Genomic DNA, 57,671 nt, shown 5'->3' on the forward strand with positions numbered 1-57,671 from the left:
GACTATTTTTAAATCCTTCTGCGCCAACACCGCCTCGGGGTGTATGCTCAATGACTTATTGGCATTGATATAAATCTCGTCAATTTCTTCACCGACAGGGATAATATTTTGGTTATTTCCTTCAAACTGGATATCCTTTACCGAGGTGATCGCATTGACTTCATCGATCACATTTTTATCATGTGGTGCAGTCAATTGCGAGCCGTCGTTCCAATAGGCTTTATAACCATTGTATTCCTTCGGGTTATGTGAAGCCGTTAACATGACGCCGCTTTGGCAACCAAAATGACGGATGGCAAAAGACAACATTGGTGTGGGACGTAATTCGTCAAAGAGGTAAACCGTGATTCCATTTGCAGCGAATACCTGGGCGACAAGGTGGCCAAACGATTGCGAGTTGTTACGGCTATCGTATGCTACGGCTACCTTGATTTCCTGATCAGGAAACTGCTTTTTAAGATAGTTCGATAAGCCCTGTGTCGCCTTTCCAATCGTATATTTATTCATGCGATTAGAGCCAACGCCCATTATTCCTCTTAATCCTCCAGTTCCAAACTCGAGATCCTTGTAGAATGAATCAATCAGTTCCGTTTCTGCCTGATCATCTATTAACTTCTGAACCGCCCCTCTTGTTTCCACATCATAACTTGAGGTTAACCAGTCATCAATTTTCTTTTGTATGTCTTTATCTAAATTTCCCATTATCATTAAATATGGCTAAATGTAAAAAAATATTTTAGGCGTCGCAACCCGCATATGCACGATCAATAACTGTAATGTACCATTTTTCCCCTTCTTTTGTAACGTGAAAAACAAATGGTTCTTCGCTTTCATTGGAGGTCATTATCGCGCGATAACTTCTGATTTCTATATTTCTTAACCGTCGTAATTCGTTACGTGTAATTTTGGCGTCTAAAATCTCATTCATAAATTTGGCTGTTTGTGACAATTCATTTGGACGCGATTTCTTGTCATAAAAAAAACCAAGTTTATCCCATTTCATTGTGCCGCAGTCGAAAACGGGAAGCTTTCCAGCTTTTAAAGGTCCTTTGTAGCTCAGTTTTTCATATGAGTGATACTCCGGCACCGGTTTGGCAAAGCTAAAATTATTTTGGTGCACATACGAGTCCAGTGCTCCCGGGCGATAGATAATATAGATACCTAATTTGGGATGTATATAGTCATTGATTGTTTTGCTGTCTTGATCAATATATGCTTTGGCTATTTTTTCCAAAACTTGTTCTAATGTTTCTGTATCCTCTTTTTCGACTTCCTTTTCGAGTGTGTCGGGTTTGCTTATCGTATCTAAGGGGATAGAATCTTGGGCAATTTTTACGGCCTTGTCTTCCTTTTTATTGTTTCTACAGGAGAATACACCTATCGAGATACAGATCAGAACAAAGAAAAAGAGATTTCTCATGTTGTTTTTATTTATTTAGTACTATTTTTTGAAGTCAAGTTATCTATGATCGACTTTAATATTGACCTTGTTGATGGCAGCCACCATTGCACAAGGATTTCCTGAATAGTTTCTTCTCTATTCTCGCGCAATTTAAGAATTATTTCTTTTCTGAAGTTCAGTTTGGAGGTCTGCCAGGTCTTTTGATTAAACTGTGTGATCTGTTTTATTTTCTTTGCTGCGGTATTAAAAAGCATGTTTGCCGGAACGACATCATCTACCAAACCTTGCGATTTTGCCTCATCTGGAGTTAAGAGTTTTCCCTCAAGCAGATTTTGATACGCGTTGTGTCTTCCAATCCAGAAAGCATACAGTTGAAAAATACTTTCGGGAACAATCAATCCAACGGGTATTTCATTGAGCCCGATGACGAAATTACCTTCAGCCATGATCCTATAGTCGCAGCATAGGGCAAATACGCAGCCTCCGGCGGGACTATGACCGGATATGGCCGCTGCGATTGGTTTTGGAAATGACGCCAATAGCGAGGTTGCCTCCAAAAAGAGATTCCAAAATTCCCTGATTTGATCCTCATTATAGCCAAATAAGGTGATGAGATCAAGCCCCGCACTGAAAAAGTTTTCTTTACCAATAAGAATTGCGCCGTGAACGGCTTCGTTTTCCCGATTTATCTCCAACGTCTCTATCAGCTCTTTGAGTAATAGCGTATCGATGGCGTTTGACTTTCCGCGATCCAGAAAAATGCTTAAAATATGGTCTTCTACTTGGGTTTTGATATGCTCCATAATGAGTTTATTTAAATTTATAACGGTTTGTTCGGCTTGCTATTGTGGTTTTACTTCCATTAAATATTCTAGGTGTGCAATTTTTCCCTCCATGTCAACTCCTTCAATCGTGATTTTATATGTTCCGGGTTCATCCGAAGTGTAGAAATCAAATTTGGCTTCTCCATTTTTAGTTGTTACCAGATTTGGTTCCCAGGCGATGGTTGTTCTTAGGTCGCGTTTAAGTTCCTGTTTTTGTGTGGTGTTATATTGTGGTTTGAAAAAGTTGCGGTTGACATGCAAACCTTTGGGTAAAATGGTTATTATTCCTGTTGGTGTATAGGCGGATGACATTGCATCGCCCGATTTACTGGTGATTACCAAAACACCGTTTCCGCCGTACATTCCATAAATAGCGGTGTTCCCGACACTTCTCAAGACTTCGATACTCGCGATATCCGGGACGTTGATCATACTAATCTGGTCAGGCTCAATATACATGCCGTCGAGCACTACCTGCATGGGGCTTCCTCCATTTAATCCCATCGATCGCGTACTGTAAGGGACTCCGTTTCGGAAAATAACTCCCACTAGTCTTCCCGCAAGGCATTGCTCCAGGGTCACACAGGTGGACAGGTCCTCAGCCGTCAGCACCTGATCTGCATTGCCTGGGCCATTGAGGTTTCTTGAATTTTTATCTGCTTTATTGACTCTGACTCTGTTGACCTGAACTTCTTCCAGTTTGATGCTTTTTTGAATAATACCTGCTGCTTCAAGTTCGGCCAGGAATTGCTGATTATCTTTAAGCTGGTTGATTAGTTTGGTGTTGATATCATTCAGCATCAGAGGTTTGTCTTTACTTTCCCTGACTGTAGGAGAAGAAGCATTGTCAACAAGAATATCGACTCTATTCTTCTCTTTTTGACCATTCCCGGTGACAATAAACTTGATACTATCCGCAAAAAAAAGGTTATCAAAAGTAAATCTACCCTCATTATCTGTTAGCGTATCTAAACTTAGCATCATATTGCTCGTGGGGACTAAAGTAACTTTTGCATTCGGAACTACTGCCTTTCTTCCGGTTTTTTTAACAGTACCCGAGACCGTGAGACCCTTCTCCGGAAGGTACGCATTATTCGTCGTATTAAGGTAATTTTTCCAATCTAGCTTACGCCAGCCCTGGATCAGCATAAGGTTGTCAAGCTCATTGAACTTGATATTGTTGAGATCTTCAAAGTAATAATTTGGACGTTCTATAAAGCCCCTGAGATCGGATTTTAAGAGGAGCTCGGAGACAATTGAAGAATAATATTGCGCTGTAGCAGAATCGGCTTTATTGAGATTGATTACCGAAGCCGAGAGGGCGGCGATTTTTGAGGTATCACTGCTACCTTCCTTAACCGAAAGATTTGCGATTACCTGATCCCGTGTTTTAAATGTTGGCTTGTTCAATTGTAAGGTTATTGGCAACATTGTTTTTGGCGCATTGTAACTAAATACGAGCCTTTCGATGATCGGAACCAGCTGTTCATTCAGTACTGATAATTGGATTACTCCCGAAGGAAGGTCTTGTTTGGGAATGTTGAATAATATTTCCGGCCCGTTTAACTTTTGTTTAACAGCATGTAAAACAAGTCCATTGTATTGTGCAATGAGGTAGACTTCTTTACCTGTTACGAGGTCATCTGTCGCCGATAATTGGGCGGCGATTTTATCTTTTAAACCCGAGTTGACAGTGAGTACGTAGCCTGAGGCAGCTACCGGAGGCAGAGGGCTGCTCACCGAATTCCCGTCCGGGAATACCGCCGTGGCAATATATTTTTTTCCTGTGCTTAAAATAAGCGGCATACTGCCCATGCCGAGGTCATTCGTCTCAAATTCGATGATGGGAGCCTGGTTTTCCTCTCCGATTTTGATTTTGGACTTCAGGCCCAGTCCGGCGGGTGTAAGTACTTTAACCCCGGTTTTGCTCAAAATATTGTTTACGAGCTCACCACTTTCAGGGAAAATCTGGATACTGTTCTGTAGGTTGGGATCTGGAATTGTAAAATTCTTTAATACCCGTCTTTTATCTGATGATAAAAATTGTAAGGATAATGTTCCGCCCCTAAAATTATCTTTGAGCTCAAGAGCTATCGTTCCATTTTCATTGGATTTTAAGCGCCCCTTCTTTTCTTTTAGGCCGTCCTGTTGGAAGGTATAGCTCACGCTGCTGTTTATTAGCGGCGCGCCCTGAATTGTCTTTAAGTTGATCTGGAAGAGGTTTTCAGTTCCATTTTGAAGGAGAGTACTTTCAGTAATGACATTGTCTGCCCGACCATTGGTAACCGGTACAATCCGCTCATAGAAATTGGAGACGGAATCGTTTTGCATCCAGCGGGTGTAAGCTCTGATACGGTATGATCCTTCCACGAGTGTGTCCGATAGGCTAAAATCACCGATGCCAAGGCCCAATGTGAGAGGGATTTTAATGCTTTTGATGATGCTATTTGTCGGCGAGATCAATTCGATATTCGCAATCTTGCTGATATTGCTCAAGTAATTAAATGGCGCCGTGGTACAATATAGTTTGAACCAGATATTTTCACCCGCTGAATAGTCATTTTTGTCCAGGTGTAGATAAATTTTCTCCGTAACATGACTTTCGTGATAGGTCTCCAATTTCTGTATGGTCTGATCAATTTGAGCGGAGGCCAGAAAGGGAAGCAGAAGGCAATTGATTAACAACAATAAGCGAGCATACATATGACTAATGTTTCTTGAAAATTAGAAAATATTTTCCCTTTAATCAACTTATAAATCAAAATATTATCGCATGAAAGAGATCTGGCAATTCCTATTACTGGGATGGGGGCGCTTTTGAGTTGGAAAATAAATATAAAATCCGTTTTTGAATGATCTTATGTCTGAAAATTAGCATAAAAAAAATATCTTTGTGCTATGAATATCCTAATAATCGGTTCAGGAGGTCGTGAATCCGCCTTCGCCTATAAACTATCGAAAAGTCCACGTTTAGATCAATTGTTTATTGCTCCAGGAAACGCTGGTACAGGAGCATATGGACAAAATGTAAATATTAAAGTTACTGATTTTGAAGCTATCGCATCCTTTGTTTTGGAAAATGCGATACAAATGGTGTTGGTGGGACCAGAAGAACCTTTGGTGAAAGGTATTCATGATTATTTTTTGAACCGGACAGATTTAAAAAATATTCCTGTCATAGGCCCACAGCAAGAAGGTGCCCAATTAGAAGGTTCAAAAGATTTTTCGAAACAATTTATGGATCGCCATGGCGTGCCTACCGCCGCTTCTCGTTCTTTTGATGCAGACTCGCTTGCTGAAGGATTGGTTTATCTGGAGAGCCAAAAGTTACCGATTGTGCTTAAGGCTGACGGATTAGCTGCGGGAAAAGGTGTTTTGATCTGTGAAACACTCGAAGATGCAAAAGCCGAACTGAAAGCAATGATTGCTGACTCTAAATTCGGAGAGGCAAGTCGCGTCGTTGTGGTGGAGGAATTTTTAAAAGGAATTGAACTCTCGGTATTTGTCTTGACGGATGGAAACTCCTATAAGGTACTTCCTTCTGCAAAAGATTACAAACGTATCGGAGAGGGTGATACAGGTCTAAATACAGGCGGAATGGGCTCTATTTCTCCTGTACCTTTTGCTGACGAAACATTTTTGAATAAAGTGGAAGAACGTATCATCAAACCAACTGTAGAAGGGCTGAAGAAAGATGGTATTCCGTATAAAGGTTTTATTTTCATCGGTTTGATGAATGTTGATGGTGAACCCTATGTGATCGAATATAATGTGCGTATGGGAGATCCCGAAACAGAATCCGTATTGCCTCGTATCGAATCTGATCTGTTAGATCTGTTGGAAGGTGTCGCGCAGGGAAATTTGGATCAACGCTCTTATACCGTTTCTACAAAGACTGCAGTTACAGTTATGCTAGTCGCGGGAGGTTATCCCGGCGCGTATGAATCTGGCAAGGAGATCGCTAATATAGAGAATGTGAAAGAGTCGATTGTATTCCAGGCGGGAACGAAGGAACAGGACGGCAAGGTTGTTACTGCCGGCGGACGTGTGATCGCGGTAACCACATTACAGGATTCGCTTTTTGAAGCGCTTCAACAGGCTACTGCTGATGCCGGAAGAATCTATTTTGAAGGAAAGTATTTCCGTCGTGATATCGGTTTTGACCTCATCTAAAAAATATTTAAAATTATTTTTGTATAAATGATTTTAAGGCCTATATTTGCAACTCCAAAAACAACAAAACTTTTGGAGTTGCATTAAAAATGGCCCGTTCGTCTAGGGGTTAGGACGCAAGATTTTCATTCTTGAAACAGGGGTTCGATTCCCCTACGGGCTACCGAGAGGCTCCGAAGAGAGTCAATAAAATTCAAAACCGCTTTAAAAGTAATTTTAAAGCGGTTTTTTTGTTGCATAGTATTTTTGAGAAGTTGCTTCAATTCGACAAAAAGAACCCCATAAAGAACCCCGAAAAGTTGTAGCTTAAGTCCCTTATTATTATCTTAGGGTATTGTTGAATCCATTTTAAATCAATAAATTATGGTCAGAGCAGTAAAGATCGAATGCGGGATCAGTTTCAGGCTGAGGGACAATAAGGCGACAGCGCCAACGCCCATTACCTGTTTCGTTGAATTCAATGGCAAACCCGTTGTCAAGATACCGACAGGTACAAAGATCCTTCCCTCCAAGTGGAATGCAGATAAGGAAAGACCCATCGGTGGAATGAAGGCAATGGAAAGCATAGAAGCAGGGTCAATCACGGAGAAGCTTTCGGTGGTCAGGACCACCGTCGAAAACAATTACAGGGAACATGTGAACCGCTTCAAAAACTATCCCTATAAAGAAATCTTTAAAGTACAGGTCATGCAATCCATTTCTGGTGAGGCCACTGCTCCAAAGGAGGAGGATAGGCCTCACCCGTCCCTGCTGAATTTCTTTGAGCGACAGATCAAACTTTCCAGAGATGGAAAACGACTTATTATAAAAGGCCCGAGGAAGGGCAAACCCTATCGCGAAAATACGATAAAGTCCTACGAAGGCACCCTGGCCCTGCTCAGGGACTATATGGGGAACAGAAAACTGAAGACACTCAACTTTGACGATATCAGCATGGATTTTTACCACGATTTACGAAATTACATGTTCGTGGATGCCAGTTTTTCACTGAACTATTTCGGCAAGGTCATCAAGCATCTCAAGCTTTTCATGAAAGAGGCCGAAGAAGAAAAGCTCCATGGCTCAGTTATCTATCGGTCAAAGGGCTTTATCAAAGTGGAGGAAGAAACCGACGCCGTGTATAATGATATCAAGCAACTGGAGGCCATTTATTCCGCTGATCTAACAGGGCATCCGGGGCTTAAGAACGCACGTGATCTTTACCTGCTGGGCTGCTGGAGCGGGCTGCGTTTTCAGGATTACTCCGTGCTGGAGGAGAAGGCGAGGGTCTCGGGAGATTTTATCCATATTGAAACTGAAAAGACCGGAGTTTTTGTAGCTATCCCCATATTACCCATAACCGGTGAAATATTGGAAAGATATCGCCAGGAAGACGGGGCCTATCTCTATCCCAAACCGATCAGCAACCAGAAACTGAACGATTATATCAAGGTCATCGGCAAAATGGCCGGACTTACGCAGCCCGTGACTATATCAGTCCCCGACGGAGGCAAACGCGTAAAGATCACTATTCCTTTTCATGATGCGATGGGAACGCATACGGCAAGAAGGTCTTTCGCAACAAATATGTACAAGCATTACAGGCTGCCTGCACTGACGATCATGAAGATCACCGGCCATACGACGGAGGCAAACTTTTTCAAATATATACGTATGACCCCTCAGGAGAATGCGGAGTTCATCCTTGAGACCGTAATGACAAAAAATGCAAAAGAAAGTGTTGAAGCATAATAATCAGGAAAGATGGAAATAAAGAATTTTGAAAAATTCAACGGACTGGTTGGCGAGCTGCTATGGTATCCAAAAACCTTCTGCCAGAGCGAAGGAGCTGTCAAGTGGGAGACTGTACCATCCCGAAATTATTTTTCCACCCCTTGGATGGATTTCTTCTGTGGGCTGAAGGACGGTAGTTTCGGAAAACTCGCCGAAGCACTGGCGTGTGAAAACTTACACGCTACTATAGAGCCGAGATCGAAAACAAGCTGATTCCCGTTCTGGAAGAACTCCGGAAAATGGAGATCACCGAGGGAAAAAGGAAAATTGCCGTACATATAGATGAGGCCAAATTCAGACGGTATGAAGAAAGTCTGAAAAGGATGAGCTCAGAAAAGATTATCTTTGACATCATTCAGGATGACGATGATATCCGTGAAACTTACTTTATCGATGGTAATCCGGCAGAATTCAGGTCCTATCTTCTTTTGACACTGCAATGGGTTGTCGACAGTTTTGTATCTTCCGAACAGAAAAAGATCAAAGAACTTGAGAATCGGGTTCTGGAACTTCATAGCGAGCTTAGTGAGAAAAACACTTTATTGGCACTGGCAAAAGAAAAGGAAAGTTCACTTGAGAATAAAATAGAACAAAGCCGCAAAAAACTGGATTCGGCCGAATGGAAGGTAGATCATCTACAAGAACTGCTATCCAGGTATATGGAAGAAGAGGGTATGGAGGAATCTGAAAGTAACGATATCAGGGAAAACAGCAAACTTCGTATGCACTATCTCTATAAATTAGGGCTTCTGGACGACGGCATATGGAACGAAGGGATACCCCAGAAAGTCAGAGCACAGGTTATCGGTGCTATTCTTGATGCAGGTCCCCTCAAGAGCGATACCGCAATCAGGTACTATAAGTTCTTTAATTCTTATGGAAGTCCGGAACTAAAGGAATATGACTCTAAAAATGAACAAACTTTTTTCGATTATATGCGGAAAAATTGCCCAAATCTAAGACTTGAGAAAGGACAGTTTATTAACCGCCTAAGAAAGTTATAATATTGGTGTCTGTGAACGGAATATCTCCGAAAAAGGCCTAAGATATCCTCAGTCGAATCTTTAATATTTTCAACATCAGTAGCGTCCTAAATGTGATTTAAAAAGTGGTGGTGAATGATATAGCAGGTAATGCTATATTTAGTTCGCTAAAACAGATCACCACCATGGTAAATATAAACGTATTTTCTCAGATTCTCTCGCTTATCGACCGCGAGCGTTTCAATTTTTTGGTGCGCAAGCATGATTCAGACAAGCACCACAAAGGTATCAACAGCTGGACGCATTTGGTAAGCATGCTTTTCTGCCATTTATCGTCTGCAGATTCGGTTAGAGACATCAGCAACGGTTTGCGGAGTACAACGGGCAATATGCGCCACATGGGTATCAGCAGGGTGCCCAGCAAGTCCAATCTGTCCTACATGAATGCGCATCGTGACCAGGTGTTGTTTCGAGACCTGTATGTGGAGTTATTGGACAAACTCTGGCAGAAGCAGACGCATCTTCGCTCAGAACTGCGGATGCTGAAACGCAAAGTGCTGTTGATGGATGTCACTGTGATCCCGCTTTGCCTGTCAGTGTTTGATTGGGCAAAGTTCCGAAGTGCCAAAGGTGCGGTGAAGCTGCATACGATACTGGATTACGATGGTTGTATGCCCAGCTTCGTGCATATTACCGATGGAAAAACACATGAATCCACCGTCGCAAAGACCCTATCCTTTCCCAAAGGATGTGTAGTGGTGGTGGATCGGGGTTATGTCGATTACGCCTGGATGAACGTTTTGGACAGCAAGGGCTGCTTTTTCGTAACAAGGAGCCAATCCAATATGAAATATACGGTATTGAAGTCTTGGCAAAGCGATGAACTGAAAGAAGCAGGGGTGATTGAAGATCAAGTTATTGCCTTGGATGGCATCTCAGAAACTCGGTACGGAGATAAGAAGATGCGTCTTGTCCGGGTTTGGGACAGCATCAAAAATGTGGAATACGAGTTCCTGACCAATCATTTTCAGTGGAAGGCGGCAACGGTAGCTGCACTTTACAAAGAGCGCTGGGAGATCGAGACGTTCTTTAAACACCTCAAGCAGCGGTTGAAGGTCACCAGTTTTGTAGGCACCTCCGAGAATGCCGTTTACATCCAGATCTGGACAGCGATGATCGGGATATTACTTTTTAAGTACATTCAGAAACGTGCGAGATATGGCTGGAACCTGTCCAATCTGGTGAATTTCATACGGCTAAATATCTTCGTGAAGATTGATCTGTGGAAATGGGCCGATGACCCATTTATTTCGGGCAAACCACCCGATCAAAATGGACAGTTTAACCTGTTCTGAAACGGACAGGAGGGGGTAATTCGGAGAGCAACAACAAAATCTGCATGGAAAGACCTGTAGATAGGGATTTTTATGGACCTAAAATTTATTTAGGACGGTACTGTTTCAACATCTTAATTTAACGCTTAATGTGTCCGAAATGACAGGCAATTTATTAAAAAGCATTTATTTATTTATTTATTTATTTATTTGAAGGAATGACAAATTCAATATTTTTATTCGTTTGATTATATGGCCTTTTATTGTAAAATCGAAAGAAATTTTTTGAATCATGGTAAAATTACACCTACAAAATGCCCAATTTAGAATATAAATCTATTTCTCCCAGGAGCTAAAATGCATTCTACTGCCTCTTCAAACAGTGGTTTACCCTGACATAAAATAAGGTTGCTCTTAGGAAAGATAAAGGGTATTTTGTCATTAATCCACCCTTCTCTTGTTCTGATCGGAAATTTTAAAGGCTCACCAGCTTTTAGTATGAATGGCTTATTAGAAAACGTTTCAACATTATTAAGTAAGGCTGAAGATTCAAAATATTCTTTATTAATCTCTGTTAACTCATTCAACCATTCTTTGAGGTTTACTATTCTGATACTATCCCTATTTGAAATTATCTTAAAATCCACATTATTTATCTGCAAAATACCAGCACTAATTTCAATTTCACAATTATGATTAGGATTAGCCAAGAATTTTTTCTTCCCATTAATATTAATGTATCGGTATGGTTCACATGATAAAATAATTGACGAAGAAGCAATCAAGTAGGTAAACAGAATTAATTGTCGAGCTCTCATATTTATTAATTTTTATTATTTCAATTCGTGATCCATCAGGCACGTCTAATAAAAACAGAAAGAGAGCTAAAAGATAAACCTCATCTTGCCAATTTCTAAGGATAATGTTTTTGTTTCTGAAAAAAAAGGACTTCCATTGACTAGCATATTACTATTTTTTGGAAAAATAAAGTTTAGTCTTCCTCTATCCCAGGTGCTTGAACTTTTTATAAGGTCAAATCTCAAGATTTGACCTTTCGAAATTAAAACTTTACGATTTGATACCACAATCTTACTACTTAATTGAATTGCCCCAGAATCCAATCCATTGGCTCTTGTTAAATTATCTATCCACTCATCAACATTGTTTATTTCAAGATTACATCCTTTTGGACTTAATTCAAAAATAAGGAACGCCTCTCTTATAAAATGTGACTCTATCTCCAGCTTACATTCTGAATTAGTATCTAATAGAATACTACGTTCTCCATTAATAAGGACAGATTTATTCGCTTCACATGAGATTAATGTACCAAACATTAGCACAAAGATTGTATTCAACATCAATAGCCTATTCTTCATAATTGGATATTTTTAATATTATCGTAATGGAGCCGGATTATACGGTCTTTTATTGTAAAAATCGTAAGAAACTTTTTGAGCTTGATATTCTAATGTACCTCGAGTATTATATGGGTTCCCAAACTTTAATGCCTCTGAAAGAATCCTTCCATAAAAATTAGCAAACCCTAACTGTTTCTGTTGTAAATAATGCTGACTTTCTTCTATTCTGACATAATCTTCTTCAAAATTACTTCCATAAGCATTTCTTCCCAATGAAACCCCTGTTCCTCCCAGCCAATCAGCGAGACCTCCAGCTCTATGGATCGGCCTATCGTTTCCATGAGGAATATAACTATCATCAAAGCTCATTGCAGGCCCCATAACTCCGATATTGAACAAAGTATTTGAAAATCCGCCGATTGCACCACCTATAGCACTATTCAAAATTATGTTTTTATCGGCATTTCCCAAAACTTTTTGAACAGCTCCTGAAGTTGCCCCGGTCAATGCTCCTTTTCCTGCGGAATAAGACAATTCCAAAAGTGAATTCTTAACACTTGTTCCGAAACCTGACCCTTTTATAGGATTGAATTTAGGTATGGCAGAACCAACTAGCCCACCAGCAACCATCCCCGCAACTGAGGCAAGATTTATTTCTCCCCCATACATCGATGTTGTTACCACTGAGCTCACTGTCTGAGAAAGCATATTATAACCAAATGTATTACCAAAAGATCCCAAAAGGCCGGATGAGCCAATCGCACTTACACCTCCACCGATGGCGCCGCCAATTGCTCCCATAGCAAGGGAACTTCCAAATCCGCTCCAGCTCCAGTCACCGGTTATCGCTGCATTTATTGAATATGCGGCTGCGCCAACGCCAGCTCCAATTATAGCACCCCAAATAATACCTGCGAGAATAGGAATGCCAAAAAGAAATTCTCCATTAGGATCAACATATATCAGTGGGTTATTCAATGCATAGGCAAATCTATTATAGTTCTGTGTATTAAATGGATCTTGCACATTCCCATCAGGAGAAAGAAACCGCGCTATCCTTGCATCATATAGCCTGCCGTTCATATGGATCAATCCAACGCTGAAAAGGTGTTCGTGCCCTGTAAATCCTCTGTCCAAGATTGCAAACGTAGTAAGGTTATTGTTGCTTCCGTCAGTAAGTTTCACAATATTTCCCCATGCATCAAATTGCCTTTTTTCAACAATTCCCCCACTTTGGTTTGTTATCATGACAATACTCCCCAAATAATCACGGTGCAGGTAGTATAAAGCCCCGGCTACGGGTAGACTCCCTTTCGACTCTTTCCAGATAGCTGGTGCGGAATAAGCATCGCCACCAAGGTATAGGATAAAGGAGACCCGGCCTGTCTGCGTATCATGGATTATCTCCGAACTGCCGTCCCCGGCATAATGCTTCCGATATCTTCTAAGCAATTTATCAGCCTGAACACCACCATAGAACATATTGGCCCTTCCAAGTGAAGAATTATACTGAAAACTAATTCGATCAATTCCAGTTTCACTGATTTCAATAGGCGATTTAAATGCATTGAAGCTGACATCCTGTGGAGTTCTAGTTTGATAATATGCACTTGCGGATGTATTTAATGTCAAATCCTGTTGTTTATAACTGACTCCGCTATAGCTATATGTTCCTTGTCTTGTGTTTTGGGTAATTCTTCCCCTAGCATCATACTGTTGACTTTGGCTACCATTATTGTCACTGAATGTGGTCAACCTATCTAAATTGTCATACCCAAAAGATTCGGACCAGCTAAATGCACTATTGGTCCTGCTCGTAGGAAACTCCCTCTGGACATTAAACGTTGTTCCCAAGGTCATTAGTGTAGCTGGAGTCCCAGAAGTACGATATAATCTACGTTGTTGTGGAAATCCATAAGTGTCATATTTTAATGAGGTTCTCGAAACTCCCTGGGTAGCAGCTGTCAACTCTCCGCGAGGACTAAGCGAGTCCACCCGCCATAAAATGTGTCCCCCGTCAGGAGTTACGGGAAGGTTCAGCTGTTGTCTAAGACCATTCTGATATTGTGTCAATACTGACTTTTCGACGGATGTCGACGTCGGCTTATGTGTGGCCTTGACCTTCGTATTATTTACTCTTCCAAAAGCATCATATAGAAATGTTCTGCTGAACTGCGCATACGAATTATCTTCGGTCTGGGATGAAAGGCGTTTGTACGTGTCATAAACATAAGCATCGGTCGAATTATTGCCATCTCCATTTACCAATGCCACTTGGGCCAGCAATTTCGAAGTAGGGTCATAAGTATATGTCCATTGCATATTCGTTCCGGTACCGGTAAAATTTCTGGTCGACAGTTTCCCAGCCTGATCATATACAAATTGCGATTGGCCCAATGGCGAGGTTTCCTGTTTCATCTGTCCCCACCCATCATAAGTATATTGGTAAGTCCCCGCACTTGGATCTATTAATTTTGTTTTTTGTCCCCAACCATCCTGTTCAATTGTTTGGATACTGCCACCAAAATCAGCAGTTTTGAGATTGCCGTTTGCAAAATAAGTATAGGTAACTGTTCCACCTGGATCTTGTAGGCTTGTGACCATATCGAAAGCATTCCGAGAAGTTGTAACGGCTTTTACGCCATCATTAACGGTCATATTCAATCCACTGTAACTATATGTTTGAACCCTTCCCGTATATTTTGTAGACTGATAGATGCGTCCATAACTATCAAATGACAATGTGTTCCAAAGGGTATAATTACCTGGCTGCGAAAGTTCACTAACCTGATATTCTCTTCCATATACATCATATTTCCAAGACCGGCCCTCAAAAGTCCCAAGGACAGTTTTATCACGCTGTTCTATTTTCTGGCCAAGCTGATCTATCGTGGTAATGGACGAAGAACCGTCATCTCCTGTCGCTGTAATGATAGTGTTAAACATATCCTTGGTATAGGTATTTGTTTTAACTTTTCCTAAGTAATCAATTGTGGTTTTGATCCTGTTCCAGCTATCAAAAGTGTAAGCGGTATTTCTATTATATTTATCGGTATATGAAGTTAGCATCCCAGAGACAGAACTATTTACAAAGCTCTCAAATAACCCATCTGGATCAGTATATTTTGTCTTAAATCTTCCTGTTGCTTCATACACCATAGTTTCGGTACGTGAACCGTCTGCAGGAGTAGTTGTGATACGTTTTGTTATATTACCAAAGGCATCATAAGTTAAAGCCTGAGTAATAAACGATGTGTTATGTCCTTTGTTTTTTACCTGTGTTGGGAGATAACCGGTATATACAAGCTGTTTTTCTGCTGTATAGACCTCTGTGCCAACCTCTGTTGTGTCTTTTCGATTAGTCAGTCGCCCGATATAATAAGGTGTTCCGGTACTATTTAAATACGTTTGGGCTGATCTTTCTGATCCCTGACCATTAACATCAGTTTTATGATAGGTCACGTTGTAATATCCATCATAAGTGAAGCGTTGATTCCTATAAGTCCCTAAAAGTTTGTCTTTTAATGAAAAGGCAATAGGTACATTGACAAAAGTTTTGTTAGCCAATATGCTTGTCTGATAGATATAGTCTTCCCGGCTGATATAATCGCTGAGCGTAGCCCCATCAGGAGCACCGCCCGCAGGAGGAGGATTGGATACAGCCATATTCTTAATCGTATTGTTTATATAGCTGTTCTTGGAGACAAATGTACGGAGATTTGCTCCGCGCAATTGCGGACTCTGAATACCGATGGTGTATGTACGGTTAACGTCAGATGCACCTGTATGCACATTGCTCCGGATATTTTCGCCGAATCCAAGAAATCCCAGACCGTCAGCATTTGTGACTGCATTCGCATAACCAAACGTCTGTAAGCCGATCTGTCCTGCTGCATCTCTTGTAATCGCACTGGTAACATATAACTGGGGAGCAAAATGAATGTCTATATAAGGGAATGTCTGATCGTATGAAGAATTATAGAGTGGCAGTCCGTTTCCATTTGCACCTTCCATTAATCTTGCGTAGTCAATGTAATGATTTACGCCATCGTGAAAAATAGTCGTTAGATGCCCCTCTTTCATCATATCTTTGTAAGAGCGGAACAATGAAATGGAATTATCACTTATATAACCATATTCAAGATTAGGATTTTGCTGGTCCGGGTTCAAAAAGATCGGAATAGGATTATGCCGTACTGTTGTACTCCTGTTACTGGAAACCGAATTTCCATAAATTGGCCTATTACTAACGTCTATTCCAATGTTATGATAAATTGTGACCGCAATGTTTCCTGTCGCCGTAGAATTATAAGTAGTTGTAGCACTGTATATGATATCCGTTTTCCCATCACCATTTACATCAGTTGGAATCAATACATATTGCTTCATGGTATTTGAACCATCCCATGTATTTTGCACATGGGAAAAAGGTTCATTTTTTTCATGTTTAACAAATCCTTTTCCGGTAGACATGAATGTTGCGAACAGATTATTATAGCCCGTGGCAAACATGACATCCATTTTTCCGTCACCATTAAAATCTCCCAATAAAGTTGGCCGTGCGCTGTTGTTGGTTATCCTTGTATCCGAAATGGTCCAATTAAGCTGGAGCGACTGGTCGTTAAGCGAATAGACATCCATACTACCTTCTTTGACAACCAGGATATCGGTTTTCCCGTCCCCATTAAAATCCGAAGTATATATTTTATCATAACTGTTGATAGGTTTTTGAAGATAACTCATTGGGGATATATAATCAGTTGTCTTCCTACGGTCCATATCGATGAATATTCCTATTGACCCTGATTCCTGATATTGTTTGTTACAGCTTGGCAGCCTCCATTCAAAAGAAACAATTGTTTCATTGTAACTTAAGGCCATAATATCACTCAGACCATCGCCATTAAAATCACCGGATACAAATTTATAGATACGTGGACCATTGGGGTGCATCATCATATCACATTCAGAAAAATAAGTCTGATGTTGAGGGGGATTGTCCCAAAGTTTCGTATATTGATAATAGACAGGAGTTACTGTACCAGATGAATAAACATCAAATTTATATCCATTTGCGCCATTTAATTTCGTGAGCAGCATACCTTGCCCGGGGAGAATTTTACTTGTGCTGGACAACCAGGTAACCGGAAATAGATCAATGAAATTTCCACTGTTTACTTCATAGCCGAGCTGCATATATGGAGAACCGGGATCAAGATCATAAAAAGCATAGAATTTGTTCTTGGCCGTGGGATACAATAAAAAGTCCATACTTCCATTTCCGGTAAAGTCCGCAGAGAGAATCTGCGAATTATTACTTGCAATGCCCGTTAGGCTTAAATTTGAGATCACTGATGAAGTAAGCATATTTGCTGTGTTGTGGTATGCAAACCTAACCGGTGCAAAAGCATTGGTTTCAGTACCGTCAAACTCCTGGATCTCCGTCATTCGATCATAATCAAGTGTACTCACTGTAGAATAAGTGGGAATATAATGCCTATAATTAGTGCCATTTGCAACAACGCTGATCTTACTGATCTTTTTATCTGAATAAAAACCTGTGCCAGCAACATAATTCTGTTCCGCCCTGCTAGCTGCACCATAGCTGAATTCTACCCTATTTAGAGCAGTTCCCGTTCCTCGACTTCCATATAATACTTTGCTTATAAAAAGATTATTATTAAAGGTTATATATTCGTAACTTATACGAACTCCCTGTGAATTTTCCATGTAAGTGAGTCCGTATTGTAACCTGGATCTTGAATTAGTATTTTGTCCATAAAAAGCCTTTGTCCCGTTGGGATAGAACACTTCGAAATATGCTGGTCCAAATGAAGATCCAAAAGAAGAGACCCCTCTTGAAACTATCTTTATATTGGAATACTGCTCAGTCTGATATTCCGCCCCGTCCCCCCCATAAGACCCGCTCTTTAACAGCAGTCTCTGGCCGTCCAAGGAAAATCTATCATTAAGGTCAAAATTGACACCCCCAACCCGGTCGTCAGAGTACTTAGCAGCGCCAACCCTAGATATAGAAGACAGCCCAAAAATATTCCATCCGTATCCAGCGGTTCCCCGGCTGCTCTGACTATTGTAAATTAAGCCTAGCTCAGGTACAAACCCATCAATACCTGGGGGGATTATAAAGGGTATTGTAAAATTTGTCGATCCGGTGGCAGATACATCCAAATTAACTTCTGTTCTCCCGGGACTTAAAGTCGTCGCTAAAACTTGCAGTCCTGATTTTGAAAATTTCGTTAATGAAGAGGAATCTGACACTACAGTTTTAAGGGTATCAATTGAGAACTTTGAAGGGAAAGTTACGTTAACCTTAACGATCGAATCCAATAAATTCAAATTTGACGATTTACTTTTATTTAAACCTATTGTATCGGTTTGGATTCTGTTCTGTGAAATACAATTAATACTGATCGCACAAAATAAAGACACTAAAATTATCAATCTTTTCATATCAGGCCTCCTTAACTTTTTCAATAATTACCTCTGTCCATTTTTCACCATTAACCGATATCCGGAGAAGATAGATTCCGGCCATCAGTTTATCTGTCGAAAATTCAACGTAATCTTCCTTTTTAAAGGAATTAATGGTCACTTTTCTTTTATCCTCGAAATTCACAAGTGATATGAATGGAGTAATAGCTCTACTTAAACAATCGGATTGAATCTTGATAGTTCTTTCAGTTTTGTTGATCAGGAGACGAGACCCATCTCCAATTTCCATCGCAATCTCTTTTTCCTCAACAGCGACAGTGTTCTCCGGGGCTGAAATATTTAGTGTAGGACAATTTATGCATAACCAGACCCTTTTTGTCTGATTTCCCGAAGCATCGAAGGTGAATGTGAGTTTTTGAGAAAATGCGTTCGAAGAACATGTTAAAAAAATAAGGGTACATAAAATAATGTAGCCTCGTATCCCTACCAGAGATTTGATATCAAAAATTATTAACTTTCCCATAATTTATCTGAACTGGTTATTCCCTCAAGGACTGTCGATGTGTCAAATCATAGTATACAATCCATTGTGCTTAACCCAAAATTAACTTTAAATCATATCACAATACGGACAAAAAAATATTCTCATTTAAAAAATTGGCCGAATCGTATTATAAATCTGATGATTTATGATCAAAAACTAAATTAATGGGAGTCTGTTGGCGATATATAACTAATATGGCTATTAAACTGAACGGTAATTTTTCGGGGTGGTTTTGTATTTTCTCTTGAATAGCCTACAAAAATAACTAGGGTTGTTAAAACCACAAAGTTCAGAAATCTGTTTTATGGACAGGTTCTTTTGGCAAAGAATGCTCCTGGCATAATCAAGTCGGTGATCGGTAACAAAGTCAATGATTGTTCTCTCTTCAACCTTATAAAATACTCTTCTTAGTGTTCTCTCAGTTATGTAGTAGCGTTCACATAAGGCATTGATATCGGTAATATTGGGCAAAAGGTAGCCTGATTTTAAATAACCTCTTATTTCATGAACTTTTTCTTCATTTGACATCCCTGACAGATGGATACGGTAATCCTGAGCTCTGTCATAGATCTTCAGAATCTCCTTGATCATAGGAAGAAGGAGCGATTCAAGGTCTACTTTTTCTGAAAGCGGTAAATGCCAAATCCTGAGAAGACTTTTAGCAAGCGAATGGCTCATAAAGAGCTTTTCCATATAGGATACGGAGCAGCCATTTTTTAAGGAAGACGATACAAATTTAGAAACCCTCGGAAGACTTGAGTTTTCCCGAAGGATCCAATCCTTCCGAAGTGAAATATAGAGCAGGATATTTCTTCCCGGCTCAAACGCCGCCTCATATACGTTGACATCATTAAAAGTGGCATAATAGGATCCGCGTATCGGCCTATTTAAAATATCTCCGTCAAGTGTCCTGAACGCAGTTTCTCCATCAAACATAAAGAACATAAAGAGCGAAGGTTCCAATACTTCGTAATAAATTGTTCTCTGCGTTTCGGTATTGAACTCTATGAGTTCCATATAATATAAGTAATTCCCATACCACTGAAATACAACACTTGCATTCTTGAGTTCATGATATTGGCAGTCCGCAAAAGGGATCCTATATGTAACATCTTCAGGCAACAAGTTTTTAGTCTTATAAATCCCTAGTCCTTCCAGATTAAATTTTATAGGTCTATTCATATTTTTAATCGGTCAAAGAGTGAATTATCTGTTTTTCTAATTTAATATTTTTTATCGACTGTCTGCTCAGTAAAACTGGATATTGAATTTTGGATGCTCTTTTTGATTTATAAAATTAATTTTAAGCTGTCTAAGAATTTCATCGAAACTTGTTTAAATAGTAAATAGTGACGAATCCCTTAATGAATCCCTCTGAACATTGTGCTATACAAATGTATTTCGTATGGCACAGATACTCACAAGTTATTCGGATTCTGAGTTCAAGGAACTTCTATCCGAGCAGGTAAAAGATGCTGTCAGGGAAGTCCTGAATGGCAATCCGGCAGAAAAAAAAGCCCCTCCCTCCGAAGGGATAGGCTATAGAACAAGATCAGAGACCAGAGAGCTTCTGGGGTAGCATATTCCACTATGCACTATTGGGAGAAAGGGGGCATATTGGTGCCTCGCAGAATAGGCCGAAAGGTATTCTATTCCGATCAGGCAATCCGAGAAGCCCTATCAAAGGCAGGAAAGGAGGTGGATAATGGGAGTGCACAATAATCCATCTCTCAAATTTCAAGCTATTCTTTCTCATCCGGGTGGATGCGGCATATAATTTTTCCGCTATCGACTTCTGTTTTTTCTTTAGAAAGCTGCTAAATGTGAGCGTACATTCAGTCGACAGGTTGGTACGGAAAGTTGGGCTTTAAAGAGCTGTAATTCAAGTCATTCATTTTATTAATAATAGAATCAAACTGATTGATTTTTTTGTTGGATCGAATTGATTAAAAAAATCCAGGCCATAAAGTTTACATTCTTTATTTTTATTCCAAGGTGTAAAAAGATTAGGAAAAGATCATGGTCCAAAAATGGGAAGATTTATTGAAGTTAGTTGAAGTGACGATGACTCGCTGTGGAATATTAGGGCATGGAAAGAGCCATATACTGGATAGCAGTCCAAGGAGTTTTTGGACAGCTATGAGGAAGAAAGAAACTTGATTTTTCATACTTACACCTCATGGGACAATGAAACCTCCACTTCGATTTGGAAAATTACTCTGGTAACAGAGGAGTGATCATGATTCTGTCCGAAAGACAATAAAATGAAAAAAACATAATGAGATTAACTAGTAACATATTCCCCATAGAAATTCCGTTCGATGATTTTCAGGTCCAGAGAGTTCCATACACGGAGAAAAGTTTGAAGGCATTTAGGGAGCAACACAACACGCAGTATTCATTTTTTAAAAAGGATGGCTATATCTATATTTCACCAAGTACCTCTGATCTTCCGTTATTGGGAACCTTGGTCACGTTAATAGTAGATGAGGAACCCCAAATTGTAGGTTCTCTGATCAGGCAAATATTCTTTAGGGCATTCAAGGATCGGTTTCCCCAGATTAAACCTTCATTCAACCCATTTAGGCTTCCATCATCAAAAGATGAACACAATCTTATCTTAGATGAACTACCAAACTCCCTAAAATCAACTATTACCTACAAAAAACTGAATGAGATAGATATAAAACGAACCACAGTTCAAGGGAAGAAGAAATTCATGTTAGTTATAGGAAGCTCTATAAATGGATGCTAAGAGAGAACTGTCAAAAGCTAGAAGAAATAAGATTTGACATAACCGGGTTGGATGTTGCAGATTTATTGCGGCATGAAAGCAGTAAGGAAGTAGTTGCACCGATTTTCCAATCGATAGGAAGGGTGAAACAGGTAAAAAATGATGTAGCCATTGTTGATACCAACAATGGGGATCTTGAGCTGCCCTTGAATGAACTTTACTTAAACAAAACTCACGAAAACATACGCCTATTTTTGGAGTTCGTTCTGGATCCTGTAAGGGCGGAAAGCATTTTGGGGAAGGTAAGGGCAAAGGAGTTCCTCCGCAACGATCCAACCATACTTCATAGAGAAATTTTCCAAATGGCCTAACATCTGTCACAATTGGAATTTAACAATGGTGACGGATTCTGTTTTTCTATGGGAAGCAACGGTACTACTGACTTTCCTTCTCTCAAATTGGAGAGCCCCAAATATCTGTTCGATGTATCACTGAGCAAAACAAATTCTTCCCCATCCAAAGGACTTTTGGAGTATGGTCCATACGATTTTGGGAAGTTTTTGGAAGTAAGTCATCCAAAAAAGTGCTTGTTGTCTGCCATAAAAACTCTTCCGGTGCATTTTCACAATTCCTAGGTCGATTAAAGGAAGGGTACAGTGAAGCTCCTTCTTTTGCTAAGGGATTTATTGCCATGTATAGATTACATGATATGGACATTCAGATTGTAGAAGTGGGGAGCTATGATGCTGAGGTGTTTATGGGGCAGATCAAAAAAGCGGTAGAGAAAAGTGAGCGAGGTTTTGATATTGCTATTATCGAAACTAGGGAAGAGTTCAAAAGACGCCCACCACAGGACGATATATACTGGATGAGCAAAGCCTATCTCTTGCAGCATGGGATAACGGCACAGTACATTAAGGAAACCAATGCCAGGGAATCAAAATTTTTACTTGACTCATGCGTACTTCAGATGTATGCCAAGTTGGGAGGCACTCCTTGGGTGCTTCCGTCAAGCCCAAATATCGCCCATGAACTTATAGTCGGGGAGGGAAGTTCCCTAATACGCAGCAACCTATATGCTGGTGCTCAGTAACATAGGCTTGTAGGGATCACCTCATTCTTCAATGCAGACGGAAAATATATTTTTAGCTCACGATCCAGAGAGGTTGCTTATCAAGAATATTTCGAGGAACTATTATCAAGCTTAAAGGGATCAATAGATACCATATCCAGAGAACAAGGGTGTGAAGATGGAGCAATTGTTCGGATTATTTTCCATGTGTTCAAACCAATGAAGGACCTTGAGGTAGAAGTGGTGGGCAAACTCATCGAACAGTATCCGCAATTTGATATAAAGTTTACCTTTGTCTCTTTCGGAGAAAACCATCCCTATTTGATTTTCGACCTTCACCAGAATGGTGTTTCATCTAGATTTTCATCCTCCGTGAAAGGAAAATTCACTCCCTCACGTGGCACCAATTTGATGTTGGAATCAGGGGTCTGTCTGTTGTAACTGAAGGGACCGACTGATATCAAATCCGGTAAGCAGGGCTTTACCGGGCCATTGTTAATAAGGATCCATCCAAGGTCAACTTTTACGGATCCGACTTACATCGTTCAGCAAGTGTATCACCTTACCAACATTTCGTTCAGGACTTTTAACCCAACGCAATTACCGGTATCATTGATGTACGCCACCTTTATTACGGATCAGCTCAACAAGCTCAGTAACATCCCTGGATGGGATCCATTATTTGTCAGGCCTTTTAGGAATAAAAAATGGTTCCTATAGAACAGGGAGCATTCTTTCAGAGGCTCAGGGACTATCCACTCAAACCGATCATCCAAGAAATTACCTCCGACAAGGTAGGAAATTACTCCGATGATACATCCAACGCGAGCAATCTTGCGCTGAACCTCCTTATCGCAGTAAAAGTAAACAACAGGGACGCAGCAAAAAAATATGTCCAAATATTGTCCAAGAGGCGACCTACCAAGGAAAGCCACTGGACATATGACAACTATCTTTTGTTCAGCGTTGTGACAGCAATAGCAAAATTCGGATTAGAGACAGCTTGGGTGTCAGAGGTGATCAATCTTTCTCTGTCAGGCTCTTTCGGCGAAGATAAAAAGATCAAGGAAACCTTCAAGAATATCCTGGCCGGCAATCTAAATGCAAAGAACGATTTTCACCAAATATCAATGCTCTACCAGTCCATTTCCGGAGATGAACAGTTTCAGTCAATGCAGATCAATAGTGTATTCTCCGCACACTGGATGAAGCTTTTCCCATATTATGAGGACGATTTTTTAAATTTATCATCCCTCAGAGCAATAGAAATTGCAGTTGAGAAAAAATCATTGTTAAACGCCCAACAACAATACGATCTAGACGTTTTTTTGCCAACCTTCAACCGTAGAGCGGATCTTTTGGCGAATATTATTTCTTGGCTAATAGTTATTTCACTAATGGCGATATCATATGGCTTAGTTAAACTTAATGCCATTGAAAAAGATTTTCCTGCTGTAGTTAAGATGATTTTTCTCTTGATCGGTCTTTCTGGTGTAGGTATTTTGGGCATCATAGGTTGGAAAAAAGGAATCGCAAGGTTTATAAGAAAAATCTTCAATTCATTTTTTCGATTTAAACGTATCGATATGTGACAATTATCATTTAGAAATAATTAACAATGGATGGTAACACTAGCCTTATTATTAGATTATAAATCTCAGGCAAACTTTCTCATAGAATTTACAAAGATATACTTAAATATGAAATCAAACTGCAGGCGTTTTGTTTTTTAATAACCACCAATTTCTCTTTTTTATTTCTTTAACAAGTTAGTTTATAGGCTGTTGTGTTGTGAGCGTTTGTTTTGATACAAATACGCAGATTATTGAGATAATTCGATAGTCTCAAAAATTTTACATTACCTACTTTTGAGTAATCAATTATAAAGCAGAACATCTTAGAGAAATATTAGAAACCAAAATTTAAGAGATATCCAATAAGTTTTTTGAACAAAACACAAAGTACAATGCGAATGATCAGTAGCATGGCACGAAGTTACCATTTAACAACGAACAGAGAGCCCCTAACAAGACATCAAGCTGTACCATGTTTGGGATTTGAAAACGAAAGCCAAAAATGAAAAAAAGTAATTTAATAAAACGAGGAAGACTTTGAAACTGATGCAATAAAGTCTTTTTTAGCTGTAAAAAGCTAATACCATTTAGCTTTAATTTTAAATAATCAATTATGTGTAAATTTTTAAAAAAAGTTTGCCCTTCGAAAGGGCGGGCATCAATTCGTTCGTCCTAAATTTTTGATGCAAGGAAAATTAATTTAGCCCCAAACAAGCCTTTTGTACGATAAACCTTAAGATAAGATATCCGGAAGCTTTGTTTGGCCACAGAAAAAAGTATTTGAAATAAATTCTAACCAATTATAACTTATGAGAACAAAACAAGTAGCGCATAGAGGCTTGTACCTTTGTGGTAGACTCTGGGTCTTTATGATTCTCACCTTTGGTCTTTGGTCCTGCAAGAATGATACACCTGCAATGATCGGTGAAGCGAAGCCTTTTGACCCTACTAAACCCGTGGTCGTATCTGATTTTAGCCCAAAATCAGGTGGTATGGGACAGCGTCTGATTATTTATGGACAAAATTTTGGCAATGATCCTAAAAATGTCGCCGTCTATATCGGCGGAAAAAAGGCTGTTGTCATCAATGCTTTGGGCGAATCTCTTTATTGCCTGGTGCCAAAGCAGGCTTTTAAGGGGGATATCGAAGTGCGGGTAGGGGGAGAAGATAAACCCGTAATCGGGAAAGCGGAGAATAACTTTGAATACCAACGTAAACTGGTTGTATCTACGCTCGCCGGTTACAGGAATGCCCGTGGCGATGAACCGTGGAAGGACGGTAAATTTAAAGATGCTGACCAAAACAAAATGGCCAGTGGTTTTTGGCTCTCCTCTTTTATGAGGTTTGACCCTACGAATCCCAAACATCTGTGGGTGACATTTGATGACAATAATGGCCTTTATCTGGTTAATTTTGAAGATAGCACGATTACCAAAAAGCGCTCCGATTTTAACCGTCCACGTAGTGTAGATTTTTCGGTAGATGGGAAATATATGATTGTGGCGCAAGATCGGGGCGGAGAGAATGATGAGTCTACCCTATTGTTTTCCCGTGCAAAGAGCTTTCTCGATAAAGAAGTACTGACCAAAAGTAGACAATGTAATGGGGCCTCCATTCACCCAGTTAATGGAGAAATGTATTTTAACAGTTATGCGAAGGGAGAGTTCTTCCGTTTTGATCTCAATCAGTATTTCACGGATAAAACGGTAAAAGCTGAGCAGTTATATGTGATTCAGGATCCGGAGTGGGAATATCGGGCCTTGATTCATCCGACTGGAAACTACGCGTATATTTTGGTGATTAACCAAGGTTATATTATGCGTGCAGATTACAATTGGGATAAAAAGCGGTTTAACCAACCCTACTTAGTTTGCGGTAAAGTCCGTGAATCTGGCTATAAAGATGGGGTCGGATCCTCAGCCCGTGTCAATCAGCCCTACCAAGGGGTGTTTGTCAAAAATCAAGCCTATGTGGAAGCAGGTAAGCCTGACGTCTATGATTTTTATTTTACAGACCTTATGAATCATGCCATTCGTATGCTTACGCCTGAAGGTGCTGTAACAACTTTTGCCGGCAGAGGTAGTTCAAGCCTGAATACTAATCCTTACGGTTATGTTAATGGAGATCTAAGGGCAGATGCTCGTTTTGATCGACCATCAGGTATTGCCTATAATGAAAAAGAACAAGCTTTTTATATCGGAGACCGGGAGAATAGGCGAATTCGTAAGATCGCACTGGAAGAAATGGATGAAAATGACCAAGATTAACCTGTGATAAGATGATGAATAAAATATTACTAACATGTATGGCGCTTCTTAGTTTCAGCTGGAGTGTGTTCGCACAGGAAATTGTTGAAGTAACGGGTGCCATTGTCGATGCCCAAAAGACTCCGCTGATCGGTGTCAGTATCTCTGTGAAAGATGCTCCCGGTTTAGGGACAACCACGGACAGCAAGGGTAACTATAAGATAAAGGTAGAGCGCTACAAAACACTCGTATTCTCCTCCGTTGGGTACCAAAAGCAGGAGGTACTTGTGAAAGATTCACATATTGTTAATGTGAGCATGAAAGAATCGGAGACCAGTGTATTGGATGAGGTGGTGGTAACGGGTACTGGAACGCAAAAGAAGCTAACATTGACCGGTGCCGCGAGTACGGTGGATGTGGAGACGATGAAATCTAACCCCACTTCAAGCATAACAAATGCACTTGCCGGAAATGTCCCCGGAGTTATGGCGATGATGCAGTCTGGTCAGCCCGGCAGAAACATCTCCGAATTTTGGATAAGGGGTATTTCTACTTTCGGTGGCGGTAGCGCAGCCTTAGTCTTAGTGGATAATGTCGAGCGCGATATCAATGATATCAATATCGAAGATATTGAAACATTTACAGTGCTTAAAGATGCAGCGATGACCGCAATTTATGGTTCTAGAGGAGCAAACGGCGTTATCCTGATCACAACTAAACGCGGTAAAGAGGGAAAAATCAACATCAGTTTTAAGGATGAAACCATTTATAATACGCGTACGATTACGCCTGAATTTGAGGATGGTGTAACTTATGCTAACCTACTAAATGAGGCCCGAATTACTCGAAATTTTGAACCTATTTATCGCCCCGAAGAATTAGAGATCTTGCGTCTGGGACTTGATCCCGATCTTTATCCCAATGTCAACTGGAAAGACCTCTTGTTGAAAGATGGGGCAATGACCTATCGGGCAAACCTCAACATGACCGGTGGCGGGGCTACAGCGCGTTACTTTGTGTCCGGAAGTTATGTGGATGAAGGCGGTATGTATAAAACGGATGAAACTTTGCGCAATGATTATAATACAAATGCCAATTACAGGCGTTGGAATTACCGCCTGAATACGGATATAAACGTGACCAAGAGTACCATATTGAAAGTTGGTGTCGCCGGGTCGCTCGATAAAAGAAATAGTCCGGGGCTGGGAGACCAGGATCTCTGGGGCTCTTTTTTTGGATATTCTCCGATCAGTACACCGGTACTGTATTCCAATGGTCGTGTCCCCACAATAGGAGATGGCAATAAGATCAATCCATGGGTCATGTCAACACAGTCGGGATTCAATGAAAATTGGCAAAACAAAGTGCAGACCGATGTCACCATCGAACAGAACTTTGACTTTATTACCAAAGGTTTAAGACTTAGAGGGATTGTCGGTTTTGATACCTATAACAATAACAATATCACGCGTATTAAATTACCTGAATTATGGCATGCCGAACGTGCGCGTGATGAGAATGGAAATCTGATTTTTACGCATAAGGCTAATCCCAGAGAAATGGAACAAGGGGGGTATTCTGAGGGAAATAGAAGAGAGTTTTATGATGTCATGTTTAATTATGATCGCAAAATTGGAGACCATAATTTGGGTGCGGTTGCACGTTTTACAAGAGATGCTTTTACCAAAACAGTTGATTTGGGCAGAGATATCAAAAATGGAGTATCTCGACGTAACCAGGCACTAGCAGGAAGATTAACCTATAATTGGAAGTCACGTTATGTTGCTGATTTCAATTTTGGTTATACAGGTTCAGAAAACTTTGCCATGGGGCAACAATATGGCTTTTTCCCTGCTGTAGCAGCAGCATGGAATATCTCAGAGGAGCCTTTTGTCAAGAATAATATTCCTTGGCTGAATTTGCTTAAAGTACGTTACTCCTGGGGTAAGGTCGGAAATGATCAGCTTAAAATAGGCGATAACAGCGAACGCTTCCCGTACTTATATACGATTGAGGAAATCTGGCGTAGGGATGCCAATGGGAATCTTATTCTGGACCCTAGTGGTCAGAAGATTCCGGTAGGGGGGTATCAATGGGCTGACTATGGTCTGGATCGTTATTATGGTGGTATTCGGTATACCCAGGTGGCTTCGCCCTACGTAACATGGGAAATGGCTACCAAAAATAACCTGGGTTTGGATATCGCTTTGTTTCGGGATAAAATTGTCGCCAACTTCGATTTCTTTGATGAGAAACGCACCGGCATTTATATGGAACGAAGATTTTTGCCAAGCATGGTTGGTTTGGAGAGTATTCCAAGAGCTAATGTGGGTGGCGTAAAATCACGTGGTTTCGACGGACGCTTGGAATATAAACAGAAGATCGGTGAATTGAACCTTACGGCACGTAGCAATATCACCTATAGTAAGAACGAAATTACGGCAATCGATGAGGAAAATAACGTATATGGTTATCAAAATCAAAAAGGCTATCGTGTGGATCAGTCTATAGGATTGATCGCTTTAGGCTTGTTTAAAGATTACGATGATATTCGCAATAGCCCGAAACAACAGTTTGATAATAATTCCCCCAATTATCAGCCCGGAGATATAAAATATAAAGATGTCAATGGAGATGGCATAGTGGATGATGGAGACAGGGTGGCCATAGGAGCAACGCGGAGACCTAATTTGGTTTATGGTGTAGGTGCTTCAGTGAGTTGGCGGGGATTTGACCTTAGTGTCCATTTCCAAGGATCAGGGAAGTCTACTTTTTCGATTTATGGAAAAACGGTGCAAGCCTTTCGTGAGGGCGAATGGGGGCAGGTAATGAAAGGTGTCATGGGCGATAATCGTTGGATTTCTGCCGACATATCAGGCGATCCATCAACCGAAAACCCGAATGCATCTTATCCACGCTTAAGTTTTGGAGACAATATTAATAATTTCAGAGAGTCAACATTTTGGTTAAAAAACGGACAATATCTTCGTTTGAAAACCCTGGATATAGGTTATACACTGTCAAAACACCTGACCAATCGGATTAAGGCCAATAGTATTCGCCTATTCCTCGTCGGCTCAAATTTATTGACCTGGTCAAAATTCAAACTTTGGGATCCGGAGCTGGCAACACCAAGGGGTGAGGATTATCCCCTACCCAAGTCATTTACATTTGGCATCAATATTAACCTATAAAATTAGAAAAAGATGCAAAGAAAGACATTATATATTGCGTTGATGCTCATTTTGGGCACGAATGTGATCTCTTCCTGTAAAAAGGATTACTTAAAATCCGACCAATATTTTAAAGATCGGATCACCTTGGAAAAAACATTTAAAAGCAAGCTGTATTCGGAGAAATGGCTGGCTCATGTGTTTGAGGAGTTTAAAGGTGAAAATGCTGATGTAGCCAGTAAAGGCCTGACACCGCACTGTTTCGCGGATGATATGTATTATGGTGATCGGGACAAGGATTACGATCCATCAAAAAATGAACTGTCCTATAATATGTTTAAAATGGGGTTATATACCGAAACTGATAAACAGGGGACATGGACTCAATCGTATCGCGGGATTCGGAATGCTTCAACCTTTATTCATAATATATACATGAATACCGAGATGTCTGAGGCCGAAATCGTAGATTATCGAGGGCAGGCGCGTTTTGCGCGGGCTTACCTCTATTGGTTATTGCTCCGTAAATATGGACCAATTCCGATATTGCCCGATGAAGGCCTGGATTATACAGATAGTTATGAGGAACTGGCTATCTCGCGAAACACCTATGATGAGTGCGCTGAATTTATCAGCAACGAACTATTAACGGCTGCGAAAGAAATGGAAGCCCTTGGGATGAGACGTGGACAGGATGGCTCTAGTCGCCCTTCTGTAGGGGCAGCATTGGCTGCGAGGGCTAAGGTGCTTCTGTATGCTGCAAGTCCATTGGCCAATGGGAATAATTCAGCTTATGCTGCCCGGTTGGTAGACAAGCAGATGAAACGCCTGTTGTCTGCCGATTATAAAGAAGAGAAATGGGCAAAGGCTGCAGCCGCTGCACGCGATGTCATTGAACTGGGGGTATACCGGCTGTACACCGCACCTTTTCAGGAAACGGGTGATGATGCAACAGTCCGACCTCCTCAGGATCATAATTTTTCGAATAAAAGCTGGCCAGCAGGTTGGGCGGACATTGATCCTGCCAAATCATATGCAGAGGTCTTTAATGGGACATTGACTGCTTCGGGTAACCCGGAGTTAATATTTACCCGAGGTAACAACCAGCCGAATGAGGGTATCGACCAAATGGTCATCCACCAGCTGCCGCGTTCAGCAACGGGATGGAATACGCATGGCCTGACACAGAAGCTGGTGGACGCTTATTATATGAATGATGGTACGGATGTTCCGGGTAAGGATAAAGAAATCGGCCGTGGAAATGGTTCAAATCGTGTTAGTGGTTTTGTGACCCAGGAAAATTATGACAACAAAAAATACAGACCATTGCGTCCCGGTGTGTCCTTGCAATATGCAAACCGAGAACCGAGATTCTATGCTTCGGTGGCTTATAGCGGAAGTTTTTGGACACTGCTTAATGAAACAAAAGAGGAAAACCGCAACAAACAAATCTTCTATTATAGCGCTGATCCGAAAGGAAACGGCTTTAATTCGGCGAATGGGTATTGGTTGCGTACAGGTTTCGGGGTTAAGAAGTTTGTTCATCCAAGTGATACTTACGAAGGCGGAGTTGGCTCACGTATTATTCCTAAGGCCGAGCCGGCCATCCGTTATGCGGATGTATTGCTGATGTATGCTGAGGCACTAAATGAGTTAAGCGGTTCGTATACCATTCCGTCTTGGCGCGGAGCAAGTTACTCGATCAGTCGTGACATTGCCGAAATACAAAAAGGTATACACCCTGTCCGGATCCGTGGTGGTGTACCCGATTATCCGGCAAGCGTATATGGGAATAAGAACGAATTGCGAAAAACAATAAAACGGGAGCGCTTTATTGAGCTTATGGGCGAAGGTCAACGTTATTATGATCTACGTCGTTGGATGGATGCGTCTGTTGAAGAAGCGCTACCAGTTTATGGCTGTAACGTTTTGATGAACGTAGAGGAACGTGACCTTTTTTATCAGCCCGTCGCGATCTGGACCTTGAAGACAACCTTTGCCGACAAAATGTGGTTTTGGCCGATTAGCCATACCGAACTTAAGCGCAATAAGAATCTGACTCAAAATCCTGGATGGACTTATAATGATTAACCAAATATGCATTTTATGAACAAGTCATATATACAGTTGTTGTTCCTCACTTTACTTGTTGTCTGCAGCTCTTGTAATGATGAATGGAAAGAGGAACAATTCGAACATTACATCTCTTTTAAGGCTCCCTTGGAAAGTGAGGGCGTCGCGAATATCTATGTTCGTTACAAGGATGGGCAAAAGACCACCTTTATGCAGCCACTGGAAGTCAGCGGATCGACAACCAACGATAAAAATCTTTCGGTCAAAGTGGGAGTGGATGCTGATACATTGGGCGTGCTGAATTACGAGCGATTCCAAACGAGGACGGATTTTTATTATAAACAGCTCAGTACGGACTATTTTGCGATTCCATCAGCGGTGGATATCAAGTCTGGGGAAAATACCGGATTAATGGCCATTGATTTTACACTGAAGGGTATTGATATGACCGAAAAATGGGTGCTTCCCTTGACCATTTTGGATGATCCGGGGGCTAAATATAAGGTCAATCCCCGGAAACATTATAAAAAAGCACTATTACGCATCAACCCTTTTAACAATTACTCCGGGACCTATAGCGGGACAGCCCTGAAGGTTGTTATGGAAGGACATGAAAATGAAACCCCGATTGTAAAAAGTCAAATCAAGAGTTATGTTGTCGATGAGAATACGATCTTCTTTTATGCGGGTAATATAGATGAAGAGCGAAAGGACCGGAAGAATTATCAAGTTTTTGCAACATTCAATGACAAGGGTGGGGTAAGCTTTCATTCGACAAATCCAAATATGAAGTTCGTTGTCAAAAAAGATGCAAGTTATACCGTTTCAGAACAGATGGACGCCGTCCGTCCTTATTTATTGCATCGTTATATCACAATCAATAACGTGGATTACGAATTTACGGATTATACCCTTGTTTCTACTACGGCGATCAAATTCAAGGTTTCTGGCTCATTGATTTTGGAGCGTCAGCTCAACACGCAGATTCCAGACGAGGATCAGGCTATTGAATGGTAAACTTTATCAAACCATTCGGCGAGCTATTGGTTATATCATAAGGTATAAAAAGATAGTGTTATGATTGGTATAGTAGGAGGTCTTGGTCCTTATGCGGGCTTGGATATAGCCAGGAAAATTATAGATGAAACAGTGGCAGGTTCCGATCAGGAACACTTGCCACTGTTATTGTTTTCCTGTCCGAATCTGATTCCAGATCGTTCTGCATATTTATTGGATACATCGAAGGAGAACCCAGGAAAGGCAATAGCGCTGATTTTAAAACAACTGGAACAGGCTGGCGCAACGATTGCGGCAATTCCGTCGAATACGGCGCATGCAGAACCGATTTTTTCAGTTATTCAGGATGAGATGGCCCGGTTAGGGAATGAACTGAAGTTGCTTCATATTGTTCATGAGACAGTGCGTTTTGTCGATGAGAACTATCCAGATAGCACTATAGGTGTGTTATCGACAGCAGGTGAACAGGCTTATAGCCAGTATCGGGAAGCTTTTATGAAAAAAGGATTTCCTGTCGTAGAACCTGAAGGTGCACAGAAAGAAAAAGTAAACAATGCTATTTATGATAAAGATTATGGTATTAAGGCACAACCAGAACCAATAGCCAATAAGGCAAGAGAAGATTTGTTAATGGCTATGGATGATTTGAAAAAACAGGGCGCACAGGTGATTATTTTGGGATGTGCCGAATTGCCATTGGCCATTCCCGAAAGAGATCACAATGGAATGACCGTAGTGGATCCCAATCGAATCCTCGCCAGGGCACTTATTCAGGCTGTAGCTCCTGGTAAACTCAAAATACTTTAGTGAGGTTTTTTGTCAAATTGGCAGATTTTTCACTAAAAAGCTTGTTGGTATGAGTTTTGCCCTCTGATTAATAGTTATTTATATAACAGGGAGAACAGATGCAAAAGATCATACACCGAGAAAACGATCGTGGCCATGTTGATTTTGGTTGGTTGAAAAGTGCCCATTCATTTAGCTTTGGGCAGTATTTTGATCCTGAAAAAATAAATTTTGGAGCATTACGAGTATTAAACGATGATCAGGTGGAGGGCGGTCAGGGTTTTGGCCGTCATGGCCATGACAATATGGAAATCGTGAGTATACCTTTGGAGGGAATACTTTCCCATCAGGACAGTATTGGCAATGTCCGTAATATTGAAACAGGAGAAGTACAAATTATGTCCGCGGGTAAAGGGGTGAAGCACTCAGAGTTTAATGGAGATCAGAAAGATCTTGTTAGATTTCTGCAAATATGGGTTATACCCAATGAAATGAACCTCACACCGGGTTATGATCAAAAATCTTACCTGCATTTAAATCGCCATAATACGTTTGCAACCATTGTATCTCCTGATAGTTCTGATCCGGACGCCGTTCATATTCATCAGGATGCGTATTTCAGTCTTGCGGATTTGGATGAAGGGAATACAGTTTCGTATACTGTTCATTCGGAAAGAAATGGTATGTATCTTTTTGTGCTTGAAGGAAAGGTAAAAGTGGCCAACGAAACTTTATCCCGAAGAGATGCTATCGGCATCTACGATTCGGAAAACATAGAGATCACAGCAGATTATAATGCAAAATTGCTGCTGATTGAAGTCCCCATGTTCTAATACAGCTCATATCTTATTAGGATTTAGCTGGACTGATGTCATCATCCTAATTATATCTTGTACTTTGGTGTGCAACCTTGAAAAAGTGTGGCTGATGAAGTCAGGGAGGAAGAAATCTAAACGCATTGAATATAAAAGAGAGCCCTCGTAAATAATGGGCTCTTTTTTTGTAAATTGGGGTAAGAATAGTTATCACATCCATGAATGATTTATTGTACGCTTTTGAAGGCCGCGATGTCTTACTGATTATGTTATCCGTTCTGATCGGACTTTTAATTGGTATCGAACGCGAGTACAGGAATAAATCCGCAGGATTGCGGACTTTTATACTGGTGAGTTTTGGCTCATGCCTATTTACAATTCTTTCACTGAAAATTGGAACTGGAAATCCGGATCGGTTAGCCGCCAATATTATTACGGGTATCGGTTTTTTAGGAGCTGGTGTAATCTTCAAGGAAGATAACAAAGTTAGCGGCATAACAACGGCGACCACAATATGGGCAACCGCATCTCTGGGTATGTGTATTGGTGCTGGTTACATCTTTCTGGCTTTTATCGGCGTGGGGTTGGTTTTAGTGATTTTAGGATTACTGACTTATTTGCAAGCCTATATTGATAATTATCATAAAATTAAAGATTATGAGCTTCAGACCTTATCCGAAGCGGACTTTGAACATACTGATCAGTTGATTAAACAGATGAAGTTTAAAGCAACTATTGTCAATCAGCGGTATACAAAAGAAAGCCTAAATACCATATGGCGCTTGACTGGAAACATAAGGCAACATCGAGAATTCATGGAGATTTTGCGAAGAGATAAACAAGTGGTTGCCTATCAATATTAGGAGGGGTAACCTGGATCTGACTCCTGTGCAGGAGAGATTTTTTGTAACAATTGATTCACCTCGTCTTCGGTCGCGGTCAATTTTGCGCGGCATACTTCAATGAGGTCGGACGCACGTTTTATTTTTTCAGCAAGCTCATCAATATTTGTTGTGCCGTTTTCAATTTCTTTCACAATTGTTTGTAATTCGTTGAAGGCGTCGGTATAAGTATATTTTTGCTCCATTTTATTTTATCTTCTTAAAATTTTTCAGTTTAAAATAGTACCGGTTAGCTGTTTTCGGAACTGTCGCTATGCGCTTTCTTATGCGTTACAGTACTTATAATTTCACCATCTTCCAGAATCGTTTGAATCAGGTCGCCCGGAGATAGCTGATCAAGAGATTGGAGTAACTTGCCATTGACTTTTGTGATGGAAAATCCTTGTTTGAGCAGTCGCCGCGGATCAGAAAGCTGGATAATCCGTTCGGTGTGCGCTAAAGCCGTTTTATGTTCATAAAACCGTAGTTTGATCAAGGCGCCCAGCTCTTGCTGCATATGCTGAATATTGGTACGTGCAGTCTGAAGTTCTCTTTTTCCGACCCATTGGATATGCGTTGCCATTTGAGACAAGAAGTTTCTCTCTTCCTTAAACCGTGTCAAGATCAGATGTTGGATTCCTTCCGCTGCCTTTTCGATTGGGACAGAAAAATTGTGGAATTTTTGAATAAGGAAATCTGCCAGTTCACTCGGTGTGATCGCATTTTTGTAGGCGACCATCTCACTCACAGTATAGTTGGTAGAATGGCCAATGCCGGTCAATATAGGAATGGGAAAGATCGCTATTGCCTTTGCCAGCAAATAATTATTGTAGCTGGATAGGCCAACCTCTCCGCCGCCACCACGAATAATGGCAACCACGTCAAATTCAGCTATTTTATCCGCAATGACCGCGAGTTGATTGATAATTGAGGGAATGGATTTATCTCCCTGTAAGAGCGCTGGAAATAGTGTGCATTCCAACTTGTAACCCCAGGGATTTTGATTTATAATTTTGTAAAAATCAGAAAGACCTTTGCTTGTCTCCACCGAAATAATTGCTAGCTTTTTTGGAAGCATTGGAAACGGAATAGATTTATTGGCCTCGTAAATGCCCTCTTCTTTGAGCTTTCTAATGCTGTCCAATTTTTCTTTCTCCAGTTCCCCTAAGGTAAAAGTAGGATCAATATCAACAATCCTTAAGCTTAAACCATACATCGGATCATAGGAAATGCTCGCCTGAAATAACATGGTAATGCCTTCCCTTAAGGGTTCTTGGGCAATTTTCAGAAAATTGTTATTGATTCGGGTGAAATCTGCTTTCCACAGAGTTGATCTGATCTCTGCAACGACTTTGCCATCTTGTTTTTCAACGAGTTCGGGGTAACAATGTCCGGAATGTGTATAGTGGTTGAGCTTATTCATCTCCGCCTTGATCCAATATAAGCTCTTGTAACGCTCAGCAAGCGTTTTTTGGATACTTTTGCTCACCTCTAACAGGGAAAATATTGTTTTATTTTGAATCAATTCCGGCATTAATCAAACTTACAGAAAAAAAAAGATTTATACTTGCTCATCCCGAAAATCCCTAACCGGGGCCTTTAAAAAACAAGCGTAACAAAATTGATTTTTTTACTGAAATGGACTTGGCTTTTTTATTTTATTCGTATTTTTATTTGATAGAACCTAAAAAACGATAAAAACAGAATGAAAAAAGGATTTTTCGGGGTGTTATTTGCAGGTTTGTTCTGTATTGCCCCCCTGTTCGCTCAATATAAGTCGACCATAAAAAACGAAACCATACTTTATAATAATGTAGATCAGCTGCTGCCACTCACAGGGCTAGATCAACGGCGCATTGCTGTCGTTGTTCCAAATGTGGACAAATATGCTGCGTTTATAGGCCAGCTGACGCGTTATGCGAATACAGCGCTTTTTGATTTTAGTAAATTTGACGAAGATATCAAGTATTATAATACGATTATTGTAGCTGGCAAGGAAGATGATTTGGATGCAGATTGTTTGGCGCAGCTCAGGCAGGCAGTCCTGAACAATAAAAAGGTTGTGCTCTGCCATTTCTTTGAACATGAGCGAAGCAAAAAGACTGTGTCTGAGCATCCGCAATCCGATTTGATTGAACTGCTGGCGCCTTTTACCGCTGTCGGTCAACGCAATGCCGCCATGTCTATTTTTGGCGGAGCAGCCATTACTGAAGGAAACGTCAAGACGGCTCAAACGCGACTTCAATACAGTTTTGGTGAAAACTCAAGTCTGAACTTGGGTAAATTGACCAAAAAAATTGATGCCATTGCACAAGAAGCAATTGAGAAACAGGCGACTCCGGGAGCGGTCGTGATGGTTATCAAAGACGGGCAGGTGTTATTGGAAAAATCATACGGTTATCATACCTACACGAAGGCAGTTCCAACGAAAACGAGTGATATCTTTGATCTGGCCTCAGTCAGTAAAATCGCGGGTACTACTCCAGTTATTATGCGTCTGACCGAACGTAATATCATTAATCTGGACAGTACCATGGGGCACTATCTGTGGCAAGCGAAGTATACAAATAAAAAAGATATCAAATTGCGTTCCGTAATGCTGCATGAAGCTGGCTTTACGCCATTTATCCCATTTTATAAATATTTGAAGGCCGGAGATGTTGTTGCCAGTCCAGATCAACAGCATCAGGTTAAGATGGCTGACAATAGTTATATTCTCAACCATTACTATCGGGATGTGATGTGGCCCGAGATGTTAAATTCTCCAGTTAAGCCAACAGGAAACTATGTGTATAGTGACATCAGCATGTATGTGATGAAGGAAGTTGCCGAACATCAGACGGCAGTACCTTTGCAGGATTATGTTCAGGAAAATTTCTATCGACCATTAGGAATGACACATGCGGGGTATCTTCCAAGGGAACGATTTTCAAAAGAGCAGATTGTACCTACGGAGCAGGATACTTCATTTCGCAGGACATTATTGGAAGGGTATGTGCACGATCAAGGAGCAGCTATGGCGGAGGGAGTCGCCGGACATGCGGGGTTATTTGCCTCCGCCAATGATCTGGCGATATATGGACAACTGTTGCTGAATCGGGGTGAATATGGCGGAGAGCGCTATTTTAAGACTGAAACGATAGATCAGTTTACCAGTAAGCAGTCCACCTCAAGTCGGAGGGGACTGGGGTTTGACCGCTGGGATCCAAACCCGAAAAATGAATATCCATCTAAATTGGCCAATAGCACTGTCTTCGGACATACTGGTTACACAGGTACCTGTATCTGGATAGATCCGCAAAATCAACTGGTCTATATCTTTTTATCCAATCGGGTGCATCCGCAGGTCAGTACCAAATTGTTGGATCTCAATATCCGCAGCCGGATTCAGGATGCGATTTATGAAACAATCAATGAGGTGAAAAAATGACAAAAAAATTAGTGCTTATGGGCTTATGCATGTTATCCTTAAATCACTTGAGCCATAGTCAGGATTATAAGCAAATTCATGCAGACATGGTTGTTGTTGATGGGCATAATGATGTGATCTATGAATCTATTTTTCAGGGAAAAGATATCGGTCGGCGTCTGAATTCCGGCGCCACGGATTTGCCACGGCTAAAGGAAGGTGGAGTAGATGTACAAGTATTTGCTGTTTGGTCCGATGATGCGAAATGGAAGACCGGAGCATTTGAGCATGCCAATGCGCAGATAGATTCGCTGGAGAAAATGGTAGCGACGAATGCGGGAACTATTGCCTTGGCTAAATCAGTGGATGATATCGACACAATTCTAAAAACTGGAAAAATTGCCGCAATTATTGGTGTGGAGGGCGGTAATATGATTGAGGAGAGTATTGATAATCTTGTCCGGCTCCATGAACGTGGCGCGAAATATTTGACCTTGACCTGGAACTATAATCTACCGTGGGCAAGTTGCGCTGCGATGGAGTCCAAAAAGATGGATTCGAAGGCAAAGGGATTAACGAATCATGGGAAAGCGATCGTTAAAAAAATGAACGAACTTGGCATGCTAGTCGATCTCTCCCACGGTGGCGAGCAGACTTTTTATGATGTACTTGCGGTTTCCAGTAAACCAATATTAGTGTCGCATAGCAATGCCTATCGTTTATGTCCACACTTCCGAAACCTGAAAGATGAACAATTGGAAGCATTGAAGAAAAATGGCGGTGTGATCGGTGTGAACTTTTACTCTGGTTTTTTAGACCCGACCTATGAAACAAGGTTAAAGAAGATCTACAAAAAACAAGTTGGAGAGGAAGCCGATATGACAAAAAGCACCTGGAGTATGTATGATCAGTTATCCAAGGAGGCGAAATACGAAGTTGATGCACCATTATCCAAATTATTGGATCACATTGATTACCTAGTAAGGAAAGTAGGTATTGATCATGTTGCGGTTGGGTCGGATTTTGACGGCATCGAATCGTCACCTCAGGGCTTAGAAGATGTTTCAAAATTTCCTTTATTGACAAAGGGACTTTTGGAAAGAGGTTACAACAAAGCAGATATCGCTAAAATCATGGGTCAGAATTTTTTGCGGATTTTAAAAGAAAATGAAAGGTAAGGTAACGGATAGAAATTTGTAATTTCGTAGATGGCAAAAACAAAATCGGCATATTTCTGTCAAAACTGCGGCTATGAATCTCCCAAATGGATGGGACAGTGTCCTTCGTGCAAACAATGGAATAGTTTTGTTGAGGAGGTGGTCGAAAAGTCAAGCTCAAAAGTTCCTGAATGGCGAAGCACGACAACAACAGGGAATGCAAAGCGGGCAAACAAAGCTGCTATTATTCATGAAATTGTATACCAGGATGAATCGCGTATCCTAACTCCAGATCAAGAGTTCAACCGTGTATTAGGTGGCGGCATAGTTCCGGGCTCCTTGGTGTTGATCGGTGGTGAGCCCGGAATAGGAAAGTCCACCTTGATGCTGCAGCTGGCTTTGTCCATTCCACAGGTCAAAACACTCTATATTTCCGGAGAGGAGAGTGAGCAGCAGATCAAGATGCGGGCCGAACGATTGTCGCAGTCCTCTAAAGCCAATTGTTATATTCTGACGGAAACATCCACACAAAATATTTTCAAGCAGATTGAAACCGTACAGCCCAATGTTATTGTCATCGATTCCATCCAAACGCTGCATTCATCACAGATTGAATCGGCACCGGGTTCGGTTTCCCAGGTGCGGGAATGTACAGCTGAATTACTCCGGTTCGCCAAAGAAACCAGCACACCTGTATTTATTGTAGGGCATATTACCAAAGATGGTTCCATTGCAGGACCGAAAGTCTTGGAACATATGGTCGATACCGTACTCCAATTTGAGGGTGACCGCCATCACGTCTACCGTATATTGCGTGCGGTAAAAAATAGGTTTGGCTCCGCTTCGGAATTGGGTATATATGAAATGCAGGGTTCCGGATTGCGGGAGGTGTCCAATCCGTCCGAAATTATGATTTCACAACGTGATGAGCCCGTGAGTGGGGTTTCCATTGCGGCCATGCTAGAGGGCATGCGGCCAATGATGATTGAAGTTCAGGCTTTGGTTAGCAATTCCGCATTTGGAACTGCCCAACGCTCATCTACAGGTTATGATACAAAACGATTAAACATGTTGTTGGCTGTATTGGAAAAGCGATTTGGTTTTCGGTTAAGCGCACAGGATGTATTTTTGAATATTGCCGGAGGACTTCGCGTTGAAGACCCAGCCATCGATCTGGCAGTTATCGTGGCTATTATTTCGTCACAACAAGATATTCCGATACGGAGCAACCTGACTTTTGCCGGCGAGGTCGGCTTATCGGGAGAAATCAGGGCAGTCAACCGGATTGAACAACGTATCCAGGAAGCTGAGAAGCTGGGTTTTGATGGAATCTTTATTTCCAAGTTTAATACCAAAGGACTGGATGCCAAGAAATATAATATTGCCATTAGGCCAGTGGCTAAATTGGAGGATATTTTTAGCGCTTTATTTGGCTGATTTGCTAAAACATATATTAAAAAGAATAGGTGCCTGATTTTTGGGCACCTATTCTTTTTAATATGGTTATTATTCCCCTATAGCCTCATCTCTGATGCTGACTTTGAAGGAGACAGCAACCATATATACCGAAAACCTACTTCAAAACTTCTTTTAGCTTTTCACGTAAAGCATCGCCATGCAAGTTTTTGGCAATGATTTTTCCATTGGGGTCAATCAATACATTTTGAGGGATAGACTTTACTGCGTATAATGTGCCGACATCATTTTGCCAGCGTTTTAAGTCAGAAACATGTCTCCAGTGTAGCTTATCCGCATGAATGGCTTTGATCCAGGAGTTGCGGTCCTTGTCAAAGGATATACCCAGGATTTCAAAGTTGTCTCCTTTGAACTGTTGATAAGTTTTTACGAGATCAGGACTTTCAACGCGACAGTCCGGACACCAGGAAGCCCAAAAATCAAGCAGTACATACTTGCCTTTGAAATCGGATAGTTGTACAGGGTTGCCTGTTGTGTCATTTTGTGTAAAAGCAGGTGCGACTTTTCCGATCTGAACAGTCTCCAGTGCATTTAAATATTCCTGGAATTCTTTTCCTTCACTGGAGTTCTTGACATTATCGCTCAGAGTGTTATAAAGGGCTTGTAGCTCAGTATAGACAGGGTCGTAGCCGCCTACACGACGCAAATCAACTAATGTTGAAATGGAATCCGGTGCTGCTTTAACACGGGCAATGTATTCCTGTTTGGTCAATTCTTTTTTCTGGGCTGAACCAAAGAGCGGAAGAACCAAAAAAAGTAGTGTGATGTATTTTATCATGTTGCTATTCTTCTATATATTTACAAATATAAGAAAATCCACTAATTTAGTAGATTAATAAAATGTCAAAAAATGAACTTCAACCTAATAGCTAAACTTCCACATGTCGGTACATCGATCTTTACCCAGATGACCACGCTTGCCAATGCGGAGCAGGCCCTGAACCTTTCACAGGGATTCCCGGACTTTGAAACAGATCCCAGGCTAACCCAATTGGTTTCTGCGGCGATGGAAAAAGGACATAATCAGTATGCGCCGATGATCGGCGCACAAAGTCTGCGAGAGACGATCGTAAATAAATACAAGGTTGTATATGACGTGGATGTAGATCCTTCAGAGGAACTCACGATAACAGCCGGGGGAACTCAGGCCATCTTTACAGCTCTAGCAACAGTGGTCGGGGCTGGAGACGAAGTGATTATATTCGAACCGGCATACGATAGTTATGCCCCAACGATCGAATTGTTTGGGGGTAAGGTTATTCCGGTTCGATTATTGGCACCGGATTTTCAAATTGACTGGGATTATGTGGCCACGTTGATCAACGAAAAAACACGACTGGTGATTATCAATAATCCGAATAATCCTACGGGAAAAGTTCTCGGAAATGAAGAATTGAATAAACTTGGCAAGCTTCTGGAAGGTACGGGCACTCTGCTGCTCAGCGATGAAGTCTATGAGCATCTTGTCTTTGATGGCGTTGAACCGCAATCAGTTTTGAGCATTCCGGCCTTGCGCGAGCGGAGTTTTGTTGTTGCTTCTTTCGGAAAGCTGTTGCATACGACAGGCTGGAAGATTGGGTACTGTGTAGCTCCGGCCATGCTGACACGAGAATTTCGAAAGATTCATCAGTTTAACGTGTTCAGCGTCAATACACCAATGCAAATTGCGATCGCGGAATATTTAAAAGATATTGCGTACATCGATAATCTCGCTGGTTTTTTTGAGAAAAAAAGAGACTTGCTCAAAAATGGTTTGAAGGAATCCCGTTTTAAAGTACTACCCTGTGAAGGTACCTATTTTCTGAATCTGGATTATAGTGCAATCAGTCAGGAGAAAGAATTCGATTTTGCCCGTTATTTGACAACACATCATAAAATAGCGACAATCCCGCTCTCTGCATTCTACAAACAGGCTACAGATCAACAAGTTTTGCGCGTTTGTTTCGCCAAGCAGGACGTTACTTTATCGGAAGCGGTAGCTATTTTGAATAAAATTTAGCCTGTTTTAGATGCTAAATTTGGGGCTAAAAGGTTTTATTTAAAATATTGTTAAGAACAGGGCACTTTATTAAAATTTTACTTCAACTTAACTCACTAATTTCATAAATTTGTAATTCACGTTTATCAATATATCCATAAAATGGCTAGATTAAATTTATTGGAAGAAACACGCTTCGAGAAAGTCCCCGTAAGCGTCTATCCAGATCAAAATTCAGCTTCGAAAAACGTTGCAAATCGTATTGCTGACATTATTCGTGCAAAGCAAGAGAAAGGTGAAAAAGCTGTTCTGGGTCTTGCCACTGGTGCCACACCTGTGCAGGTCTATCAAGAACTGATTCGCTTGCACAAAGAAGAAGGTTTAAGCTTTAAGAACGTGATTACCTTCAATCTTGACGAATATTACCCTATGCAACCTGACGCCGATCAGAGCTATGTGACCTTTATGAACAAAAACTTGTTCGATCATGTGGATATTGATAAGGCGAATGTAAATATTCCTGATGGTACCCTGGCACCTGATCAAGTCAATGCATTTTGTGAGGCATACGAGCAAAAGATTACAGCTGCTGGAGGTTTAGATATTCAATTGCTAGGTATTGGCCGTACCGGACACATTGGTTTTAACGAACCGGGTTCTGCGCCCAACTCCGGTACTCGTATTGTAACCTTAGATGATTTGACACGTCGTGACGCCTCTCGCGCTTTTGGTGGAAAAGAAAATGTGCCAAGAAAAGCCATTACAATGGGTGTGGGTACAATTTTCAAAGCACGCGAGATCATTCTGATGGCATGGACTGAAACGAAAGCGGAGATCATCAAAAAAGCTGTTGAAGGCGAGATTTCAGCAGAGATTCCGGCTACATATCTTCAACTGTCGGATAATGTCGAGTTCATTTTGGATGAGGCAGCAGCGTCGTTGTTGACACGTTTTGATCTTCCATGGTTAGCCGAAGATGTTACCTGGACACCCTCTTTGATTAAAAAGGCAGTTGTTTGGTTGGCCTTAGAGATCAATAAGCCGATTTTGAAACTTACTGACGAGGACTATAATGCCCATGGCATGGCAAAACTGGTAACTGAAACTGGTCCTGCCTATAACATCAATATCCGTATTTTTAATGAACTTCAGCATACGATTACAGGATGGCCGGGCGGTAAACCTAACGTAGACGATTCGCAACGTCCGGAGCGTGCCAACCCAGCCAAGAAAAATGTGATCGTATTTTCTCCTCACCCAGATGACGATGTCATCTCTATGGGCGGAACATTTATCCGTTTGGCAGATCAAGGGCACAATGTGCATGTTGCATACCAAACTTGTGGTAATACGGCTGTATGGGATGATGATGTGGTGCGTTACCTGGAATTTGCGGAGGATCTGGCAAATCAAATCGGTGCAAAGGCGGAGGCCGCTCAGATCAATCAGATTTATGATGAGGAAAGAGCAATCTTTGCAACGAAAAAACCAAATCAGATCGATACCGAGCTTGTTCGCAAAATAAAGGCATTGATCCGTAAAGGGGAAGCCATTGCCGGAGCTCGTTTAGTCGGATTGCCAGATGAAAATATCCACTTCCAGGATCTTCCATTCTATGACAGACAAAAATTTGCGAAAGAAGTATCGTTTGAAGATGATATTCAACAAACAATGGAATTGTTGCGTCAGGTAAAACCGCACCAAGTATTTGCAGCGGGAGATTTTGCCGACCCACATGGTACACATAAAGTATGTTTCGATATTTTATTCGAAGCCTTGAAAAGATTGAGCAAAACAGACGAGTGGACAAAAGACTGTTGGTTATGGTTGTACAGAGGTGCATGGCATGAATACCCAATCCATGAGATTGAAATGGCCGTTCCCCTATCACCACAAGAGGTGTACCGCAAGCGTTTAGCGATCTTCAAACACCAATCCCAAAAAGATCTACCTGTATTCCCGGGTGATGATCCACGTGAATTTTGGGTACGTGCTGAAGACCGTACGAGTGACACCGCGTCGTTATATGACAGGTTAGGTCTAGCTAACTACGAAGCGATAGAGGCTTTTGTACGATGGAAATTTGACTAAAATACACTGAGTTAATATTGGGAAAGCTCTGAATCATAAGCGATTCAGAGCTTTTTTTATTTTTAATTATTCTAAATAAGCGAGTTTTTATATCTTTGCCCTGTTATTTAGAATAATTAAAAATAATTACCCAAAATTATTAACATGGACAAACACTTACTTGCTCTTGCCTCTACGTTGTTAATCGGAAGCGCTGTATATGGTCAAACTTCAGGGATCGTAAAAGGAAAGGTTGTTGATGCAAACAACAATCCATTAAGCTCAGTGACCGTTTCAATCGGCGATAAAACCGTGCGGACAGACCACAGAGGTCATTTTAGACTTCAGGGTGTCGATCAGAATGCGGTTATCCGTTTTACCTATCTAGGATATCAAACAACCTCGGTTGATTATGTATTTAGCTCCGCTAGCCGTGAGGTGGTCATAAAACCGGTGGTGCTGGTGAGCAATGAGCAGGCTATCGATGAAGTGGAGGTGTTTGGTGAGCGGAATAAAAAGCCAAAGGGGCTTGAGATGATTACCCGTATGCCTTTAAAACCTTCCGATCAGATTCAGAGTATATCGGTGATATCCAATAAAGTAATTCAAGATCAGGGTATATTAACATTGACTGATGCTGTTCGAAATATTCCGGGCGTTACGCTATTTGGTTCTTACGGCGGTGTCAAAGAATCATTGTCTACAAGAGGTTTCAGAGGAGTGCCAGTTTTGAAAAATGGGGTACGTATGGACTCGCAGTTCCAGACTGCTTCTGGTGTTGTTGATATGCAGGGGGTAGAGTCTATACAGATGATCAAAGGGTCTGCCGCGGTAACCCAAGGTGTTATTACTGACCTTGGTAATGCCGGCGGGGTGATTAACGTGGTAACCAAAACGCCTAATTTTACAAACTCCGGCGAGGTTGGGGTACGTGTAGGAAGCTGGGGACAGTTTCGGCCGACATTCGATTTTCAGACGGTACTGGATAAAAAGGAGACTGTCGCTTTTCGTATGGATGGTGCCTATGAAAGAAATGATAGTTTCAGAAAAGGGCTTTCAGCCGACCGTGTCTATCTAAACCCATCACTGGCTTGGAAGCCAACCGATAGAACAACGATCACATTGGAAGGAGACTATTTCAACGATAATCGTACCCCAGTGAATTCGGCAGTTAACTTACACAAATCTCAATCGGTAAATGCGTTGTATGTCATCCCAAATAATAAATTCTTGGGTATGAATTCTGATAATGTGAATACAGAGATGAAGAGCTTTATGGGGCAGATCAATCATGAATTGACCGATCGTTGGAGTATTCGCGCTTCCATAGCAACCTCATCTTATCAGGTCGATAACTTGACAACATCGGCGACTCTTATAAAGGACCGTGAGGAAAAGTTCAATACCTTTTCACGGAAGATGAGCAAGAGTTTGCGTGATGATAAAAACAAGACCTTCCAATTTGATTTGATCGGAAAGGATTTGTATACAGGCAAAGTAAAGCATTTGGTACAGGCTGGTGTAGATTATCGTATTGCGGATGCAACAACAACTTCGTTTGATACCAAATTGAATCTGTTAGAAGATAAAGTTCTTTTAAAAAAGACCGACCAGGCGGCTTTAGCTGCAGGGGTGATTGATGTTATTGATATTCATGGCGACTGGGCTAATGATTTGGATCAAGTATCTTATGTGGATTCTTTGGGAAATAAACGGACAGGAAAGAAGGTGGCTTTTGAGGCTAAAACGCCGGTGAGAAATTACTATTCTTCTGTTGGCTTTATGGCACAGGATGTTATTGAATTCAGTAAATACATTAAGGCAGTATTGGGTTTGCGTTACTCTGAAATGACGACAAAGGACTTTACATCAAACGGAAATAAGAGGGTATCAGCCTGGAATCCGATGGCAGGTGTTATCGTAACGCCTTTCGAGAATTTCAATGTATTCGGATCTTATACGAACTCAACCAGTCTCAGAAGTGCAGCCAATCCAATGGTTGATGGGACCAAGGCAGGTGCTTCAACTACCGAACAATTCGAAGGTGGGATTAAATCAGATTGGTTGAACAATAGACTACGTTTCAACTTAACGTATTTCCATATTTATACGTCTGACTTAACCAATGCGGAATATAATGAGGCAAATCAACCGACGGGTCTTTATTTTAAAGCAGGTGATTTAATCCGGGATGGTATCGAAGCTGAATTAAATGGTCGTGTATTGGAAAATCTAACGGTGATGTTGGGCTATGCATATTTGGATGCCCGATATAAAAATTCTCCATCTTACATGAATGGCTCCGCACCAATGAATGCGCCAAAACATACGGCCAATGCCTGGGTGCAATATGTCTTTAATCAAGGTGCTTTAAGAAATCTGAGCTTAAGTGCCGGAGTTTATTATGTGGGCGATCGTCCAGTAAATGAATATAGTCTAACACCGCAAGGCCACGGTGAATATTATGGCGAAAAACCATTCAATATGCCAGCCTATACAACTTTAAACGCACAGGTGGGTTATAAATGGCAGAGGTTTGATGCAAAAGTATTTGTTAACAATATCACCAATGAGATTGGCTTGAACTCGTATTTCCGAGGCGGTTTTATCAATCAGATCGACCCTAGAAATGCTGCCGTATCATTAAGCTATAAGTTTTAAGCAGATGGCATTTAATTGTGAGCACAAGTAAAAAGGGATGATTTCGAATAGAAATCATCCCTTTTTCAGTTTTAGAACTGCTGTCGGCCGTGCTATTTCACCGATGAGCTTGAGCTTATTGGATATCACTATTTATTGTAATAATCCAGCTCAGTTTTTAATAGGCAATAACATCTCCAGATCTACCTTTGGAGTCAAATACCTTGAATAGATATTTGTTGCCCGCTTGAAAAGGAATTGCGCCATTTACTTCTTTTGATTTCAAATTCGGTGTACTTCCATTCTCTGTATAATAGACTTTGAATCCGGGATAATCAGTGTTGATATAAAGTTGGTTACCCTCTTGTTTAATTCCAAGCTTCGGAAGGCGATAGGTATAACCCCCATTAATAATATCCAGTTTCCTCAATTCATCCTCGCCTAATTTCTTAATAAAGGCTGTATACGACTTACGATAGGTTGCTTCATCATAAGAATTACCTTTTTCCCAAGCTTGTTCTTGCGCCCAGGCGCGATCGGCAATAGCAATTAACCGGGGGAATATCATCTCCTCAAGGCGTTGGTCTGTGGATACTTTTTCAGCCCATAGTGCACCCTTGATGCCGAGCAGATTTTTCTTTCCTTCAGTAGTAAGCTGCACTTTGTTAGTATAAGCTTCTTTTACGAGATCTTTTCCAGTATCATCTTTACGAAGGTTGATGAAGAAGTTTTCCGGTGCGAACGAATAGGTTCTGTTCAAGTTTACAGTACCCACCCAGCTATGGCCCGGATCAGCAAAGTCTCGATCCCATGACATATCCAGGTAATTGTTTGCTGCGCTTGTATACACCACTTTATAGCCTGCATTTGCTAAGCGGTAAGCTAAATCTTCTTGTCCCTGTCCCGGAAGGTTGTTCCATACATTGAGATGGATGCCGGATTTACCCAATTCAGCGTTAACTTCCATTCCTTTCCCTTTGTTACGCATCCCCATTTCTTCCCATCCCGACATAGTCAGACCTTTACTTTGGACAAGTTGATTTATTTTGGCGATATATATTGGCCATACATCAAGTACATTACTGATGTTATTTTCCTTCATGAAAGCAAGGATCTTCGGCGATTTTTCCCAGACTCCGCTTGGTGTTTCATCACCTCCCAAATCGATAATTTTCAATGGTACTCCAGCTTTTTCATGGATAGCTTTGATTTCATCGACCACTTTGCTCAGGAAATGATAGGTTGAAGGTAAGGCAGGGTTCATCACATTGTCATTCCAGTTCTGTGCAGAGTTATAGATCGATTTATCATCCGCATCATCCAATAGGAACTCTTCTGCTTTCTGTTTGTCGCCCACCTTAGTGAAGTGAGCATAACGCGCGCGCATTGCTTTGATCGCAGCACGGGCATGCCCCGGTGTTTCTACTTCAGGTATCACATCGATATGTCTTGCTTGCGCATATTTTAAGATTTCGATATAATCAGCTACGGTGTAGAATTGATGCGCTTTTGCAGTGGCACCAGAACCATAAGCGGGTTGAATTCCTTTACCGTCTTCGAAATTAGCGGTGCGGTTAGCACCCACAGCAGTCAGTTCCGGTAAGGATGGAATTTCCAATCGCCAACCTTCATCGTCAATAAAGTGGAAATGGAACTTATTTAATTTATAGGCGGCCATCAGGTCTAAAATGCGCAACACTTCTGCCTTGCTATGAAAATTACGGGCTGCATCCAACATAAATCCACGATAGCCATAACGAGGACTATCCTCTATTTTTGCGTAAGGTAAGGCAATTGATTTTGTGGTTTTATTCCATTGTTGATGATTAATCAAGGATTTCAAAGACTGTATGGCATAAAATGCACCTGCTTTATCCGATGCCTCTATGTGTATCCCCTTTGCATCAATGTTTAGCCGGTAGGATTCAGGTTTTAGATCATTTGTTTTGACGATAACAATTCCATCTTCTTTTGCCGAAGAAGGAGATAGTTTGATTCCCGTGTACTTGTTTAGAAAATCTGTCAGAAAATTCGATTCTGAAGCAAATTCGCTGGCAATTAATACCTTAGTATCGTTCGTTATAATGAACTTTGCGTTATTGTCGATGTTAATATTACTGGGTAAAGGAATAATGCTTTGTGCTTCGATTCCATCTGTAAGTTGGTTCTGATCATACTTATAAGACCAATAATCCGCTTTTTCAGTGTCGGATTGAGGCGCGGTTTTCACTGCTGTATAGTTCCGAATATCTGTTGAAAGCCCGGTTTTGCTGTTTTTTACATACAAACCGATTGGTCCGTCGGTATAATTGACGAGTCCAGTTGTGGTAAAATCAATATGGATGGTATCCTGTGCTTTTAATAGAAAATTGTTTTTCTTAAAGCTAACCTGAAATAGGTCACCATTCCTGTGGTCAATGGCAAATCTATTATCTACTTTATCAGGATCAATAGACCGGATAAAATTAAACCAGAGGCTCCAATCATTTAGCTGTATGGCGCTTCTGCCCTTATTTTTCAGAATGATTGTTGAGACAGGATTTTTACGGATATTCTGGCCATCCTTGACTTGCCAGGTGATTTGCAGCTGATCGGCAATTGAGCTCGGTTTTTGAGCATATGCTGCTTGGCTAAAAAATGCCATGCCAAGACCAGCATAGAGTAGCGGGTTTTTAATTTTTTTAAAATTAGTCATGTTGGTTACTTTTTCAATGAGTCTAAATATAGCCATTTCAGAGGGTTTTGTGATCTATTTAAAAAAAAATGAATAAAAATTTCGATAAAATTTTGACAGATATAGAAAACTTTCTATATTTGCACACCGAAACAAAAAACGGCCCGTTCGTCTAGGGGTTAGGACGCAAGATTTTCATTCTTGAAACAGGGGTTCGATTCCCCTACGGGCTACAAAAGCGACTTCAGAGGAGTCGCTTTTTTTATGCAATTCAATCGTCCAATCCCGTCGGGAGCGATACTGTCGCACTTATCTTACTTCATTTAAATTGCGGGAAATAGCCCAGATTTGAATTACTCCGAAAAGAAGATCCTGTTTGTCTACGTCCAGATGGTTAATTTTGGTCTGTACCAACATGTCCAATTGCCCGCAAATGATCTTCTCCTTTTACATGAACTCGCGGAAACAAATATCAGGGACAATAGAAGTGATTAATACGATGGCTTTTGGATATGTGGATTTTTCGGGATCTCGACCAATCTGTATCCTTCTTCGATAAGGGATTTCTTTAGGGAATCATCGGGCATATTCTTAAAGACGGCAATGGAAAGTGTCTGGCTCGGCAATATCCCCCAATTGGAAAAAAGATCACGTATTTTCTTTCTGAAAAGAATACGCCTGAAAAGCTTCTCCTTTCTATTAGCTTTGATATGCTCACTGCCCGGAAACCAAAAGTTTGGGTTGAGTTTTTTTATTGCAATCATAGGAAGATTAAGCCCAGCTGCAAATTTTTCAAATTCCCGTTCCGAAACCTTGTAGACAAAGTTTCCCACCTTTTCATAGGAGAACCTATTTTTCCAGATCTTATTGATCGTCCTGTCGTTGATTCTTCCCAGTAGATTGGCCAAATACAATAAGGAAGGCATTTTTGATATCGGGTCCTGTGGCTCAATAATTATAATAGCTTTTCTGGCTACCCGGATCATTTCGTAGAGTGCGGCGTAAGGACGTGGAAAATGATGGTAGCTTTCCTTACAGAGTATATAATCCACGCTCTCATCTTCCAAGGTTAATGATTCAGCGTTCTGGGCGGAGAAATCCTTTATAAATTCTTCTTCATGGGAAACTTTCAGGAAACTGTCATCCAGATCACTTGCGGTGACATCCTGGATATTCTGGTCAAGTAGATGTCGCGCGTCATGTCCATAAGCATCACCAAGGGTAAGCCATTTCGCATTTTTATCCTTGGTAAAAGGATTCAGACAATTGAAAAAAAGGTTCTGTAACCAATGGTTGATACTTCCATTGTAACTATTTAAAGATTTGATTACCTTAATCTTTTGTTCTTTTTCTGGATAGAGGGTATTGTACCAATTGGCATGGAGGCCGTAGCTGTGGTCATTAAATTGATCTGATTTTCGCAAATTATTTTCCATGATTTAGTTTATAGTAGTTACATTATCTGATATTGATCAGACAAAGGCGAATTTTCCCTTGGCCTTAACCTTATTTTAGGTTTTATTAATAGTACGGATAATTATTGGTAAATGCTACACATAAACAAAAAAATATTATTCAATTGGAGGTCAGGTAGATGTATAGTTGCATATTTAGATGTATGCTTAGTTATATCGCTATTTGCCGGGATAATTATTGGATAATTTGTTTATCAATTCCCGCCATTTGAGTCAATTTTTTAGATAGAATAGAATCACAACAAACCCGGCGCTGTATAATGCGGAAAAGGATCTCTGAATAGCGATTGACTTATTCAGAAATAGCATAACGGTTATCCGGTTGAATGCTAGTGAATAGCTCGGTGTCGCCTAACAGTTCCATAGTTACCGCAATTTGTGCCAAATAGCGCTTAATTTAATGAGATCAGATCTATAATTGTGGTGTTAAGTTAATTGCGAAACAAAAGATTTGATGAAGGTTTTTTTTAATTAAATGATTACATTTCCTCCAAATATGGAAAAACCTTCAGTTTTCACCATATTTGGCGGTGAGAACTGAAGGTTTTAAAAGAATGTTACCTAAAAATAGTATCAAATAAATGAGACTACAAGCGGGCGTCTACCAATTTTCGGTCAAGTATTCCTTTGATGTCAAATACGACAGAAGGATCCTTTTTTAAATTTTTGAGATCCAAGTGTAAAAACTCACGATGCCCTACAGCCAGAATGATGCTGTCGTAATTACCGGTTTGCGGTAGAGTCTCCAATAATTCGAGTCCAAAATGCTTTCTTAATTCATCTGTATTTACCCAAGGATCATAGATATCGACTTCCAGACCAAATTCTTTAAGATCATGGATCATGTCAATGACCTTGCTATTACGGATATCAGGACAGTTTTCCTTAAACGTTACCCCCAACACTAAGGCTTTCGCGCCGTCAAATTTGATGTTCTTCTGTATCATCAGTTTGACCACCTTGGAAGCAATAAAAGAAGCTACCTGATCATTAACCTCGCGGCCAGACAAGATCACATGCGGATGGTAACCCAGCTGCGTCGCCTTTTGCGCTAAGTAATAAGGATCTACTGAAATGCAATGTCCCCCAACTAGACCAGGTTTGAACCGGAGAAAATTATATTTTGTTCCGGCAGCATCGAGCACATCCTGTGTATCTATGCCAACGCGATCAAAGATCAGGGCCAATTCGTTCATAAATGAAATATTGACATCCCGCTGCGCGTTTTCAATCACTTTTGCTGCTTCTGCTACCTTGATGGAAGGAGCTAGATGTGTGCCGGCATGAATAATTTTTTTATAGAGCGCATCAACCACAAGTCCCGCTTCGGCAGTGCTTCCGGAAGTTACTTTCATTACTTTTTGCAATGAATTCACCTTGTCGCCAGGGTTTATACGCTCTGGAGAGTAGCCAACAAAGAAGTCTTGATTAAATTTCAAGCCCGAATTTTTTTCCAAAACAGGGACACATTCTTCTTCGGTACATCCCGGATAGACTGTGGATTCATAGATAACTAAATCCCCAGCCTTTAGCAGTTCTCCAATCATTTTAGATGCTGTCAAGAGCGGCGATAAGTCAGGCGAGTTATAACGATCTATCGGCGTCGGGACTGTGACGATATACACATTGGCATCTGCGATATCATGAACGGTTGAACTTGCATCGTAGCCCCTGCGCTGTTCCGATGCGGTAAATAGATTCCGTGCATGCAATAGCTCATCACCATCTGCTTCAAGTGTACGGTCTATACCAGCTTTAAGTTCGTCAATACGAGTTTTATTTATATCGAAGCCAATCACCGGAAAGAATTCAGAGAAAGCTATCGCTAAAGGCAATCCCACATAACCCTGACCAATAATGGCAATTTTTTTAATCTGAAAATCTGTCATATTTATATTTAAAGTAAAGATACGTTCTTTCCGTCGAAACTAGCCTCTTGTCAACCAACCTTTACGCCCAGCCGTAGCAATGGCATAAGGTGTGATCCAAAATAAGCTGAAAGCGTAAAATATGCTATAACTATAAGCCCAGAAAGCTTCTTTTGCATCTGAATTTTTGGATGCAAAGAAATAAGCCTGAATACTTGAGAATATAAGGATTCCGACTAGCGTTGAGCTCAAAAACATCAATGGATAATGAAATACGGTCCAAAACATTAATAACATCATTGGATAGGAAAGTAGTACTTTTTTCCATTGCATGATCAATAGGATACGTGCACCCCATTTCGGCCCTTTACGGAAATTCTTAAAGGCAAACTGGCTCATCATAATATTTTCACGCACATTACTTCTTTCCCAACGGATAAACATCTTATATAAATTTTTATAACGTACAGGCGTATCGGTGTATACGTAAGCATTCGATTGGAATAATACATGATATCCCTGTTTTAATATCATATTTGTCATGGCGCGATCTTCTCCGATATCAGAAGGTTGTCCCATAAAAGTTTGATTGATCCAATCCTCCAAGCAGTGCATAACAGCTTCTCTGCGGTACCCAGATAATGCTCCAGGGGTACACATCACTGTTCCAAGCATACTTTGCGCCGAACGTACAAACTCAAAACTGAAGACAAAACTCACATTTAACATACGAGGTATGATTGCCTTTTTATTATTCAGTACACGCACATTACCTGCTACTGCCCCACATTCGGGGTTGGTCACAAATGGACTGGCCATATTGCGAATGGTATCTTTGTTGACCACAGAATCGCTATCTACTGTAATAAAAACTTCGCCTGTCCCCAATTTAAATCCACGGTATAATGCATGGCGTTTACCCATGTTTTTGGGTTGTTGATAGATTTCAATACGATCACCCAATTCCATCTTCGCACGTTGTATCCAGGCAAAAGTGTTGTCCTTACTTCCGTCGTCAATAGCAATGATCTGGAGTTTTTTCTCCGGATAGTCGCTGCTTGCCAAGCTATGGAGTGTGTCGTATACCAGTTGTCCTTCATTATAAGCCGGAACAATAATTGTGCAGGTAGGTAGCTCTTCATCCGAAACAGACGCAATTGGTTTGTATCTTCGGTGAAGCACAATCAAAAAGATCAAAAAACTTAGGGCGGCAACGGCTAAAAATATTCCTAAGCCAATTAAAAATATTCCGCCGATACTGTCTAAACGTTGGAAACGTAATGCATCAAAATCTGGCTGAAGCATATATACACCAAAGACTGATGCAAATAACACAAAAAAAGTCGCTCCAAAAATAACGTATTCTTTCGTTCCAAAATTGCTTTCTTCGACTTTGTTTACTGTTGTCTGAGCTTGTTGCTGTTCTTCATTGACGTCGTACACGGCAGGTTTCCATTGTTTGGCCATCTGCTTTGATACGATTGAGTTTTCTTTCATGTAATTCATAACCGTTCTATTTTTAGATATACATTCTTCTTTTTATTTTCTTTGCTGGCCCAAGCACAGGGTCTTTTGTAATGAAAATATTACGAATGCATAAACGCAAAATACATGCCTTTATTTTGTGCCAAAAATTGAAGAAACTTATACTTTGTAACGTTCTTGATACATTTTTACTTTTTGTAAATCATTGTTTTTTAATTGTTTATGGTTGATTGTTCATCTGTTTAATCAATTATTTGCTACCCTGTGTACACAGTCGACATTTAAGGTTTTTTAACGTTTTTAAGATTTTTTTAAAGAGTGATTGACAGCTACAGTGACAGACTGTGTATGAAAGAAGGCAGTGATTGCCTTGACAAAAAAAAGACGCCCATCAATGGAGCGTCTTCAATTTTCTAGTTTTTTATGGCAGATTAACCGCCAAATTCCATTAAATAATTTTTCAGGAAATCGTTCAAGTCGCCATCCAGTACCGCTTGGGTATTTGATGTTTCGTAATTTGTCCGTAAATCCTTGATTAATTTATAAGGATGCAAGACATAATTACGAATTTGGGATCCCCATTCGATTTTCTTTTTATTTCCTTCGATTGCTGCGGAGGCCTCTTGCCGTTTGCGCATTTCAATCTCATACAGTTGCGATTTCAATAAGCGCAGCGCATTTTCCTTATTCTGTAATTGCGATCTCGTCTCCTGATTTTTGATAATGATGCCAGTGGGTTTATGGTGTAGCCTGACGGCTGTCTCCACTTTGTTGACATTCTGGCCACCGGCACCTCCTGAACGGAAGGTGTCCCATTCAATTTCCGAATCTTTAACGTCTATTTCTATGTTGTCGTCAATCAATGGGTAGACATATACTGATGCAAATGAGGTATGTCGTTTGGCGTTGGAGTCAAAAGGCGAGATGCGGACCAGTCGGTGTACGCCATTTTCACCTTTAAGGTAACCATAAGCAAATGCTCCGGACAATTGAAGAGTAACACTTTTGATTCCCGCGACATCGCCTTCCTGGGAGTCCTGCTCGGTCACTTTATATCCATTTTTCTCACCCCACATAATATACATGCGCATCAGCATGGCTGCCCAGTCGCAACTTTCGGTACCTCCGGCACCAGCTGTGATCTGTAGGATGGCATCCAATTGATCCTCCTCGGCGCTGAGCATATTCTTGAACTCCAGCTCTTCGATCTTTTCCAATGCAAGTTTATACTGATCGTCCAGTTCTTTATCTGTTGCGTCCCCGGATTGAAAAAACTCATACATGACATAAGTGTCTTCAACCGCTGACGCTACGTCATCAAAATGATCAGTCCATACTTTTTGGTTTTTGATCGCAAGCAATATTTTCTCTGCAGCCTTCGAATCATCCCAGAAGTTTGCTTCCAGCGTAATTGCCTGATCTCTTTCTATTTCATTTTTGCGGACATCGATGTCAAAGATGCCTCCTCAGGGATGTAACACGATCCCTCAAGTCTTGAATTTGTTCTTTTGTCATATCTGCTAATGTAGAAATTAAAAAGTAGAAATTGAAAATTAAAAAAAATGGAAACAATTGGTAAGCACCGGGGCTTGGGGAAGCAAAATCTCCAATCTAATATCTCCATACTAATATTTGGCCTTTTTTTTTTAGTTTTGATAGTGTCAACAGTATAAACCTTTGTTTAATGAGCTTCAATGCATGTGGTAAAAAGATGCTGAAGGTTCTTACTGTGATTTAAAACAAATTTTTTCAATAAAAACAGTATGTTTCCAAAAATTAATTTTACAACGACCAAAGCCTACCAATATTTGGTAGATCATTATATTGATATCAATCAGCAGGGCTTACGTGAGCTTTTTGCTGCGGATCCACAGCGATTTAAGAAGTTTTCGATTCTCTTTGAGGATATTCTTTTAGATTATTCCAAAAATCGCGTCAACGAGGAGACCATGGCATTGTTGGTTCAGCTTGCCAAAGAATGTCATCTATCTGAAGCAATAGCGGCGATGTTTGCCGGAGAGCGGATCAATGTGACCGAAAATAGACCCGTCTTGCATACCGCGTTGCGGAATCAGTCCGATAAGCCTGTCTTTGTGGATGGCAAGGACGTCATGCCTGCGGTTAGAAGTGTATTGGCACAGATAAAAGCCTTTACAGAAAAGATACTCTCTGGCGAATGGAAAGGTTATACAGGAAAAGTCATTACTGATGTCGTTAATAT

General features: G+C 40.8%; 43 protein-coding genes and 2 tRNA genes (2 of these 45 cut by a window edge). 28 read left to right on the forward strand and 17 right to left on the reverse strand.

Going from position 1 to position 57,671, the window contains the following annotated elements; translation table 11 throughout:
* The 4 genes in view from ABTV71_RS00300 to ABTV71_RS00315 are tightly spaced (at most 39 nt apart) and all read right to left on the reverse strand, a layout consistent with a single transcriptional unit that may run on beyond the window.
* Positions 1-702: the 5' end (the start) of a phospho-sugar mutase gene (locus tag ABTV71_RS00300; RefSeq protein WP_433901856.1), read on the reverse strand. 1,035 nt of this gene lie to the left of the window's left edge; the window shows 702 of its 1,737 coding nt (coding positions 1-702); the start codon lies at positions 700-702; its stop codon lies beyond the left edge, outside the window.
* Between the two features lie 34 nt (positions 703-736).
* A complete protein-coding gene (locus tag ABTV71_RS00305) occupies positions 737-1,420 on the reverse strand; it encodes a hypothetical protein (RefSeq protein WP_433901857.1) in 684 nt (227 codons plus the stop codon).
* A gap of 11 nt (positions 1,421-1,431) precedes the next feature.
* Positions 1,432-2,205, reverse strand: a complete 774-nt coding sequence (locus tag ABTV71_RS00310; protein WP_121125350.1) for an enoyl-CoA hydratase/isomerase family protein — start codon at positions 2,203-2,205, stop codon at positions 1,432-1,434.
* 39 nt (positions 2,206-2,244) lie between these two features.
* Positions 2,245-4,929: a carboxypeptidase regulatory-like domain-containing protein gene (locus ABTV71_RS00315; protein WP_433901858.1), complete on the reverse strand. Its 2,685-nt coding sequence runs from the start codon at positions 4,927-4,929 to the stop codon at positions 2,245-2,247.
* 195 nt (positions 4,930-5,124) lie between these two features.
* On the opposite strand from ABTV71_RS00315, the gene purD reads away from it, so the two are divergent.
* The 6 genes from purD (at position 5,125) to ABTV71_RS00345 (ending at position 10,510) form a co-directional block, all read left to right on the forward strand.
* Positions 5,125-6,399, forward strand: a complete 1,275-nt coding sequence (gene purD / locus ABTV71_RS00320; protein ID WP_433901859.1) for a phosphoribosylamine--glycine ligase — start codon at positions 5,125-5,127, stop codon at positions 6,397-6,399.
* Positions 6,400-6,490: 91 nt separating this feature from the next.
* Positions 6,491-6,562, forward strand: a tRNA-Glu gene (locus ABTV71_RS00325).
* Positions 6,563-6,762: 200 nt separating this feature from the next.
* Positions 6,763-8,130 carry a phage integrase SAM-like domain-containing protein gene (locus tag ABTV71_RS00330; protein WP_433901860.1) on the forward strand — a complete coding sequence of 456 codons (1,368 nt, stop codon included), beginning with the start codon at positions 6,763-6,765 and terminating at the stop codon, positions 8,128-8,130.
* A 12-nt stretch (positions 8,131-8,142) separates the two neighbouring features.
* Positions 8,143-8,385, forward strand: a complete 243-nt coding sequence (locus ABTV71_RS00335) for a hypothetical protein (protein WP_433901861.1) — start codon at positions 8,143-8,145, stop codon at positions 8,383-8,385.
* Positions 8,386-8,411: 26 nt separating this feature from the next.
* Entirely contained in the window at positions 8,412-9,176 is a 765-nt protein-coding gene (locus tag ABTV71_RS00340) for a hypothetical protein (protein ID WP_433901862.1), read from the forward strand.
* Between the two features lie 110 nt (positions 9,177-9,286).
* Positions 9,287-10,510: an IS4 family transposase gene (locus ABTV71_RS00345; protein ID WP_433901863.1), complete on the forward strand. Its 1,224-nt coding sequence runs from the start codon at positions 9,287-9,289 to the stop codon at positions 10,508-10,510.
* Positions 10,511-10,812: 302 nt separating this feature from the next.
* On the opposite strand, the gene ABTV71_RS00350 is transcribed toward ABTV71_RS00345, so the two are convergent.
* The 5 genes from ABTV71_RS00350 to ABTV71_RS00370 form a co-directional block, all read right to left on the reverse strand.
* Positions 10,813-11,307: a hypothetical protein gene (locus ABTV71_RS00350; RefSeq protein ID WP_433901864.1), complete on the reverse strand. Its 495-nt coding sequence runs from the start codon at positions 11,305-11,307 to the stop codon at positions 10,813-10,815.
* A 66-nt stretch (positions 11,308-11,373) separates the two neighbouring features.
* Complete coding sequence (locus ABTV71_RS00355; RefSeq protein WP_433901865.1) at positions 11,374-11,868, reverse strand: hypothetical protein; 495 nt, start codon at positions 11,866-11,868, stop codon at positions 11,374-11,376.
* An 18-nt stretch (positions 11,869-11,886) separates the two neighbouring features.
* The gene (locus tag ABTV71_RS00360; RefSeq protein WP_433901866.1) at positions 11,887-18,321 is read right to left on the reverse strand and encodes an FG-GAP-like repeat-containing protein; all 6,435 of its coding nucleotides are present in this window, start codon (positions 18,319-18,321) and stop codon (positions 11,887-11,889) included.
* Between the two features lies 1 nt (position 18,322).
* A complete protein-coding gene (locus tag ABTV71_RS00365; protein WP_433901867.1) occupies positions 18,323-18,826 on the reverse strand; it encodes a hypothetical protein in 504 nt (167 codons plus the stop codon).
* Positions 18,827-19,048: 222 nt separating this feature from the next.
* A complete protein-coding gene (locus tag ABTV71_RS00370) occupies positions 19,049-20,029 on the reverse strand; it encodes a helix-turn-helix transcriptional regulator (protein WP_433901868.1) in 981 nt (326 codons plus the stop codon).
* Positions 20,030-20,252: 223 nt separating this feature from the next.
* Between ABTV71_RS00370 and ABTV71_RS00375 the strand changes: the two genes are divergently transcribed.
* The 14 genes from ABTV71_RS00375 to ABTV71_RS00440 all read left to right on the forward strand — a co-directional run bounded on the left by ABTV71_RS00375 (position 20,253) and on the right by ABTV71_RS00440 (position 35,200).
* The gene (locus tag ABTV71_RS00375; RefSeq protein ID WP_433901869.1) at positions 20,253-20,426 is read left to right on the forward strand and encodes a hypothetical protein; all 174 of its coding nucleotides are present in this window, start codon (positions 20,253-20,255) and stop codon (positions 20,424-20,426) included.
* 11 nt (positions 20,427-20,437) lie between these two features.
* Positions 20,438-20,569 carry a hypothetical protein gene (locus ABTV71_RS00380; RefSeq protein ID WP_433901870.1) on the forward strand — a complete coding sequence of 44 codons (132 nt, stop codon included), beginning with the start codon at positions 20,438-20,440 and terminating at the stop codon, positions 20,567-20,569.
* Positions 20,570-21,125: 556 nt separating this feature from the next.
* Positions 21,126-21,602, forward strand: coding sequence for a hypothetical protein (locus ABTV71_RS00385; protein WP_433901871.1), 477 nt, complete (start codon positions 21,126-21,128; stop codon positions 21,600-21,602).
* A complete protein-coding gene (locus tag ABTV71_RS00390; protein WP_433901872.1) occupies positions 21,596-21,952 on the forward strand; it encodes a hypothetical protein in 357 nt (118 codons plus the stop codon). Before ABTV71_RS00385 ends, ABTV71_RS00390 begins: the two co-directional genes overlap by 7 nt.
* A 320-nt stretch (positions 21,953-22,272) precedes the next feature.
* Positions 22,273-22,674 carry a hypothetical protein gene (locus ABTV71_RS00395; RefSeq protein WP_433901873.1) on the forward strand — a complete coding sequence of 134 codons (402 nt, stop codon included), beginning with the start codon at positions 22,273-22,275 and terminating at the stop codon, positions 22,672-22,674.
* Positions 22,675-22,872: 198 nt separating this feature from the next.
* Positions 22,873-23,094: a hypothetical protein gene (locus tag ABTV71_RS00400; protein WP_433901874.1), complete on the forward strand. Its 222-nt coding sequence runs from the start codon at positions 22,873-22,875 to the stop codon at positions 23,092-23,094.
* A gap of 266 nt (positions 23,095-23,360) precedes the next feature.
* Positions 23,361-24,245 carry a hypothetical protein gene (locus ABTV71_RS00405; RefSeq protein WP_433901875.1) on the forward strand — a complete coding sequence of 295 codons (885 nt, stop codon included), beginning with the start codon at positions 23,361-23,363 and terminating at the stop codon, positions 24,243-24,245.
* Between the two features lie 791 nt (positions 24,246-25,036).
* On the forward strand, positions 25,037-26,494 hold the full coding sequence (locus ABTV71_RS00410) for an IPT/TIG domain-containing protein (protein ID WP_433901876.1): 1,458 nt from the start codon (positions 25,037-25,039) through the stop codon (positions 26,492-26,494).
* Positions 26,495-26,505: 11 nt separating this feature from the next.
* Positions 26,506-29,667 (forward strand): SusC/RagA family TonB-linked outer membrane protein, encoded by a 3,162-nt coding sequence (locus ABTV71_RS00415; protein ID WP_433901877.1) that lies wholly within the window; start codon positions 26,506-26,508, stop codon positions 29,665-29,667.
* A gap of 12 nt (positions 29,668-29,679) precedes the next feature.
* Positions 29,680-31,737: a RagB/SusD family nutrient uptake outer membrane protein gene (locus ABTV71_RS00420; protein ID WP_433901878.1), complete on the forward strand. Its 2,058-nt coding sequence runs from the start codon at positions 29,680-29,682 to the stop codon at positions 31,735-31,737.
* A gap of 15 nt (positions 31,738-31,752) precedes the next feature.
* Complete coding sequence (locus ABTV71_RS00425; protein WP_433901879.1) at positions 31,753-32,736, forward strand: DUF4973 domain-containing protein; 984 nt, start codon at positions 31,753-31,755, stop codon at positions 32,734-32,736.
* Positions 32,737-32,796: 60 nt separating this feature from the next.
* Positions 32,797-33,543, forward strand: coding sequence for an aspartate/glutamate racemase family protein (locus ABTV71_RS00430; RefSeq protein ID WP_433901880.1), 747 nt, complete (start codon positions 32,797-32,799; stop codon positions 33,541-33,543).
* 98 nt (positions 33,544-33,641) lie between these two features.
* A complete protein-coding gene (locus tag ABTV71_RS00435; RefSeq protein ID WP_433901881.1) occupies positions 33,642-34,355 on the forward strand; it encodes a pirin family protein in 714 nt (237 codons plus the stop codon).
* Positions 34,356-34,555: 200 nt separating this feature from the next.
* Positions 34,556-35,200: an MgtC/SapB family protein gene (locus tag ABTV71_RS00440; protein ID WP_433901882.1), complete on the forward strand. Its 645-nt coding sequence runs from the start codon at positions 34,556-34,558 to the stop codon at positions 35,198-35,200.
* Here the strand turns inward: ABTV71_RS00440 and xseB are convergent.
* Together xseB and xseA are read right to left on the reverse strand one after the other, a co-directional pair.
* The gene (gene xseB / locus ABTV71_RS00445) at positions 35,197-35,424 is read right to left on the reverse strand and encodes an exodeoxyribonuclease VII small subunit (RefSeq protein WP_121125336.1); all 228 of its coding nucleotides are present in this window, start codon (positions 35,422-35,424) and stop codon (positions 35,197-35,199) included. The genes ABTV71_RS00440 and xseB overlap by 4 nt on opposite strands.
* Before the next feature lie 44 nt (positions 35,425-35,468).
* Positions 35,469-36,752 (reverse strand): exodeoxyribonuclease VII large subunit, encoded by a 1,284-nt coding sequence (xseA, locus tag ABTV71_RS00450; protein WP_433901883.1) that lies wholly within the window; start codon positions 36,750-36,752, stop codon positions 35,469-35,471.
* Between the two features lie 171 nt (positions 36,753-36,923).
* On the opposite strand from xseA, the gene ABTV71_RS00455 reads away from it, so the two are divergent.
* Genes ABTV71_RS00455 through radA form a run of 3 tightly spaced genes read left to right on the forward strand, consistent with a single transcriptional unit; the run spans position 36,924 to position 41,221 of the window.
* Positions 36,924-38,648, forward strand: a complete 1,725-nt coding sequence (locus tag ABTV71_RS00455) for a serine hydrolase domain-containing protein (RefSeq protein WP_433901884.1) — start codon at positions 36,924-36,926, stop codon at positions 38,646-38,648.
* Positions 38,645-39,805 carry a dipeptidase gene (locus ABTV71_RS00460; protein WP_121125334.1) on the forward strand — a complete coding sequence of 387 codons (1,161 nt, stop codon included), beginning with the start codon at positions 38,645-38,647 and terminating at the stop codon, positions 39,803-39,805. Before ABTV71_RS00455 ends, ABTV71_RS00460 begins: the two co-directional genes overlap by 4 nt.
* A gap of 30 nt (positions 39,806-39,835) precedes the next feature.
* Positions 39,836-41,221, forward strand: coding sequence for a DNA repair protein RadA (radA, locus tag ABTV71_RS00465; RefSeq protein WP_121125333.1), 1,386 nt, complete (start codon positions 39,836-39,838; stop codon positions 41,219-41,221).
* A 136-nt stretch (positions 41,222-41,357) separates the two neighbouring features.
* Here the strand turns inward: radA and ABTV71_RS00470 are convergent, their stop codons facing one another.
* Positions 41,358-42,038: a peroxiredoxin family protein gene (locus ABTV71_RS00470; RefSeq protein WP_104384669.1), complete on the reverse strand. Its 681-nt coding sequence runs from the start codon at positions 42,036-42,038 to the stop codon at positions 41,358-41,360.
* A gap of 72 nt (positions 42,039-42,110) precedes the next feature.
* Here ABTV71_RS00470 and ABTV71_RS00475 point away from each other — a divergent pair, with 72 nt between their 5' ends.
* The 3 genes from ABTV71_RS00475 (at position 42,111) to ABTV71_RS00485 (ending at position 47,969) form a co-directional block, all read left to right on the forward strand.
* The gene (locus ABTV71_RS00475) at positions 42,111-43,259 is read left to right on the forward strand and encodes a methionine aminotransferase (protein WP_121125332.1); all 1,149 of its coding nucleotides are present in this window, start codon (positions 42,111-42,113) and stop codon (positions 43,257-43,259) included.
* Between the two features lie 141 nt (positions 43,260-43,400).
* A complete protein-coding gene (gene nagB / locus ABTV71_RS00480) occupies positions 43,401-45,329 on the forward strand; it encodes a glucosamine-6-phosphate deaminase (RefSeq protein ID WP_104384667.1) in 1,929 nt (642 codons plus the stop codon).
* 144 nt (positions 45,330-45,473) lie between these two features.
* Positions 45,474-47,969: a TonB-dependent siderophore receptor gene (locus ABTV71_RS00485; protein WP_433901885.1), complete on the forward strand. Its 2,496-nt coding sequence runs from the start codon at positions 45,474-45,476 to the stop codon at positions 47,967-47,969.
* A gap of 157 nt (positions 47,970-48,126) precedes the next feature.
* On the opposite strand, the gene ABTV71_RS00490 is transcribed toward ABTV71_RS00485, so the two are convergent.
* Positions 48,127-50,679: a family 20 glycosylhydrolase gene (locus ABTV71_RS00490; RefSeq protein ID WP_433901886.1), complete on the reverse strand. Its 2,553-nt coding sequence runs from the start codon at positions 50,677-50,679 to the stop codon at positions 48,127-48,129.
* A gap of 104 nt (positions 50,680-50,783) precedes the next feature.
* Here ABTV71_RS00490 and ABTV71_RS00495 point away from each other — a divergent pair.
* Positions 50,784-50,855: transfer RNA gene (locus ABTV71_RS00495), tRNA-Glu, on the forward strand.
* A 258-nt stretch (positions 50,856-51,113) separates the two neighbouring features.
* On the opposite strand, the gene ABTV71_RS00500 is transcribed toward ABTV71_RS00495, so the two are convergent.
* The 4 genes from ABTV71_RS00500 to prfB form a co-directional block, all read right to left on the reverse strand.
* A complete protein-coding gene (locus ABTV71_RS00500) occupies positions 51,114-52,058 on the reverse strand; it encodes a class I SAM-dependent methyltransferase (protein WP_104384649.1) in 945 nt (314 codons plus the stop codon).
* A 626-nt stretch (positions 52,059-52,684) separates the two neighbouring features.
* On the reverse strand, positions 52,685-53,986 hold the full coding sequence (locus tag ABTV71_RS00505) for a nucleotide sugar dehydrogenase (RefSeq protein WP_433901887.1): 1,302 nt from the start codon (positions 53,984-53,986) through the stop codon (positions 52,685-52,687).
* A gap of 39 nt (positions 53,987-54,025) precedes the next feature.
* Positions 54,026-55,471, reverse strand: a complete 1,446-nt coding sequence (locus ABTV71_RS00510) for a glycosyltransferase (RefSeq protein ID WP_433901888.1) — start codon at positions 55,469-55,471, stop codon at positions 54,026-54,028.
* Positions 55,472-55,881: 410 nt separating this feature from the next.
* Positions 55,882-56,965 (reverse strand): peptide chain release factor 2 gene (gene prfB, locus ABTV71_RS00515; protein WP_121125327.1). Its coding sequence is split into 2 segments (ribosomal slippage): positions 55,882-56,904 and positions 56,906-56,965, totalling 1,083 coding nucleotides; the frame shifts between segments, so codons are not numbered across the junction.
* A 248-nt stretch (positions 56,966-57,213) separates the two neighbouring features.
* On the opposite strand from prfB, the gene pgi reads away from it, so the two are divergent.
* Positions 57,214-57,671 carry the 5' portion of a glucose-6-phosphate isomerase gene (pgi, locus tag ABTV71_RS00520; RefSeq protein WP_433901889.1) on the forward strand. It continues 1,192 nt past the right edge of the window, so 458 of the gene's 1,650 nt are visible here — the first part of the coding sequence; the start codon lies at positions 57,214-57,216; the stop codon falls past the right edge of the window.

This window comes from Sphingobacterium puteale, assembly GCF_050986225.1.
In the GTDB taxonomy this organism is placed as follows: Bacteria; Bacteroidota; Bacteroidia; order Sphingobacteriales; family Sphingobacteriaceae; genus Sphingobacterium; species Sphingobacterium puteale.

Bases quoted from the DNA above. Each gene is read 5' to 3' on its own strand.
- ABTV71_RS00305 (WP_433901857.1), bottom strand. From the start codon at position 1,420: ATGAGAAATCTCTTTTTCTTTGTTCTGATCTGTATCTCGATAGGTGTA.
- ABTV71_RS00310 (WP_121125350.1), bottom strand. From the start codon at position 2,205: ATGGAGCATATCAAAACCCAAGTAGAAGACCATATTTTAAGCATTTTT.
- ABTV71_RS00315 (WP_433901858.1), bottom strand. From the start codon at position 4,929: ATGTATGCTCGCTTATTGTTGTTAATCAATTGCCTTCTGCTTCCCTTT.
- purD (WP_433901859.1), top strand. From the start codon at position 5,125: ATGAATATCCTAATAATCGGTTCAGGAGGTCGTGAATCCGCCTTCGCC.
- ABTV71_RS00330 (WP_433901860.1), top strand. From the start codon at position 6,763: ATGGTCAGAGCAGTAAAGATCGAATGCGGGATCAGTTTCAGGCTGAGG.
- ABTV71_RS00335 (WP_433901861.1), top strand. From the start codon at position 8,143: ATGGAAATAAAGAATTTTGAAAAATTCAACGGACTGGTTGGCGAGCTG.
- ABTV71_RS00340 (WP_433901862.1), top strand. From the start codon at position 8,412: ATGGAGATCACCGAGGGAAAAAGGAAAATTGCCGTACATATAGATGAG.
- ABTV71_RS00350 (WP_433901864.1), bottom strand. From the start codon at position 11,307: ATGAGAGCTCGACAATTAATTCTGTTTACCTACTTGATTGCTTCTTCG.
- ABTV71_RS00355 (WP_433901865.1), bottom strand. From the start codon at position 11,868: ATGAAGAATAGGCTATTGATGTTGAATACAATCTTTGTGCTAATGTTT.
- ABTV71_RS00360 (WP_433901866.1), bottom strand. From the start codon at position 18,321: ATGAAAAGATTGATAATTTTAGTGTCTTTATTTTGTGCGATCAGTATT.
- ABTV71_RS00365 (WP_433901867.1), bottom strand. From the start codon at position 18,826: ATGGGAAAGTTAATAATTTTTGATATCAAATCTCTGGTAGGGATACGA.
- ABTV71_RS00370 (WP_433901868.1), bottom strand. From the start codon at position 20,029: ATGAATAGACCTATAAAATTTAATCTGGAAGGACTAGGGATTTATAAG.
- ABTV71_RS00375 (WP_433901869.1), top strand. From the start codon at position 20,253: ATGGCACAGATACTCACAAGTTATTCGGATTCTGAGTTCAAGGAACTT.
- ABTV71_RS00380 (WP_433901870.1), top strand. From the start codon at position 20,438: ATGCACTATTGGGAGAAAGGGGGCATATTGGTGCCTCGCAGAATAGGC.
- ABTV71_RS00385 (WP_433901871.1), top strand. From the start codon at position 21,126: ATGAGATTAACTAGTAACATATTCCCCATAGAAATTCCGTTCGATGAT.
- ABTV71_RS00390 (WP_433901872.1), top strand. From the start codon at position 21,596: ATGCTAAGAGAGAACTGTCAAAAGCTAGAAGAAATAAGATTTGACATA.
- ABTV71_RS00395 (WP_433901873.1), top strand. From the start codon at position 22,273: ATGTATAGATTACATGATATGGACATTCAGATTGTAGAAGTGGGGAGC.
- ABTV71_RS00400 (WP_433901874.1), top strand. From the start codon at position 22,873: ATGAAGGACCTTGAGGTAGAAGTGGTGGGCAAACTCATCGAACAGTAT.
- ABTV71_RS00405 (WP_433901875.1), top strand. From the start codon at position 23,361: ATGGTTCCTATAGAACAGGGAGCATTCTTTCAGAGGCTCAGGGACTAT.
- ABTV71_RS00410 (WP_433901876.1), top strand. From the start codon at position 25,037: ATGAGAACAAAACAAGTAGCGCATAGAGGCTTGTACCTTTGTGGTAGA.
- ABTV71_RS00415 (WP_433901877.1), top strand. From the start codon at position 26,506: ATGATGAATAAAATATTACTAACATGTATGGCGCTTCTTAGTTTCAGC.
- ABTV71_RS00420 (WP_433901878.1), top strand. From the start codon at position 29,680: ATGCAAAGAAAGACATTATATATTGCGTTGATGCTCATTTTGGGCACG.
- ABTV71_RS00425 (WP_433901879.1), top strand. From the start codon at position 31,753: ATGAACAAGTCATATATACAGTTGTTGTTCCTCACTTTACTTGTTGTC.
- ABTV71_RS00430 (WP_433901880.1), top strand. From the start codon at position 32,797: ATGATTGGTATAGTAGGAGGTCTTGGTCCTTATGCGGGCTTGGATATA.
- ABTV71_RS00435 (WP_433901881.1), top strand. From the start codon at position 33,642: ATGCAAAAGATCATACACCGAGAAAACGATCGTGGCCATGTTGATTTT.
- ABTV71_RS00440 (WP_433901882.1), top strand. From the start codon at position 34,556: ATGAATGATTTATTGTACGCTTTTGAAGGCCGCGATGTCTTACTGATT.
- xseB (WP_121125336.1), bottom strand. From the start codon at position 35,424: ATGGAGCAAAAATATACTTATACCGACGCCTTCAACGAATTACAAACA.
- xseA (WP_433901883.1), bottom strand. From the start codon at position 36,752: ATGCCGGAATTGATTCAAAATAAAACAATATTTTCCCTGTTAGAGGTG.
- ABTV71_RS00455 (WP_433901884.1), top strand. From the start codon at position 36,924: ATGAAAAAAGGATTTTTCGGGGTGTTATTTGCAGGTTTGTTCTGTATT.
- ABTV71_RS00460 (WP_121125334.1), top strand. From the start codon at position 38,645: ATGACAAAAAAATTAGTGCTTATGGGCTTATGCATGTTATCCTTAAAT.
- radA (WP_121125333.1), top strand. From the start codon at position 39,836: ATGGCAAAAACAAAATCGGCATATTTCTGTCAAAACTGCGGCTATGAA.
- ABTV71_RS00470 (WP_104384669.1), bottom strand. From the start codon at position 42,038: ATGATAAAATACATCACACTACTTTTTTTGGTTCTTCCGCTCTTTGGT.
- ABTV71_RS00475 (WP_121125332.1), top strand. From the start codon at position 42,111: ATGAACTTCAACCTAATAGCTAAACTTCCACATGTCGGTACATCGATC.
- nagB (WP_104384667.1), top strand. From the start codon at position 43,401: ATGGCTAGATTAAATTTATTGGAAGAAACACGCTTCGAGAAAGTCCCC.
- ABTV71_RS00485 (WP_433901885.1), top strand. From the start codon at position 45,474: ATGGACAAACACTTACTTGCTCTTGCCTCTACGTTGTTAATCGGAAGC.
- ABTV71_RS00490 (WP_433901886.1), bottom strand. From the start codon at position 50,679: ATGGCTATATTTAGACTCATTGAAAAAGTAACCAACATGACTAATTTT.
- ABTV71_RS00500 (WP_104384649.1), bottom strand. From the start codon at position 52,058: ATGGAAAATAATTTGCGAAAATCAGATCAATTTAATGACCACAGCTAC.
- ABTV71_RS00505 (WP_433901887.1), bottom strand. From the start codon at position 53,986: ATGACAGATTTTCAGATTAAAAAAATTGCCATTATTGGTCAGGGTTAT.
- ABTV71_RS00510 (WP_433901888.1), bottom strand. From the start codon at position 55,471: ATGAATTACATGAAAGAAAACTCAATCGTATCAAAGCAGATGGCCAAA.